General features: G+C 60.2%; 42 protein-coding genes and 1 riboswitch (2 of these 43 only partly in view). Of the genes, 14 read left to right on the top strand and 28 right to left on the bottom strand.

All coding sequences use genetic code 11. The features are described from left to right. From BCM02_RS15730 to BCM02_RS15660, 15 genes are all read right to left on the bottom strand, one after another. A protein-coding gene (locus BCM02_RS15730) for a hypothetical protein (protein WP_148930045.1) crosses the window boundary here: on the bottom strand, positions 1-182 show its 5' portion. The gene continues 136 nt to the left of window position 1, outside the view; 182 of the gene's 318 nt are visible here — the first part of the coding sequence; the start codon lies at positions 180-182; the stop codon falls past the left edge of the window. Positions 183-197: 15 nt separating this feature from the next. Beyond that, positions 198-995: a lipid II flippase Amj family protein gene (locus tag BCM02_RS15725; protein ID WP_148930044.1), complete on the bottom strand. Its 798-nt coding sequence runs from the start codon at positions 993-995 to the stop codon at positions 198-200. 95 nt (positions 996-1,090) lie between these two features. Then, entirely contained in the window at positions 1,091-1,993 is a 903-nt protein-coding gene (locus BCM02_RS15720) for a class I SAM-dependent methyltransferase (RefSeq protein ID WP_148930043.1), read from the bottom strand. A 40-nt stretch (positions 1,994-2,033) separates the two neighbouring features. Continuing rightward, on the bottom strand, positions 2,034-2,534 hold the full coding sequence (locus BCM02_RS15715) for a hypothetical protein (RefSeq protein WP_148930042.1): 501 nt from the start codon (positions 2,532-2,534) through the stop codon (positions 2,034-2,036). 174 nt (positions 2,535-2,708) lie between these two features. After that, entirely contained in the window at positions 2,709-3,164 is a 456-nt protein-coding gene (locus BCM02_RS15710) for a NanQ anomerase/TabA/YiaL family protein (RefSeq protein WP_148930041.1), read from the bottom strand. Positions 3,165-3,216: 52 nt separating this feature from the next. Further along, positions 3,217-4,095 carry an ROK family protein gene (locus BCM02_RS15705; RefSeq protein WP_148930040.1) on the bottom strand — a complete coding sequence of 293 codons (879 nt, stop codon included), beginning with the start codon at positions 4,093-4,095 and terminating at the stop codon, positions 3,217-3,219. A 19-nt stretch (positions 4,096-4,114) separates the two neighbouring features. Then, entirely contained in the window at positions 4,115-4,816 is a 702-nt protein-coding gene (locus BCM02_RS15700; RefSeq protein ID WP_148930039.1) for an N-acetylmannosamine-6-phosphate 2-epimerase, read from the bottom strand. A gap of 29 nt (positions 4,817-4,845) precedes the next feature. Further along, a complete protein-coding gene (locus BCM02_RS15695; RefSeq protein ID WP_148930038.1) occupies positions 4,846-5,685 on the bottom strand; it encodes a carbohydrate ABC transporter permease in 840 nt (279 codons plus the stop codon). Positions 5,686-5,697: 12 nt separating this feature from the next. Then, positions 5,698-6,573, bottom strand: a complete 876-nt coding sequence (locus BCM02_RS15690) for a carbohydrate ABC transporter permease (RefSeq protein WP_148930037.1) — start codon at positions 6,571-6,573, stop codon at positions 5,698-5,700. Positions 6,574-6,688: 115 nt separating this feature from the next. Beyond that, complete coding sequence (locus tag BCM02_RS15685) at positions 6,689-8,095, bottom strand: ABC transporter substrate-binding protein (protein WP_148930036.1); 1,407 nt, start codon at positions 8,093-8,095, stop codon at positions 6,689-6,691. 52 nt (positions 8,096-8,147) lie between these two features. After that, the gene (locus tag BCM02_RS15680; RefSeq protein WP_148930035.1) at positions 8,148-9,062 is read right to left on the bottom strand and encodes a dihydrodipicolinate synthase family protein; all 915 of its coding nucleotides are present in this window, start codon (positions 9,060-9,062) and stop codon (positions 8,148-8,150) included. Between the two features lie 120 nt (positions 9,063-9,182). After that, positions 9,183-11,381, bottom strand: coding sequence for a sialidase family protein (locus tag BCM02_RS15675; protein ID WP_148930034.1), 2,199 nt, complete (start codon positions 11,379-11,381; stop codon positions 9,183-9,185). Positions 11,382-11,919: 538 nt separating this feature from the next. Then, complete coding sequence (locus BCM02_RS15670) at positions 11,920-12,807, bottom strand: carbohydrate ABC transporter permease (RefSeq protein WP_148930033.1); 888 nt, start codon at positions 12,805-12,807, stop codon at positions 11,920-11,922. Positions 12,808-12,943: 136 nt separating this feature from the next. Further along, positions 12,944-13,840, bottom strand: coding sequence for a carbohydrate ABC transporter permease (locus BCM02_RS15665; protein ID WP_148930032.1), 897 nt, complete (start codon positions 13,838-13,840; stop codon positions 12,944-12,946). A 94-nt stretch (positions 13,841-13,934) separates the two neighbouring features. Then, the gene (locus tag BCM02_RS15660; RefSeq protein ID WP_148930031.1) at positions 13,935-15,371 is read right to left on the bottom strand and encodes an extracellular solute-binding protein; all 1,437 of its coding nucleotides are present in this window, start codon (positions 15,369-15,371) and stop codon (positions 13,935-13,937) included. A 251-nt stretch (positions 15,372-15,622) separates the two neighbouring features. Here BCM02_RS15660 and BCM02_RS15655 point away from each other — a divergent pair, with 251 nt between their 5' ends. Both BCM02_RS15655 and BCM02_RS15650 read left to right on the top strand, forming a co-directional pair. After that, positions 15,623-17,344, top strand: coding sequence for a response regulator (locus tag BCM02_RS15655; RefSeq protein WP_187434237.1), 1,722 nt, complete (start codon positions 15,623-15,625; stop codon positions 17,342-17,344). Further along, positions 17,341-19,152 (top strand): sensor histidine kinase, encoded by a 1,812-nt coding sequence (locus tag BCM02_RS15650; protein WP_148930029.1) that lies wholly within the window; start codon positions 17,341-17,343, stop codon positions 19,150-19,152. Before BCM02_RS15655 ends, BCM02_RS15650 begins: the two co-directional genes overlap by 4 nt. Positions 19,153-19,270: 118 nt before the next feature. Here the strand turns inward: BCM02_RS15650 and BCM02_RS15645 are convergent, their stop codons facing one another. Then, entirely contained in the window at positions 19,271-19,678 is a 408-nt protein-coding gene (locus BCM02_RS15645; RefSeq protein WP_148930028.1) for a GNAT family N-acetyltransferase, read from the bottom strand. A 390-nt stretch (positions 19,679-20,068) separates the two neighbouring features. Between BCM02_RS15645 and BCM02_RS15640 the strand changes: the two genes are divergently transcribed. Continuing rightward, entirely contained in the window at positions 20,069-21,115 is a 1,047-nt protein-coding gene (locus tag BCM02_RS15640; RefSeq protein WP_148930027.1) for a hypothetical protein, read from the top strand. 62 nt (positions 21,116-21,177) lie between these two features. Here the strand turns inward: BCM02_RS15640 and BCM02_RS15635 are convergent, their stop codons facing one another. From BCM02_RS15635 to BCM02_RS15625, 3 genes are read right to left on the bottom strand one after another with little or no spacing between them, the layout of a single operon-like run. Next, positions 21,178-21,816, bottom strand: coding sequence for a YdcF family protein (locus BCM02_RS15635; protein WP_148930026.1), 639 nt, complete (start codon positions 21,814-21,816; stop codon positions 21,178-21,180). Positions 21,817-21,846: 30 nt separating this feature from the next. After that, positions 21,847-22,539 (bottom strand): LrgB family protein, encoded by a 693-nt coding sequence (locus tag BCM02_RS15630; RefSeq protein WP_148930025.1) that lies wholly within the window; start codon positions 22,537-22,539, stop codon positions 21,847-21,849. Beyond that, positions 22,526-22,900 (bottom strand): CidA/LrgA family protein, encoded by a 375-nt coding sequence (locus BCM02_RS15625; RefSeq protein ID WP_187434236.1) that lies wholly within the window; start codon positions 22,898-22,900, stop codon positions 22,526-22,528. Before BCM02_RS15625 ends, BCM02_RS15630 begins: the two co-directional genes overlap by 14 nt. 195 nt (positions 22,901-23,095) lie before the next feature. On the opposite strand from BCM02_RS15625, the gene BCM02_RS15620 reads away from it, so the two are divergent. Beyond that, entirely contained in the window at positions 23,096-23,464 is a 369-nt protein-coding gene (locus tag BCM02_RS15620) for a winged helix-turn-helix transcriptional regulator (RefSeq protein WP_148930023.1), read from the top strand. 97 nt (positions 23,465-23,561) lie between these two features. Then, positions 23,562-24,098, top strand: coding sequence for an NAD(P)H-dependent oxidoreductase (locus tag BCM02_RS15615; protein ID WP_148930022.1), 537 nt, complete (start codon positions 23,562-23,564; stop codon positions 24,096-24,098). Positions 24,099-24,218: 120 nt separating this feature from the next. On the opposite strand, the gene BCM02_RS15610 is transcribed toward BCM02_RS15615, so the two are convergent. From BCM02_RS15610 to BCM02_RS15585, 6 genes are all read right to left on the bottom strand, one after another. After that, positions 24,219-25,007: a hypothetical protein gene (locus BCM02_RS15610; protein ID WP_148930021.1), complete on the bottom strand. Its 789-nt coding sequence runs from the start codon at positions 25,005-25,007 to the stop codon at positions 24,219-24,221. An 88-nt stretch (positions 25,008-25,095) separates the two neighbouring features. Then, complete coding sequence (argS, locus tag BCM02_RS15605) at positions 25,096-26,823, bottom strand: arginine--tRNA ligase (protein ID WP_148930020.1); 1,728 nt, start codon at positions 26,821-26,823, stop codon at positions 25,096-25,098. A gap of 444 nt (positions 26,824-27,267) precedes the next feature. Then, positions 27,268-28,263 (bottom strand): ABC transporter permease, encoded by a 996-nt coding sequence (locus BCM02_RS15600; RefSeq protein WP_148930019.1) that lies wholly within the window; start codon positions 28,261-28,263, stop codon positions 27,268-27,270. After that, entirely contained in the window at positions 28,260-29,780 is a 1,521-nt protein-coding gene (locus tag BCM02_RS15595; RefSeq protein WP_246183395.1) for a sugar ABC transporter ATP-binding protein, read from the bottom strand. Before BCM02_RS15595 ends, BCM02_RS15600 begins: the two co-directional genes overlap by 4 nt. A 97-nt stretch (positions 29,781-29,877) precedes the next feature. Further along, positions 29,878-31,020 (bottom strand): sugar ABC transporter substrate-binding protein, encoded by a 1,143-nt coding sequence (locus BCM02_RS15590; RefSeq protein ID WP_148930018.1) that lies wholly within the window; start codon positions 31,018-31,020, stop codon positions 29,878-29,880. Between the two features lie 205 nt (positions 31,021-31,225). Then, on the bottom strand, positions 31,226-32,107 hold the full coding sequence (locus tag BCM02_RS15585) for an ROK family protein (RefSeq protein ID WP_148930017.1): 882 nt from the start codon (positions 32,105-32,107) through the stop codon (positions 31,226-31,228). A 242-nt stretch (positions 32,108-32,349) separates the two neighbouring features. On the opposite strand from BCM02_RS15585, the gene BCM02_RS15580 reads away from it, so the two are divergent. The 4 genes from BCM02_RS15580 to BCM02_RS35290 are packed head-to-tail and all read left to right on the top strand — an operon-like array spanning position 32,350 to position 36,371. Beyond that, entirely contained in the window at positions 32,350-33,879 is a 1,530-nt protein-coding gene (locus BCM02_RS15580) for a spore germination protein (RefSeq protein WP_246183394.1), read from the top strand. A gap of 1 nt (position 33,880) precedes the next feature. Then, on the top strand, positions 33,881-34,969 hold the full coding sequence (locus BCM02_RS15575) for a GerAB/ArcD/ProY family transporter (RefSeq protein ID WP_148930016.1): 1,089 nt from the start codon (positions 33,881-33,883) through the stop codon (positions 34,967-34,969). Then, on the top strand, positions 34,966-36,213 hold the full coding sequence (locus BCM02_RS15570) for a Ger(x)C family spore germination protein (protein WP_246183393.1): 1,248 nt from the start codon (positions 34,966-34,968) through the stop codon (positions 36,211-36,213). The genes BCM02_RS15575 and BCM02_RS15570 overlap by 4 nt, the downstream gene beginning before the upstream one ends. Next, on the top strand, positions 36,210-36,371 hold the full coding sequence (locus BCM02_RS35290; RefSeq protein WP_187434235.1) for a hypothetical protein: 162 nt from the start codon (positions 36,210-36,212) through the stop codon (positions 36,369-36,371). Before BCM02_RS15570 ends, BCM02_RS35290 begins: the two co-directional genes overlap by 4 nt. A 73-nt stretch (positions 36,372-36,444) precedes the next feature. On the opposite strand, the gene BCM02_RS15565 is transcribed toward BCM02_RS35290, so the two are convergent. Next, positions 36,445-47,556 carry a fibronectin type III domain-containing protein gene (locus BCM02_RS15565; protein WP_148930015.1) on the bottom strand — a complete coding sequence of 3,704 codons (11,112 nt, stop codon included), beginning with the start codon at positions 47,554-47,556 and terminating at the stop codon, positions 36,445-36,447. Between the two features lie 159 nt (positions 47,557-47,715). Between BCM02_RS15565 and BCM02_RS15560 the strand changes: the two genes are divergently transcribed. The 4 genes from BCM02_RS15560 to BCM02_RS15545 all read left to right on the top strand — a co-directional run bounded on the left by BCM02_RS15560 (position 47,716) and on the right by BCM02_RS15545 (position 54,549). Continuing rightward, positions 47,716-49,098 (top strand): cryptochrome/photolyase family protein, encoded by a 1,383-nt coding sequence (locus tag BCM02_RS15560; protein WP_148930014.1) that lies wholly within the window; start codon positions 47,716-47,718, stop codon positions 49,096-49,098. Positions 49,099-49,247: 149 nt separating this feature from the next. Continuing rightward, complete coding sequence (locus BCM02_RS15555; protein ID WP_148930013.1) at positions 49,248-49,982, top strand: suppressor of fused domain protein; 735 nt, start codon at positions 49,248-49,250, stop codon at positions 49,980-49,982. A 609-nt stretch (positions 49,983-50,591) separates the two neighbouring features. Continuing rightward, a complete protein-coding gene (locus BCM02_RS15550; protein WP_246183392.1) occupies positions 50,592-51,359 on the top strand; it encodes a hypothetical protein in 768 nt (255 codons plus the stop codon). Positions 51,360-51,627: 268 nt separating this feature from the next. Further along, positions 51,628-54,549 (top strand): hypothetical protein, encoded by a 2,922-nt coding sequence (locus BCM02_RS15545; protein WP_148930012.1) that lies wholly within the window; start codon positions 51,628-51,630, stop codon positions 54,547-54,549. 293 nt (positions 54,550-54,842) lie between these two features. Here the strand turns inward: BCM02_RS15545 and BCM02_RS15540 are convergent, their stop codons facing one another. Together BCM02_RS15540 and BCM02_RS15535 are read right to left on the bottom strand one after the other, a co-directional pair. Next, on the bottom strand, positions 54,843-55,529 hold the full coding sequence (locus BCM02_RS15540) for an MBL fold metallo-hydrolase (protein ID WP_148930011.1): 687 nt from the start codon (positions 55,527-55,529) through the stop codon (positions 54,843-54,845). A gap of 87 nt (positions 55,530-55,616) precedes the next feature. Beyond that, the gene (locus BCM02_RS15535) at positions 55,617-57,113 is read right to left on the bottom strand and encodes a GGDEF domain-containing protein (RefSeq protein WP_187434234.1); all 1,497 of its coding nucleotides are present in this window, start codon (positions 57,111-57,113) and stop codon (positions 55,617-55,619) included. 180 nt (positions 57,114-57,293) lie between these two features. Beyond that, a riboswitch (cyclic di-GMP riboswitch) is annotated at positions 57,294-57,378 on the bottom strand. A gap of 271 nt (positions 57,379-57,649) precedes the next feature. Here BCM02_RS15535 and BCM02_RS15530 point away from each other — a divergent pair. After that, a protein-coding gene (locus BCM02_RS15530; RefSeq protein ID WP_187434233.1) for a helix-turn-helix domain-containing protein crosses the window boundary here: on the top strand, positions 57,650-57,671 show its beginning. The gene runs 908 nt beyond the window's last position; 22 of the gene's 930 nt are visible here — the first part of the coding sequence; its start codon is at positions 57,650-57,652; its stop codon lies off the right edge, out of view.

Raw genomic sequence — 57,671 nt, 5'->3', positions numbered from 1 at the left:
GACACCTCTTCGATCGGCTGTCCGCCTTTCCAGCACGATGTCGTTCCTCCGTCGATCGTGCAGTGAATCTCGTGCTTCTTTAACAACCACACGTAATACTCCATATCGCCGGGTCGCGTAAGCATGAGGAATGCGGCCAGCAGGACGAACCAACCGGCGACCCATTTCATTACTCGCTTCATGCAAAACTCCTTCCCTTACAAATAGGGTACCACCCATTGCACCCAATAGGCCGCCGGCAGGAACAGCGCCTGCGCAAGCAGCGTGCCGCCCAGCCGCGACAGCATAAGAGCGCCGTATAACTGGTTGACCGAAGCGAGCGCCGCCTCCTTGCGCAGCGCCCGATCCGTCAGCAGCGCCACATGCGGATCGATCAACACCGTCAGCAAAATGGTCGCCAGCCCGTTGATTAAGCCCGACGATTGCGAAATGCCGATACTATAGGGGCCCGGCAGCGAAGACGCATACAGCGCCGCGAGCACGCCTACCGTATAGACCGCCGTGACGAAGCCGTTCAGCGCCATCAGACGCGGCGGGTAGGCACCCTTGCGGAAGCGCCGCACCATCGCCAGCCGCGGTCTGCGGATATGATGCACGCTATGCCGGATCGCATCGGCGCGCATGAGGTTCCGCGCCATCCCGGGCACGGAACCGGCTTTCTCCAGATGGTCGATCATTCGGGCCGATAGCTGCACGAACGTCGGAAACAGCGCGATCGCGATCAGCGTGCCAACCGACGCGCCCCCGATAATGAACCGGAAGCTCCCGGCCAAATCGAACTCAGCGTGGCGTTTCGCGAAATCCACGATCTTCCCCGTCATCGTCCCTTGGGCAATATTAGAAGTACGCGCCACCAGCACGATCATCCCCGTCAGCGACAGCGCGATCGCCAGCTTGCCGGTACGAATGCCGGCCATGCGGACCGCATACGACAGCGTCTCCGCCGCATGGATCGTTAGCGTCAGCAGCGCGATGCCGATCAGCCTCTCCGTCATGACTCATCCTCCCTTATTCCCCATCAACATTCAACTTCAGCATATCGAACGTTGTCGGGGGCAAAAAGAGAAACTTCCGCCGTCCGTCTTTCCTATTATTCGCCGGCTAATGCTTCATTCGAGCGTCGAACGACCCCGGACGTGATTTTCATATTCGGGGCATAGACAAGCGCGCTCTCGCGGCTGAATGCTTGAGAGAGGAGCAGTTCCGCCCTATACCCCCGCATCGCTTCCTCCTCGGTAATACCGCGGCCCGTTAGATTGGCTAGGTAAGCATCGGCTTCGCCGGGATCCGCTCCGATCCCTTCCTCCTTCAAGGCGTTGAACAGCGCATCCGCCCGTCCCGCATCCTCGGCGGGATTGAGGAAATTGACCTTGTCGCTGACCCGGCAGTCGATGTCGCGAACGCCAAGCTCGCTGAGATAGACCGGAAGCTTCAATCCGATGTTGCCGTCGCGCCCGCCCCGCGCCGCGTCCCGCTCGAACAGCTTCTGCAGCACGCCAAGCTGGACGACTTCCGACAACGGATGGCCATCCACGTGATAGTTCGCCATGTTCGCGATCCAATGCGGCTCGAAGCACGCGATCCGTCCGCCGTCTTCCAAGCAATCGACCATCTTGCGCAGCATCGCTAGAGGGTCTTCCATATGCAGCAGGAACGCATGGCAGACGGCCAGATCGTACGCGCGATCGACGTCCATCGTCGTCAGATCGCCCTCGATGAACGCGGCGGCGAACGGCGCGTCCCGGAACAACTCGCGCGCTTGCCCGATCAGCCGTGGTCCCGCGTCGATCCCGATATAGCTAGATCCCGCCGGCAGGAGCGGCATCAGTTTGGCGGCCAGAAAGCCGTATCCGCAGCCGAAATCGACGACGCGCACCGGCCGGTTTATTTTCCACACGGATTGAATCAGGAACGCGAGATAGTCGTCGTTATAGTACAGCCCCCTCGTATTGCGCAAGTACTCGATCTGGCCGTCCCAGAAATATTCGCTCATGCGGTTGCCTCCTTCGATTGATGCTCCAATTCGCGTGCCATCACTGCGCCTGCTGCGCGAGATCGATCAGTTCTTCGAGCGTCAGCTTCCGGTCGCCGAGCGGCGTTTGGTAGCCGTCGATACCGTAGATGATGCGGGCCGTAAATCCCTTCTCCGTCTGCCACCAGATGCCTTGACTCGACTCGTCCTCTTCGTAATAAGCCGCTCTGCCGTTCTTCAGCTGATGACGCTCCCTGTTTGGACCGTCTGCAGGAGTCGGCGGATTATCCACCAATTTGCTGACGATATAGCTGAGCTGCTGCCCCGTCTCTTTGTTCCCGTAACGGAAAATGAACTGATGTAGCGAGTCCGGATTGTCGATCGCGACTTCGGAGCTCGCCTCGTCCACCTCGAACGGAAAGCGGTACGGTTCTTGAAACGTATACCGCATGGATCGGTCGACGACTTCGCTAATTTCGTTATCCCGATTACGCATCACGCTCATGATGACGATAAACGCGACTATGACTAAAATTAATACATTCCGATTGCGCCTGCTCATCCCACGCCTCCTTCTTGTTCCGCATCCACCATTAATAATGTAAAACATTGGAAGGCAATATGACCAGCACCACGCGGATCTTTTTTCGCATCTATTCCCCAACACGCCAAAAAGCGCCCCTCGTCGAAAGGGACGCTCGATGCGCGAATCGCTCTACGCTTTGCCTTGGATAGGTCACACGTGAATTTTCATCACCATCTTCTTGATGATCTCGCCTTCCCCAAGTCCGGGGCGATGAAGATCATGCGGGAAGAACACCGCGAACATCCCCGGTACCAGACGAAGCAGCGTCTCGTCTGCGGCAGGTTCCGCCAGCAAATAGTCCGCATCCGCTTCGTATGGCTTCGCCGGAACTAGACCCTCGGGCAGCGGCGACCAGCCGATGAGTTCCTTTCCTTCCAGCACGACGTGCACGTCAATATAACGTTCATGCTTCTCGGCCAATTGATCGGCGGTCGATTTCCCCTCCAGCTGCATGACGGTCGCGTACAGCCGGTCGCCGTCGATGTCGATCCGCCCCGGCGAAGGCGACTCGGCCGCAAGCTGCGCCAACGCATCCAGCGCCGTTTCAAACTTGTCGTGCCCGCCGCCCGCATAGGCGCGCCAATCGGACAACGTTCCGATCATCATGTCGTTCTCCTCCCTTCATGCATGCTCTGCCGACGCTTCCTTACCGTCTTCGCTACGCCATCCACAACGACGCCGCCCCCAGCATCCCCGCCTTGTTGCCGAGCTCCGCCCTTAGGATGCGCACGCCCTGAAAGCTGTCCATGATCAGTTCACGGGTTCGCTTCTCCACCATCCGCACGAGCGGCTCCTGCTCCATGACGCCGCCCCCGACGATGATCGCCGGCGGGTTGAAAATATGAATGAGCGAGGCCAATCCCGCCGCCGTCTCGGATACCCAAGCTTGCAAAATCGCGCCCATCCGCTCGTCTCCTTGATTCACCCGGTCGAAGAACGTCCTTCCGTCCGCGCACAGCGGATCGATGCCGGCCGCGATGCGCACGAGCGCCGACGTCGAGGCGTATGATTCATAGAACGCGGCCTTCCCGGCGTCCCCGCTCTCGCCGAGCGCATGCGTGAACATGTGGCCGAACTCGGCCGCGACGCCATCGGCGCCCCGGTACAGCTTCCCGTCCAGCACGATCGCGCCGCCGATGCCCGTACCGAAGGTAAGGCAGAGGAAATCACGGTACCCGCGCGCCGCGCCGAAGCAAGCCTCGCCGAGTGCGGCGGCGTTCACGTCGTTCTCGACCCGGACGGGCTTGCCGAACCGCGCTTCCAACGCGTCTTTGATCCGCGTGCCCGCGTAGTTCGGAATGTTGCCGTTGGCGTACACGATCGTGCCCGCCGCCGCGTCCACCTGTCCCGCGGTGCTGATCGCGATCGCGTCATATTCCCCATATTCGGCTAAATTCGCGATGAGCCGCTCCATCAGATGCGGCCCGCCCTGCAGCGCCTCGGTCGGATACTCCCGATAACGCTCCACCTGTCCGGACCGGTCGCACACCCCCATCTTCGTCGACGTTCCCCCAATGTCCGCCGCCAGCACCTTCACGGCTCTCCCCCCTAATCGTTCAATCAAAAGCGCGGGTCGCGCGGACGAACCGCCGCGTAAGCTCGAGCGGCCGCGTAATCGCCGAGCCGACGACCGCCGAATGAACGCCGGCGTCGAACAGCGCCTTCAGCTCCTCCGGCGTGGAGATGCCGCCCTCGGCGATGACCGGCACGCGCACCGTCTTCACCAGCCGCTCCGCCATATCCAGATCCGGCAGCGCGCGTCCGCGAGTCCCCGCCGTATAGCCGCTCAGCGTCGTCGCCACGCAGTCGAATCCGAGCTCGGCCGCCCGAACCGCCTCCTCGAACGTCGCGCAATCCGCCATGAACAGCTTATCGCCGAACGCCCGGCGCAGCGCCGGGAACGCCTGCTCGATCGTCGTGCCGTCCGGTCTGATCCGGTCGGTCGCGTCGATGGCGATCATGTCCACGCCTTCCCGGAAGAGCGCCTCGACCTCCTTCGCCGTCGGCGTAATGAACACGTCCGAACCGTCGTACACCTGCTTGATGATGCCGATGATCGGAAGAACCACCTCTTGCTTGATCTCCCGTATATCCTCCACGCTGTTCGCCCGAATGCCCGCCGCGCCGCCGAGCGCGGCCGCCCGCGCCATCCGTCCCATGATGAACGGACTGTGCAGCGGCTCCTCCGGCAGCGCCTGGCAGGAGACGATCAGCTTGCCGTTGATCGCGTCGAACAGTTGTGCTCCTTTATGCCCCATTGTCCCCTTCTCCTCCCTCGCGTTGCATGTCATTCTTTAACCGCCCCGGCCGTCATGCCGTGCGTGAAATACCGCTGGAACAGCAGGAAGATGATCAGCATCGGGATGGCCGCGACGGTCGCGCCCGCCATTTTGTACGCATAGTTCGGATTCAGATCCTGCATGAGCGTCGCGGTGCCGACCATGAGCGTCTTCATGTTCTTCTCCTGCCCGACGACCATCTGCCACAGGTAATCGTTCCACACTTGCACGAAATTCAGGATGAACAGCGCCCCGATGCCGGGCTTCACGATCGGGAGCATGATTTGCGCGAAGGTGCGCCACTCGCCCGCCCCGTCGATGCGCGAAGCTTCCCGCAACGCGTCCGGCGTCGCGTCGAAAAACCCTTTTAACAGGAATACGCCGAACGCCGTCGCTACATTCGGCCAGATCATCCCGCTCAGCTCGTTCACCATCCCGAAATCTTGAATGATCCGGAACAGCGGCACGATCATGATCTCTTTCGGAATCATGAGGCTCGAGATGAAGACGACGAAAATGATATTGCGCCCTTTGAACGCCAGCTTCGAGAATGCATAGGCAGCCATCGCCCCTACGATAATGACGAGCACCGTGCTGACGCCCGAGACGAACAGGCTGTTGAACGTCCAGCGCAGCGCCGGCTGACTCCGAAATACATCGATGTAGTTATCGAACGTGATGGTCGCGGGGAACCAGTCCGGCGGCATCTTCACGACGTCGGCGCTGTTCTTCAGCGAACTCGTGAACAGCCAGTACAGCGGGAACAGGTTCAGGACGGCGAAGAAAGCGACGAGAACGTTCGAGACGAGATCGTACGGCTCCCTTTTCTTGCTGGTCTTATGCGGCATGCGGCCTCCTCCTTACGTCTGTCTAAGCATGCTTCTGAGCTGAGGTACGGACAGGAGCAGCGTGATCAGGAACATGATGACGCCGACAGCCGAAGCGGTGCCGAGCTGGTTGAATTTGAACGCGTTGTTGTACAGGTAGTACATGAGCGTGACGGAGCCGTTATTCGGACCGCCGCCGGTCAGGAGCTGGATGACGACGAAAATTTTCAGCACGGCGATGATGTTGATGATCGAGATGTACACCGTCGACGGCTGTACGGACGGGATCAGAATATGGCGGATCGTCTGCCACCGGCTCGCCCCGTCTACCTCGGCCGCCTCGAACAGATCCTTCGGCACGCCGATCATCGCCGCGATGTATAGGATGATCGTCTGCCCGACGTTGGTCGCGAACGTGACGAAGATAATGACCGGCATGACCGTCTTGCCGCCGCCGAGCACATTCACCTGCCCCGCTCCGGCCTCCCTTGCCAAGTACGAGATGAGCCCGCTGGCCGGATTGAGCAGGAAGCTCCACACCATGCTCATGACGACCATCGACACCATGACCGGAATATAGTAGCTGCCCCGGATGAACGAGACGTATTTGGCGTTCTTGTCGAAGACGGCTGAAGCCGCGAACAGCGCGAACCCCACCGTCAAAAGGACGATGCAGACGACGAAGACGACGGTGTTGAGCAGCGCCTTGAAGAAGACCGGATCGCTGAACAACGAGGCATAATTGTCCAGCCCGACGAATCTTTCGTTCTGGTAGTTGATCTGATACAGGCTAAGCCGAATGCCCTCCACAATCGGATAGACGAGGAACAGCAGGAAGATCGCCATTTGCGGCAGGATGAACAGATAACCGGTCAAATTCGCTTGAAGCGCTTGTTTGCGTAGTCGCATGGTTGTCTTCCTTTCCCGGGGAGATGGCTGCCGGCGGCTAGCAAGCGCGCCCGCGTCCGGATGCTCCCCGCGTAGGATTGGCGTGCCTGATGTGCGTGATGAGAGGACGGAATGTTTACTTCCCGCCGAAAATAACCGAGTTCGCCTTGTTCGTCTCGATGACTTTGTTGCCGGCGGCTTGGTAATCCTTAACGGCCTGCTCCGGCGTCTTCGCTCCGGTGTACAGCGCCTGAAGCTCCGGATAGAGCACCTCGCGCAGTTGGCTATAGCCCGGCACGTTGCCGGTGAAATTGAACAAATATTTCGCGTTGGCGTCATAAGCCGCGAACAGCGGGTTCTCGCCCTTGAACGCCTCGGCGACCGAGCTGCGAACCGGAATGCCGTTCTTCGACGATTTCACGAGCTCCGGATCGGTAGAGAAGAACTTGACGAAATCCTTCGCGACCTCGATCCGCTTCTCGTCCTTCGTCTGGAACACGCTCGCGCCGACGACATAGGTGAACGTGAGCGGGTCTCCGCTCTCCGACGGGATGTTCGCCAGCCGCGCATCGAACTTCGGCGCCTTGCCGCTCGCCATATCCGCCTTCGCGTTCGCGTACAGCACCGGGTTGGTGAAGCTGATCGCCAGCTGCTGGTTCTGGAACATGCCGTTCGCGTCGTTCGACGAGACGGATTCCGGTCCCGGGTTCGTGTATCCCGCGTCCTTGATCGACTTCAGCCAAGCCGCCGCCTTCGCGCCGTTCGCGTCGTCCAACGCGATGTTGCCTTCAGCGTCGAAGAACGTGCTGCCGAACATGCGCAGGTAGGCGAGATTCCACGTGTCGCCCTGATTGTTCACCGCATAGAGCGCCATCGGGTAGGCGCCGGCATAAGGCGTCCCCGGCAGCTTCTCCTTCAGCGTCATCAGAATACGCTCGTAGTCCGCCAGCGTCCACGTCTTGATCTCGTTCTCGCCGCCAATGTCGTTCTCGAGTCCCGCCGCGCGGAACATGTCCGCGTTGTAGACGAGCGTGCCGGGATTGTTCTGGAACGGATAGAAGTAGATATCGTCGCCGAAGGTGACCGAGCTCCAGTAGTTGTCCGCGATGTCCTGCTTCGCGGCGTCGTCGACGATGTCCGTCAGCGGCACGAGCGCGCCGCGGTGGACGTAGTCGCCCATGGCGAAGACGCTCTCGAAGAAGACGTCCGGCGGCGTGCCGCCGCTTAAGTTGACGTTCAGCAGCTGGTCCCGCTGGTCGCCCGCGATGACCTCGACGTTCAATTTCGCGTCGTACTTGTCGTACTGCGCCGCGAACTTCTCCGCCGCGCGCTTGAAGAAGCTGTCGTAATCGGCGCCTTCCTCCGAGGCATCGAGCACGCCTTTCCACTGCGGCGTCAGCCATACTTTGATCTCGACCTGCTCCTTGCCGCCCGATGCGTCGCCGCCGCTCTCTGCCGACGTGTTCGGGTTATTTCCATTCGAGCAGCCTGCCAGCAATACCGTGAGCGCGGCCGCGGCCGCGAGAATGCGTTTGCGCTTCATGGTTGTTCTCCCCCTGGTTCGTTGTGTTGGCTAAAGTCGATGCCGGTTACGCTTAGGCTTCGTCGTAACGTAGAACCAGCGCGTCGATCGCGGCGGCGATGCCGTCGATCCGCGCCGCGTCCGCCGAGGATACGCCCTCGAGCGGCGCGCGCACGCCGCCGATATTCACGCCCCGGCGGAGGAGCAGTTCCTTGATCGCCGCGTACATCGAGCCGTCGAGCGAGCAGAGCGCGACGATGATATCGTTGATGGCGCTTTGCAGCTTGCCTGCCTCTTCGAAACGCCCTTCGCGTACGAGCCGATCGGCCTGCAGATATAGATCCGGCATCGCCGCGTACGTGCCGCCGATACCGGCCGCCGCGCCCATGATCCGGCCCGCGACGAATTGCTCGTCGGGTCCGTTGAAGACGACGACCCGGTCGCCTCCCGCCGACTTGAACCGTTCGATGTCGAGCGCCGGCATCGAGGAATTCTTGACGCCGATCACCTTCGGATTGGCGAGCAGCTGCCGGAAGACGGCCGGCGTCAGCGTGTAACCCGTCGTCTGCGGAATGTTGTAGATGATGAACGGCAGCTCGGTCGCCGCCATGATCGCCGTCCAATAGCCGATGACGGCCGAATCCGGCAGTTTGAAATAGATCGGCGGAATCGCCGACAGCGCGTCGTATCCGAGCTCCGCCGCACGCCGGGCCAGCTCGATGCTGTCTCGGGTCGAAGGCGCGCCGACATGGGCGATGAGCGTCATTTTCCCTTTTAAAGCGCGTGCTGCGTATGCGAGCGCCTGCTTGCGCTCCTCCAGGCTGTGGTAGATGCATTCGCCGGAGCTTCCGCCGACGTAGACGCCTTGCACGCCCTTCTCGTGCAAGTAATCGGCCAGGGCGGCCGTACGCGATTCCGATATGTTCCCTTGCTCGTCGTAACAGGCGTAGAACGCCGGAATGATACCGTGAAATTGGGTCAAGTCCATAATGTAACCTCCGTTGGTAGGGGTTGGGTATAGGCGGCGAGCGCGTCCGTCGTTCCGCCGTGGGCGGCAAGCGGCGAACGGCCCGCCATTACCTATCGTTGGCTATGGCGCGCCTTCGCCTTACGGCGAGTCGATCCACGCTTTGTTCATGCGGGCCAGCGCGATTTTGCTCGCGGCCGGCTTTTCGTAGAAGACGAATATCGTTTTGTCCGGGGCGACCGCGATATCGGAATATCCGTTGTTCCCCGCGTAAATTTCTTTGGACCGGTACCAAGTCGCGCCGTCGTCGCCGCTCATTCGGATCGTCATGTTGGTGCGTGACGAGATATGGGCGGGATTCGTGAACAAAATCGTGCCCGCGTCGTAGCGCTGCAGGCTGGCGGCGACGACCGGATCGATAAGCGTCGTGTCCGAATACGGCGTCGACCACACGCCGGTCGGGCCGCTTGCGATCGAGACCGCCCGGTAGTCGCTGCCCGGATTGCGCATGTTCGTCATGAGCCGACCGTCCGACAGCTCGACCATCATGTTCTCGTGGATGCGCGTGAATCCGCTCGGGTTCGGGACGAGCGAACCAGCCTGCCAGGTCGCCCCGCCGTCCGTGCTGTAGATCGTCGCCACCGTGCTGTTCGTCCAGCCGCTCGTCGTCAGGTAGATCGGCACGACCAGCGTGCCATTGGTCATTTGGATGCCGTGTCCCGGCCCCATCCCCGCGCCCGAGAGCCCGGCGAAGTAATAGGGACTGGCGGCGTTTGTGTACGCGTTCAGCACCGAGGTAATGTCCCTGGCCGCGCCCCACGTCAACCCGTTATCCGTGCTCGTACGGATGAAATATTGGCAGTTGCCCCACGCCCAGCGTCCCCACAGCAGATGCACGGTGTTCCCCGTGGTCTCGGCGAGCAGCATCGGATTCATCTCGGCGTTGCCTTGCGATTTGCCGGGCGATAGGATGACCTGCTCGGAGAACGTGACGCCGCCGTCGGCGCTGCGCTTCAACACCAAGTCGGTCGGCGTCTGATCCCCGCCCGCTCTCGCTTCCGCTACCGCCAGGATGGTGCCGTTGGCCGTAGCGACGATGCTCGGAATCCGGTATTCCGCATAACCTCTGCCGTCGGACGTATCGAAGAGAATCGTCTCCTCGAACACGGCGCTCAGCATGCTGATCTGGCTCGCGTTCAGCGCCGCCGGATAGACGGCCACGTACGCCATGCTGCCGGTGTAATACCACTGACCGCCGCCGTTATCGACGTTGCGCCCGACCCACAGCCCGTTCAGTCCTTGGGCCGCGCCGTAGAACGCGGTCGATGACGAGGACGCGCGCTGCTGCCCGTCCACGTAAATCTTCGTGCCGGACGCGTCGACGTTCAGAATGGCGGTGTGCCAATTGTTGTCGTTCATTTTGCCGGCGGCGCTCAGCTGCGTCGCATAGTTGCCGTTCGTCCGGTTCTCGAAGTAAACGGCGCCGTTGTTCATCGTCAGCGACACGTTCGTCGAGGGCGCCGCCGTGTTCGACGCGCTCAGGAACGTCTGCGCCTGACCGGTGCTCGTCGACTTGAATTTGACGACGATCGCGCCTTGATTCAGGCTGGATACGTAGGGGAGGTCGGCCGAGCGGTCGATGTAATCCGTCGTGCCGTTGAAGGCGCGGTTCACCGTGGCGGACAACGCCGCTTGCGGCAGCAAGCCCGCGGCTTCCATCGCCTCCGCCTGGGACCAGGCGCGGTTGTACACGTCCACGTACGCCAACTCGCCGGCGTAATACCACTGGCCGCCGCCGTTGTCGGCATTCCGGCCGACCCACATGCCATTGAGACTCGTCACATTGGTGAAAAATGCCGTGGACGCCGTGCTCCCCTTCAGCAAGCCATCGACGTAAATGCGCGTGCCGCTGCCGTCCACGGATAGCACCGCCGTATGCCATAAGCCGTCGTTGAACGAGCCGCTCGCGCTGAGCTGCGTGGCGTATGCGCCGTTCTCGCGATTCTCGAAATACACCGTGCCGCCGTTCATCGTCAACGACAGATTGCTCGACGGATCGGCGACGTGCGAGGCGCTGAAGAACGTCTTCGCCGCCGCGGTGCTCGTCGTCTTGAAGCGGACGACGATGGAGCCTTGCGTCAACGAGGCGACCGTGGCGATATCCGACGTTCTGTCCACGTAGTCGCTCGTGCCGTTGAAAGCGCGATTCAGCGTATACTGGAGCACCCGGCCATCCGTCGGCGCGGCCTCCGACACGTAGGGCGTGAGCGATAACCCCGCGACGAACACGGTAAAACAAACGATCCAGCGAGCCGCCTGCATGAGTCTGCCAAGCTTCATCTCAACATCTCTCCATTCTCATCGTTTGATTGCTCGGGCGTGCGCGAATACTCACCTCCTTTCGCCGCGGGATACGTGACGACGGAAAGCGCTTGGGCGGTGGGCGTACTGCTTTCTGCGGTCATTAGTGCGCTAGAAGTACGTGCTAGAAGTTACTATCGCGGGCCAATGTGCGGCTACCGTGGCCGTTTGTGCGCTGGAAGTCACTATTGCGGGCCGACGAGCGGTTTCCGCAACCGTTAGCGCGCTGGAAGTCACTATTGCGGAACGATGCGCGGCTTCCGCGGCCGTTAACGTGCTAGAAGTTACTATTGCGAGCTAGTTGACCACGCGATATCCAATAGTCGGCTTCAGTCCACTATCGCGCTCCAACTTACCGCCAGCACCCTCAATAGTCGTCCTCAGTCCACTATCGCGCTCCAACTTATCGCCAGCACCCTCCAATAGTCGGCCTCAGCCCACTATCGCGCTCCAACTTATCGCCAGCACCCTCAATAGTCGGCCTCAGTCCACTATCGCGCTCCACCTTTCGCCGCCGTTACCCTTTGACCGCGCCCATCGTGATGCCCTGCGTGAACGCCTTCTGGAACAACAGGAAAATGAGGATCATCGGCAGCGATGCGAGCGCCGCGCCTGCCATCAGCACGCCATACGGCGTCGTGTACTCGCCCTGCAAGGTCGCGAGGCCGAGCGGCAGCGTCATCATGGACGTCGACCGCGTGATGATGAGCTGGCTGAAATAGTCGTTCCACGCGTTGATGAACGTGAAAATCGCGAGCGCCCCCAGCGCCGGCTTCAACAGCGGCATGATGATGCGATAGAACAACCGCAGCTCCGAACACCCGTCGATCTTGGCCGCCTCGATGAGCTCGCCCGGTATCGTCTGCGCGAACTGCTTCATCAGAAACACGCCGAACGGCCAGCCGATCGCTGGCAAAATCAGCCCCTGATACGTGTCGATCCAGCCGAAATCGGCCAACATCGTGAACAACGGGACGAGAATAACCTGCTTCGGCAGCGCCATCGCCGAGACGAACAGGATGAAAATAAACTTCCGGCCCGGAAACTGCTTCTTCGCCAGCACGTAACCGGCCATTGAAGCGACAAGGCAGACGCCGATCATCTCGCTGGTCGCCACGAAGAAACTGTTGAAGCCCCACTTCCAGACCGGGTTGTTGAACAGCACCCGGAAATTATCGAGCGTCGGCTCCAGCGGGAACCACTCCGGCGGAATGGCGACCGCGACGTTCTGCACCTTGAAGGCGCCCGTGACGATCCAATAGAACGGGAAGATGAACAACAGCGCGCTGATGACGAGCAGGATGTTCGCCGCGATTTTGCCGACGCTGAGCTCCCGCCGCTTTCGCCGCTCGACCGCAATTCCCTCTCGCTTGCCGCCGTGCCGGACTTCCGTATATGCACTCATTTTGATGCCCCCCTGACTTGCTTCATGACGCAGTTTGCTGCATGCTGCTCTCGCTAACGCGAACGCAAACCAATTAGCTCACCGGCTGCTTGGTTTGCATTCCCAATCTTCCGATTGCGAACGCAAACCAAGCAGCTCAATATTCCACGTCGCTGCCCAAATACTTGAACTGAATAACCGAGATGATCCCGATCACGACCGCCAGGACGACGCCCATCGCCGACGCGAGGCCGAAGCTGCCGAGCATGAACGCCTGCTCGTAGACGCCGTACATGACCGTCGAGGTCGCGTACATCGGTCCGCCGGAGGTGAGCAACTGAATGATCGCGAACACCTGGAACGTGTTGATCGTCGTGATGACGATAATGTACAGATTGGTCGGCATGAGCATCGGCCAAATGATTTTGCGGAAAATCTGCCCCGCGCTCGCCCGGTCGATCTGCGCCGCTTCGATGTACGAGGTCGGGATATTGCCGAGCGACGCGACGTACAAGATGATCGGCTGCCCGACCGACGTCGTGATCAACACGAGAATGATGGCCAGCAGCGCCGTGCGCGTATCGCCCAGCCACCCGATCGGCTCCGCGCCGAACAAGCTCGTGATGTAGTTGAGAATGCCGTAATTCGGATGATAGATGGACGCCCACACGACGGTGATGCTGACGACCGAGGAGACGGCCGGCAAGTAGAACACGCCTCGGAAAAACGACCGCTGCATCTCCGATTTCTTATAGATCGTCATCGCCGCGAAGATCGAGAACAGCACGACGGCCGGCACCGCGACGAGCACGATCAGCATCGTGTTCCACATCGATTTGGCGAACACGTCGTCATGCAGCAGGACGTTGAAATTGTCTAGACCGACGAAATCGAAATCCCGCAGCGTATAGTCGAAAAAGCTAATGTAGATGCCCTTGAGCATCGGGAACGCGACGAACAACAGGAAGAACGCCAGCGCCGGCAGCAAGAACAAATAACTCGTCAGCCATTCGCGCCAAATGTACCGTTTTCGCCTCAGAACCGCTCCAGCCACGGATTTTCACCCCTTTTTGCGTATGACAAAGAGCAGCCCACCGCTTGGCGCGCTGCCCAGTGCCTTTCTTATGATGTTGCCTTCGAATCGCGCCCTACTTCGCCGCGGACGCCTTCGCCTTGGCGATCGCGTCGTTCGCCTTCGCGGCGAACCCGTCCAGCGCTTCCTTGCCGGAGGCTTGGCCGAGGATGGCGCGCTGCAATTCAGGGAACCAGAACGTGCGAATCTCCGCATAGCCGTCCGCGATCGTCGGCGGATCGGTAATGAACTGGCGGGCTAGCTCGGAGTACGCGTACTCCGGGTCGTCGTACAAGCCGGTGATCGAATTGCGGACGGACAAACCGCCGGTCTGGATCAGGCTCTTCTTGCCCCACTCCGGATCGTTCGCGATGAAGTCGATCAGCTTTTTGGACGCCGCGACTTTGGCCTCGTCGTCATTGTTGAAGATGGCCATGCCGCCGAGGTACGGCTCCAGCTTCGGCTTCGAGCCGTCGAGCGTCGGGAACGGGAGCAATACGTCCTCGAACTCCGCCTTCTTCAGCGGCGCGTTCTGCGCGCGGAGCACCGCGGAATAGTTGATGCTGAAGGCGAGCTTGCCCTGCAGGAACAGATCGTTCACGTCGCCCGCGGCGAGCGAGGCCGCGCCGTTCACGACGATCTTCTCCTTCGACGCCTGCGCCAGCCAATCCAGCGCCGCGGCGGCGTTATCCGAGTTGATCGCGACCGCGCTGTTGTCTTCGTTCAGGAACCGGGAGACGCCGAGGTTCGCCAGATAGGCGCGCGTGCCTTGGTCGCCGGCTTGGCTCTTGGCGTAGAAGCCGGATGGAATGACGTCCGGCGCCTTGTCCTTTACGGCTTGGAGCGCCTTCTTGTATTCGTCGAACGTCCACGTGCGGTCCGGCCGATCGAGCGGCAGCAGATCCAGCGCGCCGATCTTCTCGAACACGGTCTTGTTCACCGCCATCATGAACGGCGCGGTGTTGATCGGATACATGTACGTCTTGCCGCCGACCATCGACTGCTTCCAGAACGCGTCCGCGATGTCGCCGCGCACCTCGCCGGTCACCATGTCGTCCAGCGGCGCGAGCAAATCTTTCTTCGCCCAGTCGATGATCCTCCCCGGCGCGTCATAGATGACGTCCGGCGCGGAGTTCGTCGCGATGGCGACGTTCAGCTTCTGCGGTCCGCCGTCGAAGGTGATCATCTCGAGGTTGACCTTGACGTCGGGGTATTTCGCGTTGAACGCCTCGATCAGCTGCTTCTCGTACTTGCCCACTTCGCCGTCCACCGGCTGGTAGGTCGGGAAATTCCACCACGTAATCTCCACCGGCTTCGCCTGCTCGGGCTCCGGCTCTTTGTTCGCCTCGCCAGCCGCGTTAGCCGAGTTAGCCGCCTTGTTGCTACCCGCGGCATTGCCTGGCTCCCCGGCGTTGTCTTTCGTTCCGCCATTGTTCGAACTGCAAGCCGCCATGACCATCGTCATGAGCGAGATGGCGATGAAAGACGCGATTCTTCTCTTTCTTGCTGCCATTGCTGATCCCCCCAGCGTTTCATATGTCGAAATGATTGGCCATCTCATCTCTTGTACCTAAGCATAGAGCATCGCCGGCTTTCGATGAATCCCCGTCCTTTTACTTTTAGGGTTCATTTTTGACCTGTTGTCTTCGCCGCGCGGAAAATAGCGATTCCTCTACCAATATGGCGCCTCGCCTCCGGTATAATAGTCGTAGCAGGCAGCGCTTCCAAGCAAAAGCGCTTATCTATCATCCGGGGGTGCGCACCATGTATACATTGATGATCGTCGAAGACGAGCCGCTCATCCGAGAAGGGCTGAAGCATTACTTCCCATGGAGCGAGCTCGGCGTGACGCGGATCATAGAAGCGGAGGACGGCGCGCAGGGCGAACGGCTCGCCTTACTCGAACGGCCGGATCTCGTCATTACCGATATCCGCATGCCCGAGATGGACGGGCTGACGATGATCGAACGGCTCCGGCCGCGTCTGTCCTCCGCGGCGTTTGTTATTTTGACCGGCTACAACGATTTCGAATACGCCCAGAGAGCGATCAAGCTCGGCAATATCCAGGCTTACCTGCTCAAGCCGCTTGAATACGAGGAAAGTCTCGCGACCGTCCAGGACTGTCTCGCCAAACTGAGGCAGCGCCAAGCGGAGGATCTCCTGCTCCAAGGCGCGGAACAGTTGAAGCAGGAACGGAGGCGCGAACAAGAACGCCAGATCGTCAAGCGGTTGCTCGACGAGCCCGGCTTCGATCCGGCGCCGGCTCTCCAGGCGCTCGGCATGCCCGATCCGGTAGAAGGCCGAGGCCGCCGATATGCCGCGTTTGCGGCAACCGCGCCTCCGCCGCCCGGCGCCCAGCCCCCATCGCCCGATGTCTGGGCGGCCGACGCCGAGCGGTTCATCGCCGCCATGGCTAGCCGCCTGTTCGGCACGCAGGTAGTCGGCAAGCTGCTCGCTTATGTGCGCGGCGGCAAGCTGTTCGTCCTGGCGCTGGCCGAGTCGGAAGCGGAGACGGACGGACCTCGCAGCTCGGACGCGGCTCGATCCGACTTGCCGGCCGGAACGAGCCGCGCGACGGCGGAGACGGCGGAGACGGCGGAGACGGCGGCGGCGCTGGCCGCGCTGAATCGCGGACGCGGCGCGGCCATCTACATTGCCGCCGGCGGCCTCGTCGATACGGCGGCGGAAGCGCGCCAATCGTTCGCGCAGGCCGAGCAAGCGCTGCATAAACGCTATTATCAGCCTGGCGCTTATCTGTTCCGCGCGGCTTCGCAGCCTACGCCGTCCTCGTCCGAGACGCAGGCGCCGCTGCTCCCCGCGCGGGACAGGGAACTGCTGCAAGCACACCTCATGCAAGGCGACGCGGACGCAGTTCGCGAGCTGCTATTGAAGCTGGGGGAAGGCGCGCGGCAGCTTCCGGCCGATACGCCGCCAGCTCGCTGGCTCGCTCTCCTCCAGGAGCTCGTTAGCGTCACGCTTCGTTACGCTCACCGGCACGGCATCGCCGTCGAGGAATTCGCCAGCGGCAGCATGCTGACGCTCGCGTTCGCGGACGACTTCGCGCAGGCCGAAGACTTGTTCGCCTGGCTTGCCGACTGGACGGACCGGCTGATCGCGGCGAATCCCGAGCGCGGCGGCTCGCAAGCCGGCGGCGCGGACGCGCGCATTTTCACCCAGATCGAGCAGTTCGTCCGGCAGCATCTCGATCAAGAGGTGACGCTGCAGATGGTCGCCGATCGCTTCTTCTATAATCCGTCGTACCTCAGCCGCCTGTTCAAGACGAAGCTGAACAAGAATTATCTGGCGTTCGTGGCCGAGATTCGCATCCGCTACGCGCAGGATCGGCTGAAAGACCCGAGCCTGTTCATCACCGACGTGTGCGCGATGTGCGGGTACAAGAGCTACAAGCATTTCGTGAAGACGTTCCGCAGCGTCGCCGGCATGACGCCGACCGACTACCGGAAGCAGCTGGGGATCGAGCCATGAGCGGGCAACTCCGGCGCTGGCTCCGCCCGCTTCGGTTCAAGCGCGTCAACCGGCAAATTTTTGTGCTGACGATCGTCGTCATTACCCTCCCGATGACCCTCATGTCCGGGATCATCTACCTGTTCACGCTGCAAGCGGTCAAGAGCGAGTACCAGAGCAGCGCGACGCTCATTCTGAATAACCTTTCGTTCAACATCGACCAATATTTGCAAAGCATCGAGAAAGGCACGCTGACCGCCCAGTTAGACAACCGGCTGCAGGAGTCGCTGGCGAGCTGGCTGCTCCATCCGGAGGTCGACGTCAGTCAAAGCCTCCAGTACGGCGCGGTCATCGAGCAGTTCGTCAGCACGATCGAGATGACGATCAAGAACGTCGACAGCGTGCAAATCTACTCCGGCGGCCGGGTGTTCTACTCCGCGAACTTCGATCGTTCAAGCTACCAAGAGACGAATTTCATGAACGAGACGTGGTACAAGCAGACGCTCGCCGCCAAGGGGAAAATCGTCATTTTCGGCACGCATACGCCGTTTCGCCGCACTTCGGACGAGGAACGCCAGAAGGTCATCTCCATCGCGCGCGTCATTAACAAGACCGGCACGAAGCAGCCGCTCGGCGTCATGCTCGTCGACATCCGTCTCGACTCGCTGCGGGAAATTCTCGCGCTGTCGGAGAACAGCAACCACAACTTCCTCATCGTGGACAACAAAGGCGGCTACGTCTACGCGTCGGGCATGGACGAGAACGGCGGAGGCGCCGGGACGGACGGCACGGTGCTCGCGCAAGTGCGAGGAAGCGAGACGGGGAGCTTCTATGCGCCGATGAGCGGCGAACGCGCATTCTTCAACTTCGTATCGTCGCCGTATTCCGGCTGGAAGGTCATTCAATATATCGAGGAGCGCGAGATGACGAAGGACGCGGAGCGGCTGCGGCTCATTCTGCTTGTGTTCGCGTTCTGCACGCTCGGCGTCGCTCTGCTGTTCCTGTTCCTGCTCTCCGTGCGGGTAACGAAGCCGATCATCCTGCTCAGCCGGCAAGTGCGCGCGGTCGGCCTCGGCAATCTCGACGTCCAGCTCAAGAGCGACCGATCCGACGAGTTCGGCGTGCTGTACAACGGCATTCGCAAAATGACCGAGGATCTGAAGGCGCACATCGAACGCGCGTCCATGACGCTGGCCCAGCAGCGGATGGCGCAATACGGCGCGCTCAAAAGCCAGATCAATCCGCATTTTCTCGCCAACGCGCTCGAATCGATCCAGATGAAGGCGGTCATCGCCGGGCAGCGGGATATCGGGGAAATGGTCGGGCTGCTCGGGCGGCTGTTCCGGAGGCACATCCAGACCGGCAAGGAGGTCGTGCCGCTGAACGAGGAGCTCGCGAACATCCGGCTGTACATCAAGGTGCAGCAGATGCGGTTCGGCGACAAGCTTCGATACGACGAACAGCTCGCGCCCGGGACGGAGCAGACGCCGGTGCTGCATTTCGCGCTGCAGCCGATCATCGAGAACGCGATCGTGCACGGGCTGGAGCGGCGCAGCGGCAGCGGGCGGCTGACGGTCGAGACCGAAGTCGAAGGCACGCTCATGCGCATCATCGTCCGCGACGACGGCGCCGGGATGAGCGAGGAGCGGCTGGCGGCGATCCGCAGCCGGCTCGCGGCTCCTTCCGATACGCTCGACATGGACCATATCGGGATCAAAAACGTCCACGACCGCATCCGCTACTATTTCGGCGAGCGGTACGGCGTGGACGTGCACAGCGCGGCCGGGGAAGGCACGCGCGTCGTCATTCGGGTGCCCGCTTCGGGTTGAAGGAGGACGCCGAGCCGGCCTGCAGTATCTCCGCGACGCAGAACATGAAAAACGCGCGTGCCGATTGGTCGGTACGCGCGTTTTTGTTTTGCGTTCATGCTGCGGCCTCGCCTTCAGGTTAGCTCTCTTCCGTCGCAATCGGAGCCATTGTGCCTGGCTTCTCCATATAGACGAGCGTTAATCCTTCATGTACCTGCCGCGTCCGGCAAACCCGGTACCCCAGCTTTTCGTAAAGCCGCATGTTCTTCTCGCTCCGGTCGCCGGTGAACAGCTCGAACCGCTTCGCTTCGCGCCACGCGGCCTCCATGCTCGCCATTAATCGTTTGCCGATCCCCCGGTTCTGGTAATCCGGATGCACGATCAGCTTGCCGATCAGGCCGACCCCTTCGGTGAGGCTGCCTCTGACCGAACCGACCAGCGCGCCTCTCGTCCAGGGACCAGATCGCCGGCGCCTCCCGCACGCTCGCTTGCCGGATGATGAGTTCCATCGAATTCCCTCCTTCTTAGGCTGCGGCAAACCCGGCAAAACGTCGCTAGATCGCCATGTTTCCCGCCTCTTCCAGCCGGTTCGACGACAATCGTTACCTTTTGCTAAATGCTAAAATAAGGTCATAAATATAATTATTGCATACTCTAGCAGGCATGTGTCACAATTCGTAATAGATTCGCACGCCGCTTTCGCTCCCTGTAGCGAAGCCTCAATTCGTGCGGGTTTGACGGCTTGGAAATTCGCGATTGGAGGCGTCCGTCCGGCGCCATCTTGACACCCATACGGTGAAGGAGGCTGTTGCCTGTGGAGAAAACGGTCCGATGCATAGCCTATGCGATTGGACTGCATGCTTCCACAACCATGAATTCGAGGAATGCCGGAATAATCGGCCTTTGCGGCCGGACTACTGAACGAGGTGATCCCGTGATGAGAAACGAGCTTCCTTTTAACGATCCGCCCGTGTGGGGGTTGTTGAGCTGGGCCTATACATTAGGCATTACATCGGCATATGAGCAAACATATCCGTGGTACGTCGGCAATTTTATCGAGGTGTTCGCCAATGATTATTTCCTGGAAGAGCGAACCGAATTTTTCTTTGATTTTTACCGCGGCGGCGGCAATGAATTCCGCTCCAACAATCCGTTCTTAAGCTCCTGCAATCTCAATTTCGAGCTGGCCGCCGCGCTGACGGGAGAGCGGATCACCGACTACTTAATCGATTGCATCGACTTGAAGTACTACCCGGTCTTGTTCATCGATGAATATTACATTCCTAGCCGACATGCGTATCAGAACTATTACTGTCCGCACCATATGCTGATTTACGGGTACGACCGGGAGCAGCAAGCGTTCCTGACGGCGGGCTTCGGCCAGACGATGACCTTCGGGAAGCACCTTACCCCGTTCGCGGATTTGGAGCGCGCATATGAGTCGATACGCGACAAAGTCGCACGCAAACAGCAGCGCGACGACCATATGTTTTTTTTCCGGTTCAATACGGCCGACGCGTACGCGTTCAATCCGGAGAGCGTCCGGCAGCAGCTGGAAAATTATTATTATTCCCGGACCACCCACAACCTGATGAACCGCAACGTGGACCGCTATTCATTCGGCCTGCGCACCTATGATTCGCTCCGGAACTATTTCGAAGCCGAGCGGACCAACGACCCGAATTTGGTCAATCGCAACGGCGTCCGGCAGCTTCATCTTTATATGGAGCACAAGCAGGTCATGCTCGATCGTTTGCGTTATATGCAGGCGAAAGGGTATTTGACGCACCCCGACGAGCTTCTAGCCGACTATGCGGAGCTGCAAGAGCAAAGCTTGGGCATGCGGAATCATCTGATCAGGGCGTTCATAAGAGGGAAGGGGGACGAGTCGATCTACGCCCAACTCCAAGATCGGTTAGGCGGGTTAAAAGAGCTGGAGCAGGGCGCGCTCGGCCGATTGCTGGAGCAGTTGTCCGCCAAATGAGCGTCAGATGGCGAATATCGCGAGCATGACAGCTCTGCAGTACATGTGCGGATCTCCTTTGCTCACAGCCCATAGCCCAACGCTCTCCGCGCAGGGAGCGTGATCCAGTAGCCGGTATAGTAGAACACTTCGCGCAGCAGAAAAGGAAGCTTGCTCTTCGTCGTCCGGTAGGCCGACGTTTGCGTGGGAGAGGCGTATACCTCTTCCATGCCCGCATGCTTTGCCATGACCATCGCGCGTTTCATGTGCAGGGGATCGCTGACGATCGTCCAAGAACGAACCCCTTCCTGTACGCCTAGCTCGTACGCATAGGACATATTTTGCTCCGTGATGGTTGATTGGGTCTCGATCCGGATCGCCGACGCGGGCACGCCTTGCCGAATCGCGTAGCCGCGCGCCACCTCCGATTCCGCTTGGTTGTCCGCATCCCCCCGGCCTCCGGTAAAGATGAGCAGCTTCGCATCCCCTTCTTTATACAGACGGATTGCATGGATCACCCGCTCGCGCAGCACCGGCGACGGCTCATCCCCCCACGCGGCGGCGCCGAGTACGACGGCCGCATCCGTGCGGACCCTTTCGTTCGTCTCGCCGTATGTCCAGATGGCGTAAGCCGAGTAGGCGGAGAACGCCATCATGGCGGCCGCTGCGAGGGCGATGATGCGCAGCGTCCATTTGAGAAAGCGATTGCGAAGATTAAACATGTGGGTTGATCTCCTTTCCTATGCCTCGCCTTAGAAAAACCATAGCGTCAGCGGCACCGACAGCAGCGTCAGCACGACGCCCATCAACCCCATCGCAAGGCCCGAATACGCGCCCTGCGTCTCGGAGTCTCGCATCACCTTGGCCGTGCCGATCCCGTGCGCCGCGGTGCCGACCGCAAGACCGATCGCCTTGTCGCCGCGGATGCCGATCAACCGGAGGAACGAGACGCCGACGAGGCTGCCGAACAACCCGGTCAGCACGGTGAACACCGCGCCGAGCTCCGGTGCCCCGCCATACAGACGCACGAGCTCGATCGCGATCGGCGTCGTCGCCGACTTCGGCATCATCGCCGCGGCCAGCGCCCGGTCGCCGCCCAGCAGGAAGACGATGCCGGCATTAGCGGCCAAACTGACGATCGCGCCAAACACGACGCCCAGGAGCAGCACCTTCCACTCCGCCATGATCCGCGGCCAATTGCGGTACAGCGGCAGCGCCAGCGCCACGGTCGCCGGACCGAGCAGGAACGTAATCCACTGCCCGCCGTTATTGTAATCCTCGTACGGGATATCGAGCAGCGCTAAGATCGCGATCAGCAGCGCGGAGCAGAGCAGCAGCGGATGGATGCGCCGGTATTTGCCCGACAAATAGTAAGACAGTTCGAAAATACCGATCGTCAGCGCCACGCCGAACACCGGCTTCGCCCACAACTCATGCCCCAACATGGTAATCCTCCTTCCGCGCGCGTTCGCGCCTGCGCGAAGTCATCACCGTAATCGCGCCGCCGGTCGCCGCCAGCACGCCTAACGTGCCCAGGAGCACCGCGCCCGCCACGGGCAGCCAGTGCGCCCGAATGACCGGGAAATAGATCATAACCCCGGCAATAACCGGCGCGAAAAACAGCATCATCCGCGTGAACAGCAAATCCGCCGCATCTTTGACCCACGCTTCCTTCACCCAGCCGCGCAGCAGCGCGATCAACAGCAGCATCATGCCGACCACTTGACCGGGCAGCGGCGCGCCCGTCGCGTATACGATGCCTTCCCCCGCCAGCCAAAAGCCGAGCAAAATCGCAAAGCCCCTCATTTTCATTTCCTCCCAAACCGGCAGCTTACTTGCCAGCCGCCCTCTACGTCTCGCACACATTGCCCCTATTATAGCGCGATTCTGGCAGGCGCATGGGACATTTTCGCGATTATAGTCCGATTTACAACCTTTCCCAAACCGCCTATACTTGCACCACGAGCACCTATTACCGCTTCGAAAAGGAAGTGAACGGACATGTCCGACCCGAACGCTCAATACGGCTTCAACAGCAAAATCTTCCCCTGCGCGACCGAGCTGGCGATCTCGCTGCTATCCGGACGATGGAAGATGACGATTATCTGGAAGCTTCGCGATGGCAAGAAGAGGTACGGAGAGCTGAAATCGAGCATCCCGGGCATTACGCACAAAATGCTCGCCCAACAGCTGCGCGAGCTGGAGGAGATCGGCATCTTGCAGCGCTACGTGTATCCCGTCGTGCCGCCGAAAGTCGAATACGAGCTGACCGCGCTTGGCCATGGACTGACCCCCATCTTGGAGCAACTAGACCAATGGGGCGAACATTTCAGACTGCCCGAGCGCGAGAGCTTACTTTCCAATCGGTGAGTATTGCACGGAAAAGTGCGTACTTACTTTTATTCAGCATCTTATGTATCGTAGAGAACAGGATACCAAAACGATTGAATACAGGAGATGATTCAAAATGAAAACGTTAGTGATCGTCGTTCACCCGAACTTGTCCGCCTCCCGCATTAACCGCGCCTGGTCCGACGGGCTCGAACAGCATGCCGGCAGCGTCACCGTCCATAAGCTGTACGAGGCTTATCCCGATCGCGCGATCGACGTCGCCCGCGAACAACAGCTGCTGGAAGCGCACGACCGCATCATCTTCCAATTTCCGCTTTACTGGTACAGCTCGCCGCCGCTCCTTAAGCAGTGGCTCGACGATGTGTTCCAATACGGATGGGCATACGGACCGGACGGCGACAAGCTGAAAGGCAAGCAGTTCGGCGTCGCCGTCTCCACGTACGGCCCCGCAGCGGGCTATGCGGCGGACGGTCTCAACCGCTTCACGATCCGGGAGTTTCTCCGCCCGTTCGAAGGAGTGGCCCATTACGTCGGCGCCTCTTATCTGCCCGTCTTCTCGCTAAGCGACGTCGGCAACGTGACGGACGAAGAGTTGGCGCGCAGCGCGCAGGACTATGCGAAATTCGTCACCGCCGAGCACGTAACCGTTTAATGCAGCAAAGCTGCCCATCCGCCTGAATCCGGATGGGCGGCTTTTTGACTTGCGGCGATCCGCGGCGCTACCCGAATTTACCGTTCCTCGCCCGAGCTTCCGCCTTAGGAGGCATGCTCTTCAATCGTCGGCATGCATGGTCAACGGCGCCGCGACTCCTTCTTCTTCGTCCCGCGGCTTCCAAGGTTTCACATGCACGATTCGATCCGCGATACCGGCCACATGCGCTTCGCTGCTCACCGGAATGATGACCGAGGCGCCCCCGTCGCGCAGAAGCTTTACGAATTTACGATTATAATGGCTAAGCAAATAATCAATGCCATGCGGTTCGATCCACGGCGCGCAGTAGAGCTTCTTCCGAAACGCATATCCGATTGCAAGCGAAGCGCGCCAACGTTCCACGCTGTTAAATTCAAGCGGGCGATGAAGGCGCCCGTTAGCGGGATCGCGCATCTCCGCGCCCGACAGCTCGAAGAGCTCGGCTACATCTCGCAGCGTCAGGGTGCTCCCGCTCCGGGACAGCCCGGCTTCGATCTGATCCGCGACCGTCTTCACGCGTCTAAGCCTCCGTATCAGCGCGGACGGATACGCTCGGAATGTCCGGTAAGGAAATTCCGCTACCCCTTCGCCGATATAACAAGAGATGCGCTGCAGCATCGCGTTGTCGGCCGCTCTTCCATCCACGTCGATCGCCCCTTTCGACATGTCCAGAAGTTCCGTCAGCATGGGCTCGCGTCCGGCAAGCAGCCAGCTGAGCAACCAGCCGCCGGAGCCGATCGATCCGACGATCCCGTATACGTTCCCTGGCTCGATCGTCAGATTGAAATCCCGAATGGCATCGATCATTTGAAAGTCGTGAAATATGGTGGGTATGGCATTGGCGCTCAAGCAGCGGATATCAACGATCATCGTCTGTTCCTCTCCTTCTCCTCAATCGGCGCGTCATACTCCTACTGCTTCACGCGCGGCGCCAAGCAACCTCCGCTTCCCCCGCGCCTCAAATCTGCTCCGGCGCCTCCAGCCCGATCAGCCGCAATCCGTTGGCGAGCGTCAGCTTCGCAGCCTGCACGAGCGCCAAGCGCGCCGTCCGCACCCCATCCGCCTCGGCCATAATACGGCATTCGTGATAGAACCGGTTGAACGCCTGAGCGAGATCGACCAAGCAGCGCGCGACGATGGACGGCTCCAGCTTGCGCATCGCCAGTTCCACCCGCTCGCCGAACAGCGACAGCTCCTTCGCCAGGCGCAAGGTCGCTTCGTTGATCGGCAGCGCCGCCAACGCCGCTTCGTCCGGCGCCTGCCCGATCTCGCTTAAGGCCAGCCCGGCTGCTCCCGCCTTCGCCAGCACGCTGCACGCGCGCGCATGCGTATATTGCACGTACGGACCGCTCTCTCCCTCGAAATTGAGCACGTCCTCCCACTTGAAATCGATGTCCTTGATCCGGCCGGAGCCCAGATCGTGGAAGATGACCGCGCCTACGCCCACCTGCCGGGAGACCGTCTCGATATCCGCGATCGGCTGCGGACGGGATTCCATAATCTCGCGCGTTTTGGCGATCGCCTGGTTCAAGACATCCTCCAATTTGAGCACGTTGCCTCTGCGCGTGGACAGGCTCGCGCCTTCGAGGCTGACGCGTCCGAACGGCACGTGGACGAGGTCCTTTGCCCAGCCGTACCCCATCAGCTCGACGACTTTGAACCATTGCGCGAAATGCAGGTTTTGCGCGTAATCCGTCACGTAGATCGCCTTGCGGAAATCGTAGGTTTCCTTGCGGTACAGCGCTGCCGTAATGTCGCGCGTATGATAGAGCGAGCTGCCATCCTTCTTCAGAATGAGCGCGGGCGGCATATCGTACGCATCCAACCGCACGAGCCAAGCGCCTTTGTCTGCTTCCAGCAGCGCCTTCTCCCGCAGCTCCGCGACGACCGGGTCCATGCGGCCGTTGTAGAAGCTCTCCCCCGCGTACGAATCGAACGACACGCCGAGCAACTCATATATGCGCGTGAACTCCGCCATGCTGATGTCGACGAAACGGCGCCACAAAGCCAGCGCTTCCTCATCCCCATGCTCCATCCGCACGAACCAGCCCCGTGCCTCGTCTTCCAACGACGGATCGCGTTCGGCCTCCTCGTGGAACTTCACGTACAAACGCAGCAGCTCATCGATTCCGCCCTCATCGACGGCCGTCTCATCGCCCCATTGACGGTACGCCACGATCAGCTTGCCGAATTGGGTGCCCCAATCCCCAAGGTGATTGACGCCGACGCAATCGAAGCCGAGAAAGTCGTGAATCCGGTACAGCGCATTGCCGATCACCGTCGAACGCAGGTGCGCGATATGGAACGGTTTGGCGATGTTCGGCGACGAATAGTCGATGACCACTTTCCCGCCTTCGCCGATATTTCGCGAGCCGTACCGCTCGCCTCGCGCCAGCGCTTCGCCGATGACCGACGACGCGAAGCGCGCGCCATCCAGATAGAAATTCAAATACCCGGAGACGGCCTCGATCCGTTCGACACCATCCGGCTTCATCCGCGACTTCAGCTCTTCGGCGATTGCCTGCGGCGGCTTGCGCAGCTGCTTACTCAGCTTGAAGCAGGGCAGCGATAGGTCTCCCATCTCCGGATTCGGCGGATATTCGATCAACGTTTCGATGTCCGCTTCTTTGACGGTTTCGAGCAATTTCGTTATTTCCCGCGCAATAATAGATTTGTACTTCTGCATGTTCTTGCACTCCCTTATCCGATTTAAACGCAAAAAAAGCCCCGTCTCCTAAGAGACGAGACCCTGTAGGTTCCCGCGGTGCCACTCTAAGTGCCGTGCCATAAGGTCCGGCCGCTCGATCGGGATAACGGCCCTTGACCGGATACGCCTACGGCCGCGGCGCGGCTTCGCCATATCATCTCCCGGGTCCGCTTCCTCCATGCGCGCGTACCGGCTCCCACCAACCCGGCTCGCTAAGACTGCGTCACGCGGAGTACTCTCCCGTTCTTCAATGTTACCTGTTATGAACGATTAACTTGGAGTTAAATTATCACAAAATTCGCACATTGGCAAGATGGCTATATCCCGCCATGCCGGAACGCGGTGTCCGCCACGTTGCAACTGTTCCCCCGTTCGCGGTCAAGCGCGCCAGAGCCGGCTGCGTCTCCCGCAGCCGGCCCTCGATCAAGCATGTTGTCGCTTATAGTACGTTATAGCCAGCGCCAGCGCCAGCACCGAGCCTTTGACGATATCCATCGCATAGTAAGGGACGGACAACATGACCAATCCATTCGACAGAATGCCGATGAGCACCGCGCCGACGAACGTGCCGAAGGCGTTCGGCTTGCCCGCTCCGAAGACGGAGAACCCGATGAACGCCGCCGCGACCGCGTCCATCAGATAAGGCGCGCCCGCGTTCACTTCCGCGGTCATAACCCTCGACGCGAGCACGATGCCGCCGATGCCCGCGAACAGCGCGGAGAGCAGGTACGCCGCCAGCCGGTACCGTTTCACCGCGATGCCCGTCAGCTTGGCCGCCTCCGGGTTGCCGCCGATCATGTACATGTAACGGCCGTGTTTCGTGTAGTTGAGGAAAATGTGCACCGACGCGACGACGATCAGCATGATAATGATGATCCACGGCACGGAACCGAGCTTCGAGAAGACGTCCGGAATAAGTCCCGTCGCGAAATCGCCGCTTGGCATGACCATATTTTCCGAGATCGTCGCGCCTTTCGTGTAAGTGAGCGCCGCGCCCTGGATGACGAACATCGTCGCCAGCGTCATGAGCATGTCCTGAATATTGAAGCTGGTCACCAGGAAAGCGTTGAGCAGACCGATCGCCAGACAGATCGCGATCGCGACCGCGATGCCGACGAACAGGTTCTGCCCGTGCCAGACGAACATCGAGATGACGACCGCGTTGGCGAGCGTGGCCGCCGAGCCGACCGACAGGTCGAACCCGCCGACGGCGAGCGAGACCGTTAGTCCGATCGCGATAATCGTCACAATGGAAATCGAGCGCAAAATATTAATAACATTAGACCCGTTCAGGAAGCCGTCCGCCATCGTGCCGAATACCGCCACCAGCACGAGGATCGTAAGGAGCGTCCCGTATTTGTACAATAACTCGACCACGTTGAACGCGCGTCTTTCGCGTAGCTCGACCGCTGTTTTCATTTCGCCATGCCTCCCGTGCTGTAGAGCAAAATTTCTTCCTCGCTTGTATCTTTCGTCACCAGTTCCTTGCGGATGGTCCCGTCGTACATCACGTACATGCGGTCCGTCAGTCCGAGCAGCTCGGGCAGCTCGCTGGATGCGTACAAGACGCATTTGCCCCGCGCCGCGAGTCCCGCCACCAGCTCGTAGATGTCGCGTTTCGCGCCGACGTCCACCCCTTTGGTCGGCTCGTCGAATATGTATACGTCCGCGTCCGCGAGCAGCCACTTGCCGATCGCGACCTTCTGCTGATTGCCGCCGGACAGATTGCGCACGAGCGATCGCTCGCTTGGCGTCTTGATACCGAGACTTGCGATCATCTCCGCGGCGGCGGCCTTCTCCTTCTTCCGGCTCAGCCAAGAGCCCCATGCGGCAAACCGCGACAGCACGGCGGCCGTCAAGTTATCTCCGACCGATTCGCCGACGAAGACGCCTTCGCGCCGGCGTTCCTCCGGCACGAGAGCCAGCCCCCCGCGTACCGCGTCATGGGGCGAGCCGACCCGCAGCTTCCGCCCGCGCACGATGATATCGCCGGTCGCCGAGGGCGAAGCGCCGAACAACGCCCGGCACAGCTCGGTCTTGCCCGCGCCGACCAGCCCGGCGAGACCGATGATTTCGCCCGCGCGCACCGCAAGGTTTACGCCGTCGACCTTGCCCGGATCCGTAATATTCTTCGCCTCGAAGCCGATGTCGCCAACCGTTCGCTCCGCTTGTGGGAACTGGCCGTCCAACTTCGCCCCGAGCATATGCTCGACGACCTTCGGCTGCGGAATGCGAGCGATCTCGTCGCGGACGACCAGCTTGCCGTCGCGCATGATCGTGATGTCCTCGCAAATCTCGTACAACTCCGGCAACCGGTGGGAGATGAAGATCACGCCGACCCCCTCCGCCTTCAGCAGCCGGACGAGCTTGAACAACTGTTCGGTCTCGGCTTGGCTGAGCGGCGCGGTCGGTTCGTCCAGCACGAGGAAGCGGCAATCCAGCGTCATCGACCGGGCGATGAGTACCATCTGCTTCTCCGCGAGCGTCAGTTCCTGCACGAGCTTACGCGTCGGCACCTGCACGTTCATCCGCTCCAGAACGGCTTGCGCCGAGCGGTGCAACTCGCCCCAGTTGATCCACTGGCGTCCTTTCATATCGTGAACCGTGCGCTCGAGCATAATGTTCTCCGCCACGGTCAAGTTCGGAATGAGCGCCGTGTCCACCTCTTGATACACGATCTGGACGCCGTGCCGCTTCGCGTCCTTCGGCGTGCGGATCGGCGCTTCTTGGCCGTCGATATGAATCGTGCCGGTGTAATGCCCGTAAGCGCCGGCCAGCACCTTCATCAACGTCGATTTGCCGGCGCCGTTCGCGCCGATGAGCGCGTGCGCCCGGCCGCCTTCGGCCGCGAAATCGACTCCGCTGAGCGCCTGCACGCCCGGGAAAGCGATCGAAATCCGTTTCATCTCCAGCCTTGCGGCCAGCTGTTTCTCCATCAGTCTCGCCATCCCCTCTAAACAGGATAGAGCGCCCCTATCCATAAGGGATAGGAGCGCTGCTAAGGTTTTTGGTCCGCCGGGGACCCGCGTTCAATTACTTGGCGTTCGCTTCTTTGAGCGCCTTCATCCAATCCTCTTCGAAGGCGGTCGTCTGGCCCCAGCCCGGGATAATGTCGGCCAACGTAACCATGTTCACCGGCTCGGCGGATTCCGCAAGCTTCGCCTGCTCGATGTTCGCCGCCTCCAGATCATAAGAAGCCGGCGTCTCTTCGCCCGCGATCTTCTTCGCCAACAGCCGCAGGTCGACCGCGCCGATCATCTTCGGATCGACCGCCGCCGTGGACACCCACGGGCTGTTCGCTTCCTGCATCAGCTGCAGGTCGGCGTTGGAGACGTCGATGCCGTAGATCTTAATCTCCGTGCGTCCCGCTTCGATCAACGCGCGCGTCGCGCCGGTCGCGAAGGCGTCCCACGTCGCGAAGATCGCGTCGATCTCGCCCTTCGGGTGCTTAGCCAGCATCGCCGTGACGGCGTTCTGCGTCTCGACCGACGTATTCGCCGTCGCCACGCCGAAGCGTTCTACTTCCTTAATGCCCGGGTTCTTCGCAAGGACGTCCTGATACACCGCGTTGCGGCGCACCATCGGCGGGAAGCCGTCTACCCACAGGTATACGATCTTCGCGTCCGTCCCCTGCTCATTCACGAGCTGATCGAGCGCGAACTGCGCCAGCGCCTCGTCCTTCTGGCTCGTCAACGTCACGCCTTCCACGGTCGCCAGATCCGCGTTCGAGTCGAAGGCCACGACCTGCTTGCCCTTCTCGCGCAGCTTCTTCACCGCTTCGACCGTTGCCGGATCGTCGCCGTGCGAGATGACGACGCCGTCGTAATCGCTATCCGCCGCTTGCTCCAGCGCGTCGAGGAATTTCGCCGTATCGCCGTTCGCCGTGAACGTGTCGACCTTGAAGCCGAGCGCTTCGCCTTCTTGCTTCGCGCCGGCCAGGAACTGCGCCGTATGATCGTCGCCGCCGATCTTGCGGATGACCTTGACTTTAACCTCTTTATCCTTGAGCGCAGCCGGCAAGTTCGCGATCTCCGCCGTTGCGCCCGCCGCCGCTTCTCCTCCGCTCGCGTTGCCGCCATTATTGGCGTTGTTGCCGCCGTTCTGCTGGCCGCAGCCGGAGATCACGATGACCGCCGCGAGCGCGAGCCCGATCAGCCCCCGAAACTTCTTGTTCATAGTAGAACCCTCCTATACCTTTGTCTCTATGTAATACTAGTAATCCTATAGGATATAAATAGATGCGTCAATAACCTAAAAGCTTAAATCGGCATGTCCGGCGGCAAAGTTTAGAGAAATTACACAATTTCGAAAAATCGGGATGAGGGAAGGCAACAAAAAAGCGAAGGGCGTAAGCTCCGTTCGCTTCTCTCGCATCTATCGCTTAGTTTCTCGCCAGCAGCGCCTCTACGCCTAACGCAAGCGAGCCGCTCAAACCCGCGTTATTGCCGAGCCCCGGCGGGACGATGTAGTTGTCGATCCGATCCAATATCGCGGCCGCGCTCACATATCCGTTTAAATTGCGCTTCACTTCTTCGCGGATGAGCGGGAACAGATGCTCCTGCTGCATGACGCCGCCGCCTAGAATGACTTTCTTCGGCGAGAGCAAGAGGATCGTCCCCGTCACCGCCTGCGCGATATAAAATGCTTCGATGCCCCAAGCCGGATGATCTGCCTGCAGCTCCTGGCCCTTCACCTTCCAGCGCCGCTCGATCGCCGGGCCGGCCGCCATCCCTTCCAGACAGTCGCCGTGGTACGGGCAAAATCCGGCGAAATCGTCTTCCGGATGTCTGCGGGTGAGGACGTGCCCGCCCTCCGGATGCACGAGCCCGTGCACGAGCTTCCCTTCCGCGTAAACGCCTACGCCTACGCCTGTGCCGACCGTGTAATAGACGCAGCTGTCCAGTCCTTTGGCCGCTCCCCATGTCGCCTCGCCGAGCGCCGCCGCGTTCACGTCCGTATCCCAGCCGTATGGCACGTCGAACTCCCGCTTCAGCGTCCCGACCAGATCGAAGCCCGACCAGCCCGGCTTCGGCGTCGTCGTGACATGCCCGTAAGTCGGACTCGCCTTATCGATGTCGATCGGTCCGAAAGATCCGATCCCGATGGCTTCCACGTCTTTGTCCCGGAAATAATCGATCACGTTCGCCATCGTAATCTCGGGCTGCTCCGTCGGAAAACTAACGCGATCCTCGATCGCGCCATGCTCGTTGCCAATGCCGCAGACGAATTTCGTGCCGCCCGCTTCTATCGCGCCAATACGCATCCCCATGCCTCCTCTATTGCCGGACCGCAGCTGCTGGCTTGTCCCTGCCGTCCATGTCTTCCTCTATATTACACGTCTTTGCCGCCGATCGGAATTACAGCGATTACCAATTCATAGGAGATCCTCAAATTCTCCGATATTGACGGGACGGCACGCTGCCGTTGGAATAGCTTTCCTTCATTGGTGTTATCTTAACGTTAGAACCCGATTGGAAAATGCCGGATGAGAGGAGGCGAGCGACATTGTCGGACAAGGGGAATACGCCCGGGGGTATTCCGGAAAACATGCCTCACCATCTATCGGAACGGCTGGATGAAAACTTAACTTTGATCAAGCATCTATTCGCTTTCCCCGACAATACGGCGCTGATTATCCGAAACTTGCGCGTGCCTGCTCTGGATGCCGAAGCGGCCATCGTATTCCTGGAAGGGGCGGCTGAACCTAAGCTGATCGAGTCGACTATACTCGAACCGCTGCTTGCCAAGCCATCCCTTCCCTATCAGCAGCCGGACAAATTAGAGGCGGTGCTGCGCGAGATCGTGACCAGCCCGTCCGGTAAGAAGCTCGTGGAGCTGCAAGTGCTCCCCGGCGAGCTGCTGAAAGGCAACACGATCTTCCTGCTGGAGGGGGAAGCAGGCGCTCTAACGCTCGAGACGCCGGGCTTTCAATCCCGCTCCGTCACCGAACCTCAAGTCGAGCACGTCCTGAAAGGGCCGAAGGAAGCGTTCATCGAATCGGCCGCCGTCAACCGTTCGCTGATCCGCAAGCAGCTGAAGGAACGCCAACTGGTCTCGGAGACGATCAGCATTGGCCAACGATCGGCCAAAGACATCTCCTTGCTGTACATTAAAGATTTGGCGGACCCCGAGCTGGTCACGGAGATGAAGAAGCGGCTGAAGGCAATCAATGCCGATACGATCGCGAATCTTTCGATCCTTGAACAATATATCGAGGATCGGCCTTATTCCCTCATCCCTTCGGCGCTGCTAACCGAACGTCCGGACCGGGCTTGCTCATTCCTCATGGAGGGTCATATCGTGCTGATCATGGACAATTCGCCGACCGCCATGGTCGTGCCCGTCACGTTCTGGGCGCTGTTTCACACGCCGGAGGACCAATATTTGCGCTGGGCGTACGGCAACTTCATCCGCGTCGTACGCATTCTTGCGGTATTCGTGGCGCTGCTCACCCCTTCCATCTATATATCGGTCAGCACGTTCCATGAAGAAATGATTCCGACCGACCTGTTACTAGCGATCGGGGCCACGAGGGAGCGCGTCCCCTTCCCCGCGCTAATCGAAGTGCTGGTGATGGAAATCGCCTTCGAGCTGGTCCGGGAGGCGGCCGTCCGCATCCCTTCGATTATCGGTCCGACGATCGGGATCGTCGGCGCGCTCATCCTGGGCCAAGCCGCCGTTGAAGCGAACCTGGTTAGCCCGATTCTGGTCATCATCGTGGCGCTGACCGGAATCTCCTCCTTTACAATCCCGGAGATCAGCTTCAACTTCGCGGTTCGCATCCTTCGTTTCATCATGCTGTTCGCCGCTTCGTTCATGGGGTTCTTCGGCATCTCGCTTGTGATGACGTGCGTCATCACCTATATGGTGTCGTTCAAATCGTTCGGGGTTCCGTTCTTGTCGCCGCTCTCCCCGCACTATCGCTCCTCCAAGGATTTGATCGTGCGGCCGCCGGTATGGAAACAATGGCTGCGGCCTTTCAATATCCGTTCGCAGGACAGTCAACGCAAGAATAAGCCGGAAGGAGGCGATTAAGATGTTGAGCCGTTCAAACGGAAAATCCGGGACGCGGGAATACACCGCTCTTCTCCTGCTAACCGTCGGTCTGAAGTTATCCGACACGACGCCTTCAATCCTGTTCAAGAGCGGCAAAATCGCCGCCTGGGTCATTCCGCTCCTGGCCTTCGGCGTGATGGTCGTCCCCTTCCTGCTGTTGCTCGCCATGTTAAAATCGCGCCCTGAAAAAGGGCTGACCGATCTGCTGTTTCTCGCGGCCGGTCGCTGGGGCGGCATGCTCATCGGCCTTGCGTTATGCCTGGTCACGCTGGTTTCGACGGCGTTCGGCAGCCGCACGTACGTCGATATCATTAATACGATGGGCTATCAGCGGACGCCATTATTTGCGCTCTACCTCATGCTGATGGCGGCCGTCTTCTACGTCGCGAACCGGGGATTCGAGACGATCGGCCGCACGGCCTGGATCGTCGTGCCTTACATCGAAGTTTTCCTCGCGCTCCTCGTCGTCTTCGTCTGGTACGACGTGGAATGGCAGCATTTGTTCCCTGCCGCCGGGCCGGGATTACCCATACTCCTGCGGGAAGGAGCGAATCACGGCTCCATCTTCGGGGAGATGATCTTGTTCACGGCCTTCATTCCGCTGATGCGCAATTTGCAAGAATTTAAGATCGCTTCCTGGATCGGATTCGGCGCTTGCGCCGTGAAGATCGCCGGCATGACGGCCGTTTACATTGCCGTATACGATTTTCCGCCTGCGGAGAATATGGCTTACCCGTTCCAGCAGTTGACGCGGGCCGCATCGATCGGTCAAATCATCTCGCACTTGGAGTCGGTATTTTTCGCATTTTGGCTCATTACGACCGTGGTCCATTTTGCCGTCTATGTGTACCTGCTCGCCTTTCTGTTCGCCCGCTCTCTCGGGCTAGACACGTTCGAGCCGCTCATCCTCCCCTTTACCGGCCTGACGATGTTGATCGGCATGGTGCCCGAGAACAGTTCGCGCGTGAATCAAGTTCTCGATACGACGTTGCATGTCAGCACGTACATGTTCATCCTGCTGCCGTTTGTCCTCTGGAGCATGATTCGCCTAAGGAGGCTCGTACATTGAAGAAAGGGATCATCGCGTTCTTGCTGGCATGCGTTGCGCTGCTGCTGGGCGGGTGCTGGGACAAGCTCGAGCTGGAGGAACAGGCTTTCGTCGTCGTCCTTGGCTTAGACAAGGCACCTGACGGGCTCGTATCCGTCACCTTCCAGGTGGCCAACCCTCAGGTTGGATCCAGCGACAAAGGGGCTGCTCAGAACGAACCGCCCAGCGACATCGTGACGTTCGCCGCGCCGGATATTTTATCCGCCAAGGAGATTGCCAATAGCGTTATTACCCGCAAGATCAGCTTCGCCCATCTGCGGACCATCGTGATCAGCCAGGCCTTCGCGAGTTCGAAGCTGTTTAACCACGTCATCGGCTCTTCCATTCGAGATCCGGAGATGAGGCGGGAGACGAATCTCATCATCTCGCGCGAGCGGGCCTCCGAATTCATCACGCGCAACAAGCCCCGCCTGGAGACGCGGCCGCACAAATATTACGCGTTCATGCAGGAGCGTTGGCGGGATACCGGCTATGTGCCTTTCTCGACGTTGAACCGCTACTTCCAGCGGCTTGGCCGCGATACGCTGTTTCTGTCTATTTATGGCACCACCAAACGGGTAAAGACGAAATACGCGCGCGAGGAAGATCAATATTTGGCCGGAGAAATTCCCCAACAGAACGGAGATCCCGTGCAAATCATGGGTTCCGCCGTATTCAAATCCGGCCGGATGGTTGGCACGATCACGGGCGAGGAGACCCGAATAGCCCTCTTTTTGCGTAGAAAGTCGATGGCGCATTCCTATATTTCTTCTTATCCGGATCCGCTTAACCCCGACTATCAGGTGACCGCACGGGTGATCAAGGATGGGAATACGCGCATCAAAATGGATCTGAGCCGGGAGCGGCCCGATGTTCAGGTCACGCTGCCGCTGCGGGCGCAAATCCTCTCCATTCCGAGTTTTACGGATTATGCGGAGGACCCTCGAAAGCAGGAGAAGCTGCGCAAGTCGATCGAGGACAGCCTGAAAGCAAAGATCGATGCCTTTATCGCCAAAATACAGCAAACTTACGAGTGCGAGCCTTTCCTATGGCATCTGGTCGCCCGCAAGCATTTTTGGACGTTGAAGGCTTATCAGGCGTACGACTGGGGGGCGCACTTTTCCAAGGCGAAGATAAATGTCACGATCCGCATGCGCATCGAGAGCTTCGGCAAGCAGATCGGGCCGCCACTGCCGCTCGAAATTGAGGAGGATCAAGCGGGATGACGCTTTTCATCATGGCAATCCTTTGTTTGTACATGACCCTCTATACATGGGTTCAAGCCCGTGAAGCATGGAAGGGCGGCAACAAGGCGGCCGGCGTCGCCATCCTGTTGTTGGCCGCAAGCTTCCTGCCGATCGGGGCTTATGTCGTGTTTAGCTAGAAGCGGATCGCAATCGTCAAAAAAAATCCCTCTCGGACCCAGGTCCGAGAAGGATTGTCGTCTTGCGCGTTCATCAGTCGGTCGCGAGCGGCGACTTGGCTTCCAGCGTCCGAAGCAGCATGACAGCCGCTTCGGCGCGGGTCGCCTGACCGCCGACATTCAGCGCATGCTGCGCCCCTTTCATCAAGCCGCCTTCAACCGCATAGGCGACAGCTTGCCGCGCCCAGGTTGGAACCCGGCCGCCATCGGAGAATGGGGCCAGGATCCGATCCGCGCGATCGGCCATCTCCGACAGATCGGCGCCGCTTGCGCGGGCGAACATAAGCGCCAGCTCGGCGCGGGTTATCGAATCGTTCGGCCGGAACTTGCCGCCGGCGCCTTCGATAATGCCCAGCGTCTGCGCCTGGCGGACGGCGTCCGCGTACCAGGCGCCGGCGTCGACGTCGGAGAAGCTTCCGGACGCGAGCGCCGTCGGGCGCCCTAAGGCAAGCGCCAGCGTGACCATCATTTTCGCCGCTTCCGCGCGCGTGACGTGACGGTTCGGCTTGAATTCGCCGCCGCCGACGCCGTCCATCATGCCGCGGCTAACCAGCACTTCGACATCCGAGCGGCTCCAGTGACCGTTCAGATCCCCGAAACGCGGATCGGCAGCCAGCACCGCAAAGGTGCCTAGGCTGGACACGGTTACCGTAACGGTGCCTTTGTTCTTCTGTACAAGGCCGCCGATCTGCTTCCATTGTCCGTTCGGAAGCTGACTGTATACCGCCAATTTCCGAGGATCAATGCCAGCTGCTTGCTGTTTGCTGTACGAGATCGTCATTTCGATCGGTCTGGATGGCGCGGTCCCGGATAGCTCATAAGCTTCCGATACCGGCTTAAGCACCGTCCCTGCCAGCGAACCGACCTGCTTCCGCTTCGCGGCGATAGCAGCGTCCGCGGAATAGGCGTAGGCTGGCACGATCACGATAAGCTTCCCGTCCAGCAGCGCGTAGTTACCGCCGCTTGGTCCGGTCGCGATGGAGCCGGTCCCGGTATCCGGCTGCTGGCCGTTGCCGTTGCCGGAACCACCGCCACCAGGCGCGCCGCCACCGCCGCCTCCGCCAGGTCCTCCGCCGGCAGACGTCGTTTGTTCCGTCACCTTGACGCCCGTCGAGGCGTTACCTTCGGAATCGACCGCGGTCAGCGTGATTTCGTATTTCGTGCTGCTCTTCAGGTCCGCGACCGTGTACGCTTGCGTACCCTTTACCGCGTCGAACGCGCCTTGCTGCTCCGCTGCTCCTTCCTCGCGCCATGCGATCCGAATATGTTTCAGACCGGCAACCGATGGATCGGTCCACGTGAGCTTCAACGTATCGCGGCCCGGTTCGGCTTTGACGTTCGTTACATCCGCGATGTCACTCTTCGTCTGCGCCGTCGCGGTCACGCCGAACGAACCGTTGCCCGCCTCGTCGAAGGCGGTCAGCGTAATTTCGTACGCCGTGCCGCTCTTCAGGTCAGCGATGGTATGCGTCCGCGCGCCTTTGTTTATCGTTACCGGCCCTTGAATCGCTTCTGTTCCCGCTTCGCGCCAAGTGATCTGCACGCCCGCGAAATCAGTCGCCGACGGGTCGATCCAGGCTAGCTTCAGCGAATCGCGGCCTGGCGTCGCGCTAACGTTCGTCACGTCGAGCGGACCGACCGTGTCGGGAGCCGTCTCGTCCGCGAACAGCGTCGTCTTCATCATGATCGTCTCGGCCGCGTTGCCCGTCTGGTCGACGGAGCGGAAGGCGATCTCATATTCCTTGCCCGTCTCGAGACCGGACAACCTCGCCCATTGCTGCCCTTTGGCGACCGCGACGGTCTGGGCCGGATCCTTGCTTCCTCTCGGCTTCCAGGCCAGCTCGACCTGGTTGAAGTCGATATCGGCCGGATCTTCCCAGGTCAGCAGGATCGCGCGCCGTTCCGCGAAGGCCGCCGGATTCGTGACCGCCGTCGGCGCCGTCGTATCGGCCGAGGCGACTGTTACTTGTTTAGCCGTATCGTCGCCGGACGGTATGCCGTTGTAGCTCAGCACCGCGCTGCTCGCCGTTACCGTGTACGTGGAACCATTTTGCAAGGCAGTCTCTGGCGTAAACCGGATATGGCGGGCGACTTTCGCGCCCTTCCACAGGGTCTCATCCACCGCTGTGAATGTGCCTTCCGCCGCATTGCCGCCGTCGCCGTTCGACGTTACGGCAATGCCGCCGGCTTCAATCGTATCCAGCCGCACATGGCGGTCGAACAGCACGTCGATCGCGGATCCGCCTGCTTGCGCGTGTACGTCCGTCATCGTCGCCGGTAATACGGAGACCAGCGGAATATTGACGTCGAAGTGAGGCGGCGGCACCCGAAGCTCGTCGCTCTCCGCGGTGACGTATCCGTCTTTCTCGTACACGACTTTCCACAAGCCTTGCGGAACGTCCCAGCCGTATCGGCCTACGGTATCGGTATATTGCGGATTCACCTGGCCGAACCAGTCCGCGTCCCATACCGTCCACTCGCCGGTCGCTTCGTCCTTGTACATGACGGTTGCTTTGACGCCTTGAACGCGGCGGGCTTCCGTTACCTCGTACACGTAGCCGCTCGGATCGTAGATCCAGACCGGATCCGCGACATCCTCGGGATCATCGCGGTCGTCGTCGCGATCGTCGTTGTCATCATTATCGTCGTTGTCGTCTTCGTCGTCGTCCTCGTCGTCGCGGCAGTCTTCATCGTTCGCCACGCGCGCCTTCAGATCGTCGACTTTCGCGCCGATATGGGCATCCATCACTTTGCCAATGCCGTTGGTCAGCATCCACAATCCGACGGTTCCCCAGCCGAACGTCGCCGGCCCGGCCACGAGCGATCCAAGCATCATCGACCACTTGGCCACTTCGTAAGCCATCGCCAGCTTGGCGATATCATTGGCTTCGTCGGCGTATTGCTGCGCCACGCCAGGCGAGCATCCCCCTGCGGACAACGCGACGTCGCCGAGTTCCTTAAGCGAATCGTTGACGCCCAAGCCGTCAAAGATCGAGTACGGCGTATCGATCGCCGTCCATACTTTGCCGGCGCCTTCCCATTTCATCGCGTTTTGTACCGCGATTTTAATGGCTGCGCCCGCGCCGCTGAACGCGGACAACGAACGCTGCGCGCTCGCGTCTCCGCTCATGGCGGAGGACATCTTGGCGATGGCCCCTTCGACGCCGAGCGAAGCGAATTCCGATTCCGGAATATAGGCCGTCATCGATACGTTCAACTGATTATTGCTAAGGCTATAGTTGAATCGCAGCCCGCGCACGGGCGATCCCGAACGGTCTGCGGCCGGCGGGGTATAGTTCTCGATCCGCTCCAGCCGGTAATTCATGCTCATGTTGACCTTTCCGCCGTCAACCGGCACGGAGCCCTTCATCGCCGCGGTATGCACCGTATCGCTCGTCGTATCGAGCTTAAGGTCTTCCGTCGCGAAGTCTTTGAGATCCGGCGGCAGCTGCTCGCGGTATTCCTCGTCCGACTCCGGCTGCGGCGGCACGGTGAACACATCCTGCGCCTCGTAAGAGACGGAGATGCCATCCGGATTGCTCGTTCTCAGCACGGCCGTGAACACGCCGTCGTCGCCGCGTTCGGCGATCGCCGATTCGCTTCCGGCGAATACGTTCACGTTCTTCACCGCGTCCGGATTAGTAAAGGTAACTTTGAAGATAAACGGCAGATACGGCGCGAAAACGTACGGGAATTTCGCCACGCCGTCGCTCGGGTCGAACGTCACTTCCCGTCCGTCAACCTGGCGCATCGAAAATTTCGTCATTTGCGGATAGGCTTTGCTAACGCGAATGCGCTTCGTATCGCTTGGCGTCTTGACCGTGCCGTCATCCGATTCGGCGAACAGACGGTAGATCGCCTCTTCCCCGCGATCCGGCAAGTTCACCGGCAGCTTCCACGTTCCGGCGGAAGAAGCCTGCGTCTCGCCGAGGAGCAGATCGCCATCATAGACCCGTACGGTGCTGCGCGCTTTCGCGATGCCGCTCAGTTTGATATCGCGGCGGCCGGTCACGTCCGGCGCATCGAGCGTAACCGACGAGACCTCCGCGGCCGCGCGGGCGACGATCTCGGAGACATTTTGGCGGCCAGCCGCGAACGTCATCTCCGAAGCGAGCACGACGGAAGCCGCGTTCATGCTCTCGCTCAGCTTCAGGCGGAAGACCAGCACGCCCGCTTCGCCTTTGGCCACTTGGCCCAGCGAGAACTCGACATAGCCGTCCCCCTGATCCGGAATCGTAATGAGACCGTTAAGCGCGCCGCTGTCCGAGACATAACTGACGCCTTGCGGCAGCATGAAGCGCATTTTGGTCTGGTCCGTCACGGCTTCGCCTTGATTGCGGAACGTCGCGCGCACTTGAAAATCGCTGCCGAGCGCGACGCGTCCCGGCGTCAGCGTCAAGCCGTTGCCCGACTGTCCGCCGTAGTAGGCTTTCTCCTGCAGCGCGATCTTGCCCAGATCGGATGGTTCTCCGCGTCTGGCTTCGAACTCGCGCTCCACGATGCGTCCGCCGGTTTTGATCTGCGCGACGTAGCGCCCTTCGCCGGGAAGCGGGAACTCGAAGGCGCGCGCTTTGATCGGATTCTCCAACACCAGCTGGCGTTTGCCCTGCGCGTCCAGTTTGAACAAATTCATGGATGGCCAGCCTTGATCCGGCTTTAATATCGCCACCAGCTCGCCTTTGAAACGCGTGCCGAGGTCCTCCATCCGGATTTCCAGCCCGGTTGTCCCGTCCTCGCCGACCGTCGCCGTTCCGCATGCGTCCGGGAGATGGGACTCCACGCCGCGCGCGCACATCCGCACTTCGTCGCCGGGCGACGCTTTGATCATCATCGGATTGCCCGAGGAAAGCACCGTGTGCGTAGGTACCGTGAAATGGTAATGGGCGATCGTCCGCCAATCCAGCTCGAGCGGCCCGACCCACTCGGCGCCCAGATGCTTCGTGAAGAGCTTGATTTGAACGGATGTCGGCACGCCTTCTTGAAGCTCCAAGTTGATCCGGGAGGTCTCGCTCGGCTCAAGCTTAAGCGACTCGATCCGGGAACGCCCGAATTTGGCGACCGCAGCCAGCAGTTTGATGTCGCCCGCGAAGACATTCGCCGCGTAGTTGCCGCTCGCGTCGGTTTTCGCCGTCTTCGTGAGCGTGTTTCCGTCGATGGTCTGGATCAAGGTCACGTCGGCTTTGACCGCCGCCCTGCCGTCGGCATACGTCACTTTCCCGCTCACCTTCGCCTTCGGTCTTTCGTCCAAGGCGAGCACGATCTCGTTCGCCCCCGGGGAGAGCTCGGTATCCTTCGACTTCCACAAGTACGCCTGGGACGCATCGCTTGCTTCCACGGACAGCTTCTCGCCGGACTGTCTGCCTTTGAGCAGGCTGATCGTGCCTTGAGCCGATGTCTCGCCGGTTCGGAGCACCACGCCGGCTTCATCCCAGATCGTGACGTCGATGTTGGACAGCGCATTGCCGTCCGGACCGACGATCCTAGTCAACAAGGCGGACTCGAAGCCGGGCGTCAGCGATTGCTTCTCTTCCGCGCCCCACGTCACGGTATAAGTCCGGTCGCCCAGCTTGGCGAACAGCTCTAAGCCTGAGTCCGTCACGAGACTAATCCGGTAGTCGCTCGCCTGCGGCAATCCGGCCAGCACGACCTCGCCGCCGCCGCTTAGTTTCATGCCGGCGCGCGTCTTCATGGCCGCGCTGGATACCGATAGATACGCGTCTTTGAGCAGATCGCCATGCGGCGTATCGAACGCGACGCGCAGCGCGCCGCCGACCCGGATCGATCCGGAGAGCGCGCTCTTGGCAGCCTCGCTGCCATCCTTGGCCAGCACGATCTGAAGGGCGAGCAGTTCGGACGCGCCTTCCGGCACGGTCAGGGCGCCCTCGTAGCCGCCTGTCGCCCTTTCCGTCAGGTTCGTTTCGGCCGTTCGCGTCTCGGCGCCATGCCGATACGTCAGTACCGCTTTGGCCGAGGCCTCGGCCGTGCCGGTCGCGCTGATCGCGATTCGTCCGCCGATTGCCGCATATCGGTTCTGAATGAGCGGCGTATGGTAACTGACCGATCGAATAACCAGATCCGTAACGCGGACGATCTTCGATTCCGAGTATGGACGTTTGGCCCCTTGGCCATCCACGGCGATGACGTGGTAGCTGAACACGCCCAGCGTCTCCGGCTGGTCCGTGTACGTGCGCTGGTCCGCGCCAAGGGTCGCGATCGTGACCGGCATTTGATTGCTGCCCGTGCGGACGACTTCATAAGCCGCGATATCGCTTGCGGCGGATGGCGCGCTCCAGGTCAGCTTCACTTTGCCGCCTTCCAGCAACTCCGCCGTCAAGGAAGCAAGCTCCCCTTCGCCCGCCTCATCGTCCGTCTCTGTGACGAACAGATCGACGCCGTTGAAATCGCCGGTCACGAGATTTTCCGCGACCGAGCGGAATGCGACGACTTTGCCGCCTTCGCTGACAGCGGGATTATAGGAAGAACCATTGCCCTGCTCGCCGTTGAACGCGCGGCTGACCAGCCTCGCCTTGCTCGCCTGCAGGTCGTAGAGGAACACGTCCGTGTTGCCGTTCTTATCGCCTGCGACCAGATTCGGCAAATCCGAGCTAAAGGCCACGTAGCGGCCGTCCGGACTGATCGACGGCTGCTTGCTATTGTAGTAATACAGATTTTCATCCGGCTTGTCGGTGATCCGTTTCACGGACGGCGTATCGCCGCCGCGGTCATACACGTAGATATCGAACGCGCTGAATTCGTAGCCCTGATACGCGAATGCGACCCGTTTGCCGTCCAAACTGACGGTCGGATGCGCGACCTCGTTATAGTAGTGAGGCTGTTCGTCATTGAAATGGGTGAGCGGCGTAAACGTCCTCGTCGCCGCGTCGTACAAGTAGGCGTCCTCGGACTCGTTCGTGTCCGGCGCCAGGTTGGTCGCCTGGGTGCCGAATACGATCGTCTTGCCGTCTCCGCTGACGTCCGGCTCGGACATCGAACCGTTCGGCAGCTTGCCTTCGGCGTTCAAGAGAAGCGACAACCCGCCTTCCGGACTGCCGTTGTCGTAGATGTACAGCTGCTCCGTCTGATTCGTCTTGATGTCGGACAGATTATCCGAGCGGGAGATGAAGACGATCGTCTTGCCATCCGCGCTGATCGCCGGCGTCTCGCTGTAATTGTTGGCGGGATCGCCCATCGGGGATTCGCTGATTCGCTTCAAGGTCACGCCGCCGGGCTCGTCGAACTTCCCGTTGCCGTCCGCGTCGCGGTCCATGACGAAAATTTGCGTATCCGGTCCCGAAGAAACCGCGCCCATCAAATTCTGGGCATCCGACTGGAAGACGATGTATCGCCCGTCTCCGCTAATGTCCGGTTTCATGCTCTGGCCGTCGCCCGGCATGCCCAGCTCGTCGCGGCTGATCAACTGGACGGTGCCGTGCTCGTAATCGTACAGGAACACGTCCATCCCGCCGTTCGTGTCGCCTTCCGCCAGCCGCGGCGAGGACGATTCGAATACCGCGTAGCGGCCGTCCGCGCTGATCTGAATGCCGCCGAAGCCCGACATGTTGTCGCCGTCCGTATCGGAGCCCGTCACGCGGGCGATGCGAGGACCGGGTCCCATCGTGACGGTATCGGCCGAATAGACCCGCTTGTTGCCTTCCGCGTCGTAGACCGCGAAAGCGAATTGATACGAGGTGTCGTTAACCAGATTCGTAATGAGCGCCTTCTGCTTGCCCTTGGGCAGCATGCGCGTCGCGTTCGTCTTGTCATCCGGCGCGCCGAGCTTGCGCCAGAGCACTTGAACGTACATGAAATCCAGATCGGACGGGTCGGTCCAGCTAACGGCGACCTGTCCCGGCTGTACCTCGAACCTCGCGTCCGACGCGCCGCCCGGCGCGTCGGTCTCCGCTTCGGCCAGCGTCGTAAGCGGCGCGCTGAGAGCCGCGCTTCCCCATTTATGGTCGACGCTGCCGGCCGCGACTTTGAATGCATAGCTCGCGCCCGGCTTCAAATTGGTAACCAAGAAGGATGGTTCCGTCGTCGATCCCACGAGCTCGCCGTTCCGATAAATTCGGTAAGCAGGCGTCGCGCCCGAGCCCGACTTCGGCTGCGGCCATTGAAGCGCGGCGTAAGTAGAACCGTACTTCGCGACCGTCAGCTCGGCCCCTTCTTCCCAAGCCGGCGCTTCCTGGTCCAGCTCTGCAGGGGATGTCGTGTAATAAATTTCAGTGTAGCCCGCGCCTTCCTCTTGGCCCGGCACTAAGTTCCAGGCGCGGGATTGGAACGCAAGATGCTTGCCGTCGTCGCTGACGGAAGGGCGCTGCACGTCCGCGTTGGCCGAGTCGCCCGTCGGGGACTGCCCCATCCAATACGTCATGCCCCGCTTCAGATCGCGGATGTATACGCTTCGGTTAACGGCGGACGGGTCCAGGCTGTCGTCGGACTCGAAGGCGACGAACCGGCCGCTTCCGCTCATGGCAGCCAGCACGTTCTCTCCCCCGCTCGCCTGACCGTCCACGGTATAGTTGGCCAGCTTCAGGTTGCGCGTCTTCCGATCGTAGACGTAGACATCGTTCGTATAATCTTGATCCTCGTCGCTAATATCGCCGGCGAACGATTCGAACGTCACGTAGCGGCCATCGTCGCTGATGGACGGATTCCGGCTGCTGTTGCTTCCGGATAAGCCTTGCGGGTTATGGCTGATCAGCTCATACTCCCCGTACAAGGTGTCGTACACGTATACGTCGTCGTCAATATTGATGTCTTCTTGCAGCAAGCCGATTTGGTTAATGCCGAAAGTCACATAGCGTCCGCTCGGCGTGATGTCCAGCTGAGACGGATTGAAGAAATCGCGCAGGCGGTCCGTGATTCGCGTCACGGCGTTGGTCGTCCGGTCTTTCACGAATACGTCCCAGGTCGTATTGTAGTCGTTCGTCGTGCCGTTGTCGGCATACGAGGCGAACACGATGTAGCGGGCACCGTCGCTCATCGCGTAAGGACGCGCCGTATTGTAAATGTAGCCGGCCGGCACGCTCTCGGCCACGCGCTCGATATTGCCGGTCTTCAAATTCGCCAGATACAGATCTTCGGTCTCGCCCGCTTCCAGCCCCTTCACGAGGTTGGACGCGTGGGAGGTGAAGAGCACGTAGGTGCCGTCTCCGCTGATCAGAGGCGCATAGCTGCCGCCGTCCGAATCGCCGCCCGAAGAAGAGCGGCTGATCAGCCGGGTCGTCCCCGCCGCGCGGTCGCGGACGAATACATCCGCTTCTCCGTTGGTGTCGCCGTCGACGAGATTGCTCGCCTCCGATTCGAAGGCGAGCAGGTTGCCGTCGTCGCTGACGGAAGCGAACTCGCTGTCTCCGTTCGGAGCTGCGCCATCGGCCGTTGCCGTAATGCGCTCGATCGGCGAGACCGCCTTCGTCTCGACCGAGACGCCGAGCGGCACGCCTCGATTGCCCGAGCGGTCGACCGGCACGACGTCGAACGCATAGGCAGTGCCCGGCTTCAAGCCGCCGAACGTCTGTCCGGGCAAATAGTTCCCCGGCAATTTGGCGCTCGCTTGGCTTACTTCGTAACGCGCGCTTCCGCTCTCGTCCTGCGCGAGCGGCCAATCCAGCTTCACGCTGGCGTAGCCGATCCCGCTTGCGGTAAGCTGCGCGCCTTCCGGCCATGTCGGCGCCGTCTTGTCGTTCGGGTCCGGGAACGCCGTCTCGAGCGCGCGCTTCAAGCTCCACTTGCCGCTGAGCATGCCGCCGGCGAGCGCTTCCTCCGCCGGCGTCTCGCTGTACGAACGAACGATCGACGCGCCTGCCGCCGCCATCGCGGCGGCGAACTCGCTGCCGTTATTCTCGGAGTAATCCCCTCCGATCGAGGCCGAGAACAACGCTTCGCCCGGCAGAATCAGCGATGCGCCGCTATTCGAGTTCGGCCTTCCCAAGCGGTCGTAACCGCCTACGGCGATGACGCCAGGCAGCGCCGCCGGGTAGTAGGACCCGACCTCCTCGTCTTCCACGACGATCGGGTTGCCTTCATTACCGGCAGGCGCAAGTATCGTAATTCCGGCTTGCTTAACCTCATCGACCGCTTCGGATAAATTGGACGGCAAGCCCGGATAACGCTGGCCCAGACCGATCAGAATCACGCCGACCTTCTCTCCGCCGCTCCCTCTCCACTGGGCAGCCGCTCGAACGCCCGCCGCCAAGCGGTCCAGCCGCTCCTCGCGATCCTCGTCGCCTACCGCCACCGGAAGAACCCGAATCTGCGCCTGCGGCGCCGCAAGCTTAGCCAGCCCTGCCGCGAGCGCGGCAACCCGCGTCCCGTGACCGGACTCGGAGGCATCGCCGGCATCATCGCCTTCGCAAATGTCTTCGCCTTCGCCCGTACAGGCGATGCCCGGAAGCACGGCGCCTTCGAGCAGCGGATGCGTCGCGTCGACGCCCGTGTCGATCACCGCGATGACCATCGGCTTCGGCGTCGTTCCAGCTGCCGAGATGAGCGCCGTTGCAGCTTCGGTCTCGATATGCCCGAACGCCCATTGGTTCGCGAATTCCGTCAGCGGATCCGAATTCTCGTCGGGAATTTCGCCGTCTTCACCAACGGTACCGGGTTCTTCGCCATCGGCAGCCTCATCGCCGTCGACAGGAACTTCAATGACACCGTCGCCAGTCGGCTGTTCTCCGGCATCGTCCTGCGGCGCTTCTCCCGAAGGCTCGCCGTCGTGATCGCCGCTGCTCGAATCATTCGAACCCGAATCGGGTACATCAACAGAAATGTCTTCGCCTGGAATAGACGGATTGTTGGAAGTAGAATCGGATGAAGGCTGTTCAACTTGCGCGGATTGCCCGGTTTCGCCGGATGGTGAATCTTCAGAGGGTTGTTCGTTATCAATCGTTCCGATCTTGATGGTATTCGTTAAGGTTGGTTGAGAATTGGTGGTTAAATCATTGGGGGGTAAGGCGGATGAATCCAGGGTATTGCGTTCAATCTGGGGGTTTTGTTGCAGGAATTTCTCGAAGAATTGCTGAATGTTCTGGGAACCGCTAGCCGGTGCGGCGTGTGCGAACGGCGTTGACAGTCCTATGAGCAGGACGCCCGTCTGCACCATGGCCATTCGCCTGGTCCATCGCTTCCATGTATTCGGTTTTCGTTTCACGCTGTACGCTCCTTTGCACGATTAGATACGTGCCGTATCCACATGTTTGCGAGTATACCATTGGTTAAACTTCTCTGTCTATCCAAAAATATCGGGTCAATGCTAAACTTTTATTAAAGAGGATGTTCGAACTCTCACTTAAAGAAAGGGGAGGGCCTCATGTACCTCTTCATGCACCGCAAAGATTTGCGCGGTTACGACTTGCGCGCCTTCGACGCGATCCGACGGCGAGGCGGCGAAGGCGTTCACCTGTTCGTTGTCGATCCCGCGCTCGCCGATCATCAGCGGTTGGAGAGCCACAGCGGGCGAACGTTCCTGCGCGCGCTCGCCCGGCTTGTCGCCGACTACAATGCCGCAGATCGGAAGCTGCATCTATTATATGGCGATCCCGCGGAAATTGTGGAAGCGCTGCTGCTGGCAATGCCCATCGCGGGCTTTGTCGCTCAGGCGGATTTCACGCCCTATGCGCTGCGGCGCGATTCGCGGCTGCGTGCGGCCTGCGAGCGGCACGGCCGCGGGTACAAAATCTATGACGACGCGCTTCTGATCGATTTGGCGGATTTCGGCCAATTTGCCAAGCGGACCGAACCCTATAAAGTGTTCACTCCCTTCTACCGCATGTGGCTCGGTTATATGCGGCAATGTTATGCCCCGTCCGGCACGGCGCGCCTTGCCGACCTGCATACGGTCCGCAAGCTGGACAGCGGTATCGAGAATCGATACCGGCTGCCGGCGGATATCGCCTCGCGGCTGGCAGCGGCCGCACGGATGAACGCGCACGCGGAGAGCCCGCTGGAGCAGCTGGCCTCCTTCGCCGAAGCGAGCGTCGCGGACTACTCGGACCGGCGGGACGATTATGCCGTGGATGCCGGCAGCGGCCTTGCCCGCTGGCTGAACCACGGCGTGCTCTCGCCGCGAATCGCGTACGAAACCGCCCTTGACCGCGACGGCGCGGAAGCCTGGATACGCCAGCTCGCTTGGCGGGATTTCTATCTCATGCAGGCCCGCCAAAATCCCGACTACTTCGCCTATGAGCACTTGTTGGATCTTAGCGGGCTGTCGGATGCATACTTCGACGCCTGGGCCGAGGGGCGGACCGGCATCCCCGTCATCGACGCGGCGATGATGCAGCTTCGCGAGACGGGCGAACTGCCGAACCGGCTGCGCATGATTACGGCCATGTTCCTGACGAAGAATTTACGTTGCCCGTTCACCAAAGGCGAAGCGTATTTCAGACACATGCTCGCCGATTACGACAATACGCTGAACCGCGGCGGCTGGCTGTGGAGCTCCTCGCTCGGCTACGACGCCTCGCCATACTTCCGGATCATGAACCCGGTCACGCAGTCGATCACGCACAATCCGTCCGGCAGTTACATTCGCCGGTGGCTGCCGCAACTCGCCCACCTGCCGGATAAGACGATCCACCAGCCGACGCCGGAGGCGATCGTCGATCTGAAGCGCTCGCGGGCGCTCGCCATCGAGGCATACCGCGGCATTCTTCGTCCCTCTGTCGGACAGGCTGTACCGCCGGAGGAATGATGGACGAAGCTTGATGCCCGTCCCAGCAAGCTTCGCCCATCATTCGTCATAATTTTACCAAAAAGTGACATTTATCCGTTCACAAACCGCCCGTTTCATCGTACAGTTAGAAGGACTAGCCCATTTCGTCCAAATTTAAGGAGGCTGCCATGAGCAACCAAGAAGCATCCCCAGCCGGCATTCCCGTCTACCGCCACGAAGCGAAAGACCGCGAGATCGATTTCGCGGCCGGAGACGAGCAAGCCATCCAGCGCATCACCGCCCATGTCGAGCAGCACATCGGCCCGGTCGCGAACGTGTTCCATGAGATTATCTCGGACTTGGTTCACATCGATATCTTGTTCGTCCCGCCGACGCCGCAGCGCAATTACTACACGCTTGTCACTTGCGGCATGAGCAATCGGCCGATGACGGTACCCGAAGGCGCCGAGAACTTCCGTTACGCGGAGCTCATGCTGTGTCTGCCGCCGTCGTGGCCGATGTCGGAGGAGGCTTTTCGCGATGAAGAGCATTACTGGCCGGTCCGCATGTTGAAAACACTGGCCCGCCTTCCCCATGAATACGACACATGGCTCTACCACGCCCACACGATTCCGAATGGCGATCCGGCCCGGCCGTATGCCCGTAACACGAAGCTGGCCGGCATGCTCGTCGAACTGCCGACCCTTGTGAATGACCCGCACGCCTTCTTCACGTTGAACATGGAAGCGGACAAAGACGTGCATTTCTTCACGCTCGTCCCGCTCTATGCGGAAGAGATGAATCTCAAACTGGCCCAGGGCACGGAGCCGTTGCTCGAGAAGCTTGCCCAGGCCGGCGTGAACGAGATCGTGCAGCTGGACCGGAAGAACGTCGCGAAGAAAAAGCTGTTCGGTCTTTTCTAAATCTTACGCATGCATGATGCAGCACTGCGACATTGCGAGCCGCTTCTCTCCCGGGAGAAGACGGCTTTTTTGGCGCTACCCAGCCGGCTAACTGCTACCTGGACCGCCGCTCCGCTTCAGGTGTCCTCCCCCTTTCCCCTCCCCCTTCCCCCTCCGCTGAGGGGAACCAAAGGGCTTTGCCCTCTGGACTCCCTTTTTCGTGCTGGGGCACATATTCGTGGTCGGCGATTGGGCTTGAGCGGGGTACGCTATTGTCCTGACGGACAAAGCTTCAGTAGGTTTTGAAGTCCGTCCTATGACTTAAGCCTGTCAACTATAGGCCCTAGTTGGCTTCAATGGACGTTTTTCCTTAACCTGACAGCATTGCTGAGGGGGCTCCGAGGGCGCTGCCCTCTGGACACCCGTTTTCGTGCTGAAGCTTAGTTCAGTGGTCGGCGGAGGCTTTCGAGTTGGCACGCTTTTGTCCTGCGAACAAAGCTTGTGTTTGTTTGCTTGGCTACCCTACCTTCCAACAGCCAAGGCGCTTCCGCGTCATCCGATGACGGCAAACGCCTTTTTACATAATTTTGGCTGGTAAAGCGCACGGTACCCTTGAGGTGATCTATGAATATGATGCGCGATACTTGGTATAAATTACTTGTCACGCTAGTTGTCTTCCACTTACTCACCGCCGCAGCTCTCGGTGCCGAGCCGCTCTCCGCGTCCCCGTCCTCCAGCTTGGAGGAGCAAGCCGCTTCGCTTCAACGCCGCCTAGATCAGCTTGAACCGGCGAAGCCCGAGAAGATGCTCGAGCTGCCGGGCGACCGGGAAGCCGCCGCTTATTACCCGACCGATACCATTCCGGCCGCGCACGTGATCGCCGACGGCAAACGAATTCCGTTCCGCGTCATCCAGAACGATCCCCTCTATCAAAGGCCGGTCTACGAAGAGCATTGGCACAGCACGTATTGGGGCGGGCGGTGGAGCTGCATTCCCGCTCGCATACACCACGCCCTGCATCGATTGTTCGCAACGTACGATATTGGATTATCCCATGTAATGTCGTTTACAACAGACGTTGGCGTAGATTTCCCCATATTTCAGGACGAAACCGATCTCGACTTATACCTCGTCGTCTTCCAAACGAAAGTATGCGCCGTCTATACGAAGGGCAATCAGGTCGTCGTCGTTGGCGCGCCTGCGCGTTACGGCGTGCAGACGCTGACGGTCAAGACGGGCGACCTGCGTCCTTCGAACACGGATAAATGGCTTCTCGTCCAGCTTGTTACTCCAACTGGCGACGAAGTGGATTATACGCACATCAGCTATGTGGAGCCTGATTTTTGGGAGAAGCAAATTCGTAAGGCGAAGGAACGCGGCTTGCGTGGGCGGGAATGAACGTACGCTTTCGATAACTGCCGGCAGTTCAAAATACACGAGCATTTCTAGACAAAAACGGCAGTCGTCTTCCCATTATCCGAGCTTCGGACGATCGCGGGAAGTACCATTCTCGGCTGGTACCGACCAAAGGGCCCAGCCTTTATTTTTGGGCATTTGCGCCTATCAACAAACGCGCCGACCTGCTTATATAATCGTTCCTGTCGGGCAAGAGCCAACGGCAGCACGACTCCCCTCAACTCCCCCGCCCAAATAATCCATATTGGAGATGATCCCCATCGAAATCATCATCGGTCAATCCCCTATTGACTTGAACGAGCTGAAGCAGAACGTATTCATGACGCAAATCCCGGCCGACGGCATCCTGGCGCCCGGCCAACCGCTCGTTTACCGCTTTTGCAAACCCGCCTTCCCCGTTCTTCCCCGCTCCGGACACGCCGGCGAATATTACTACGGCGACAAGTACGACTTCCCGTACGAGCTCGAAATTCTGATCGGCGTCAAGAAAGGCTCGGCGGACTTAATTCGGGGCAAAGACTACGCCTACGAGGAAGAACGGACGGCTGACTATACGGAAATAACGATTACCCCGCTTCTCAAGGTCGAGCAGCAATCGGAGCTGACGATTCAAGCTACCGCCCAAATCGTGCTCAACGGCTATTCCGTGTCGCGCGGCTTCCCGGCCGATGCCGTCACGCTGCTGCCGACCGCTTCCGACACCGTGTTCGCCTCGTTCCAAGCCGAATCCACCTCCACCAGCCTGCTTCGCAGCGGCGATTACCTCCAGGCCAGCCTCTCCACCATTCTGAAGTCATTGCCGGAAGGCACATCGACCGATTCGTTCCCGATCAAGACGACGATGCCCGTGAACGGCAAGCCGACGCTCGTCACGATCCACGCCGTGCAGTGGGAAGCGTTCAAAGTTCCCGTCGCCGCCGAAGGCGCCGCCGTTGCGGCAAACACGCCGATCAAGCTAGAGGAGGGCAAAGACTTCCAATCCCCCGACGGCTTGGACAAAATCAACGCCCGCTTCCTGTTCACCCCGCAGAAGGAGGACTACAAAGCCTACGCGACCGCGAACGTGCTGACCGAGGTTAACGGCATCACCCAAACCCTCTCGCTGACGACGCCCGCCACGACCATCCAGTCGGTCAGTTCCGTGCTCGCCGACGTCATCGGCGGCTTCGACCTCATTCCGAATTCGTTCCATACGCTGAAGCCCGGCCAGCCGTTCGAGCTGAAGATCGTCCATAAGCTGCTCGATCTCGCGAAGCCGTTCGGCGAGCTGCTCGTCGGCGTGCTGCCGCTGCCATGGAAAATCGAGGGCATCGCGTGGGAGCTGGCGCGCCTGTCCCCAACTGCCGCGGCCGCGCCGCCCGTTCCGCTTGGCCTCGGCAAGGACTTCTTCCTACGGGATGCCGGAAGCGCCTTCGAGCAGCAGCTCACGATCCAGCCGATCCTCGTGGATACGGACGCGCAGGCAATCCCGCAGACGTACGAGCTGAAGGGGATCGTCTCTTATCTGATCAATGGGACGATGCAAGCTTCTGCGCCGATCAAGCTGCTCATCAAGCAGCTCCCGCTCGTGAAAGATCACCTTCGTCAGCTGTTCCGGGTAAAAGCAAGCAAGCTCGGGTCGGTGCGCCAAGGCGAACCCGTGCTGCTCAAACTCATGACGCCGTTCGAGGGGCTGCTCGGAGGCGGGGCCGCCGGTCTCACGGCGCTGCCCGATCTGCAATGGTTCCCGGTCACGGGCGATCTGCCGATCGGAGGCTTGTCCCTCCCCTTCGAGATCCGCGAGGTGGCGTGGAGCGTGCTTGACGAGCACGATAATCCGCTTACGGAGGGGGAGCATTTCCGCTCGGCCGAAGGACTCGGCCAGCTGCAGACGTCGCTCGTCTTCCTGCCGCCGACGGTATGGGAAGGCAACGTCGCCGAGGTGGCGCGGAAGGTGCAGGCATCGGTCACCGCGGCTATTAACGGCATACCGCTTACGCTAGAAGGCCTCAGCCTGAACTTCCTGCTGAAGCCGCTCAACCTACTGCCGTTCAAGGATAAGATTCTCGCGGGCATCATGAACACGCTTCAGATCACCCGCAGTTCCGATACGCTCGAGCCCGGCACGTCGCTCGTTGCCGAGCTCACGTCGAGCTTGGCGAAGGCGGGGACGCCAGCCGGCATCGCGGCTCAATCTGCCGGCATTGCGGAAGACGACGGGAAGCTCCTCTCGGGCACGCTGCCGTTCATCGACGACCTGATCCCGTTCGAGCTGCCGGTCGGCTTCTCGGTGAAGCTGGACTGGAAGCTGTATAAGAAGCTTGTGAACAGCCAGTTCGAACCGCTCGGCGGCAGCGAGTTCAACATCCGCGGCGCCGACCTGTCGGACAGCTTGAACCCGTGGAAGGAATCCCGTCTCGACCTGCTGCTCACGCCGCAGATCAAAGGCTTCCATCAGCTGGCCGAGCTCGATCTGCGCTACCTCGAGGCCGCACTTGAGATTCAGATCGCGAATCTCGAGCCGATCGCGCTGACGCTGCCGAAGATCCCGATCGCCCAAGTACCGATCGCGGTGCCAGAGCTGCTGCTGGCTGGCGAGCATCGCCTGAACGATCTCGAGCAGGAAGGCGACCGGCTCATTATTTTGCCGGAGTCGACGATGGGCGGACTTGTCAGCTGGGATCTGCTCAAGCCCGTGCTCGAGAAAGTGACGACGCAGCTGAACATGGTCTACAATCTGCTGGACGGCATAGCCGACAAAGTCGAATTCCTCGCCTCGCTCCTCGGCCTGAAAGAAGCACTCGAGATCGTCCTGCAGCCGATCGGCGCAAACACGATGTGGGTCGCGGTCGCCCAAGGCGACGCCATCCCGAACCTGGAAGTGCTGCCGAAGATCGACCATGAGCTGACCGACGACGACGAGTGGGACGACGAAATTTCCGGCTTCGTGGCCATCCTGCCGTCCAACCGCAAAATTACGGTTTTCGAAGACGCCAATTACAAGGGCAAATCGATGGATATCGTGCCTTCGCTCGCCCGGACGCTGGAAGGTCATCCATACGGGAATATTGTCTCCGTCCTGATCAATCTCAACGTCGACGAGGGTAAGCTTGCGCCGGTTCCGGCCGGCACGCTCGTGCGCCAAGTCGGCAACGACGCCATCGATTCGCTGCGGTTCTTGAATATTAGTTAATAGGCGCATTGGTTTGCGTTCACGGTCCAAAGACCGGGAATGCAGCATTGCGCTAAAAAGGCTGATTGGTTTGCGTTCGCAATCGCGAGATTGGGAATGCAGCATTCAGCCACTGCTGATTGGTTTGCGTTCGCAAACGCGAGATTGGGAATGCAGCATTCAGCCACTGCTGATTGGTTTGCGTTCGCAATCGCGAGATTGGGAATGCAGCATTCAGACGCACTGCTACTGCCGATGTCGAAAAAGCGGCCTCTCCCGAAATGAACGGGATGAGGCCGCTTTGGGCATAACGCTTAATTCGTAACGTTGGTCGTCTCCACGAGCTCGCGCAGCCGCTGGCGAATATCGCCGGTCACGACGCCGCCATGATAGGCGATGACCGTCTCGATGTCCAGCTCGATCAGCTTGGCGATGCTCGCCAGCGCCGTGCGGGGTTCGAGCGTATGGCGCGGGTCGAACGCGTGGAGCACGCCGTCCGCCGCGGTCAAGGCGTCGCCAGCGATCAGCGTCTTGCTCGGCTGGTGGTACAGCGAGATGTGGTCCGGCGTATGGCCCGGCGTGTGCACGACTTGAAGCCCGCGGGCCACGGGCAGCACGTCCCCGTCCCGCAGCGCGCGGTCAACCTGGACAGGCACGGCGAGCTGCTTGCTCTTAAGCAGCGGAATCTCGCCCGCCAAGTAAGGCACGCCGACCTCGTGCGCCAATACTTGAACGGCGCCACCAGTCGCCTCGACAAGCTCCGGCAGACTGCCGATGTGATCGCGGTCCTGATGCGTGATGATGATCGTCGACAGCTTCGCGAGCGGCACCGAAGCTTGCTCCAGCACGCCGCGGATCAGCTCCAGCTGTCCCGGAATCCCCGTATCGACGAGAACCGCGCCCTGCTCGTCCGCCAGCAAGGCGGTATGAACGACGAACGGATTGCCGTTCACGTCCATTTCGAATGCGATCGCTTGAAGCCTATTGTCCGTTGAAGCCATGTCCTCACTCCCCATCCTCGTTCATATGGATCCCGGTAGCGAATGCATCGGGCTATACTTGCATCATGCCCGCTCCGGCTCCCGGTGTCAACCGCCTTCATGTGCCGGAGCGAAGACCGCCCGGCACCCTCCTTCGCGCTTCGCCATGTACATGGCGGCATCCGCCAGCTGGATCAGCTCCGCCGGCAGAACGGCATGATCCGGGTAGAGCGCGACGCCGATACTCGATGAGACATGCAGCTCCAGCTCTTCCATGCGATATGGCTCCGATAGACGCGCCGCGATCGCGACGGCCAACCGGCCGACCCGCTCGCGCGTCGCCTTCTCCATGACAAGCGCGAATTCATCTCCGCCCAGCCGCGCGAACGTGACGTTCTCCTCCTGCAGTCCCCGAAGCCGGTCCGCCACCGCCTGCAGCAGCAAGTCGCCAGCCCGGTGGCCGTACTGGTCGTTCACCGGCTTGAACCGGTCAAGATCGAAGTAGCAGACCGCGACTTGCTCTTCCGATCGGGCAGCCTCGTTGATCGACGCCTCCAGCTTCTCCAGGAACGACTTGCGATTGAGCAGCCCGGTCAAACCATCATGACGAGCCACGAATTCGGTCATCGCCAGCGTGGATTGCAGCCGTTCGTGCAGGCGTTCCCGCTCCGCAAAGAACAATACTTGACGAAAGATGATCAGCACGACGATAAACAGCAGCGCGTACTGGATAAACGGGTTCATCCGGTCGATGAGAATGATGAACGTCACGATCAGGAGTCCCAAATAAGGCATGCCGAATTTTATCATCTGAACCACTCGATTGTGCTGCGTCGGCTCGTTCCACGCCGCATTGCGCGTATCCGCCGCCTCATGCTTGCAGGCCATCGCCAACGCGAAGGCGCCCACGCTCCAGCAGGCATCCAGATAGCCCTCGATATCCAGCTCCCGAATATCCACGAACAACCAGTACGCCGTATCGCCGGCGATATAGAGCAGAAAGGCAAGGACAATATATACTCGGGCCGACCGGCTGTATTGCCGGTCGCTGTTCAGCACCCAGATGAACAGAATAAACAGCATCAGCGCATCGGCTATCGGGTATAGCATATTGACCGCGACCGACAGGTCGATCCCTTCGGTCCATGCATTGGCATACGCCGGTCTGATGACGAATTCCCAGCTAACGACCAATAGACTGACCAAGAGCGAGAGCGAGTCGGTGACGAGACGGAATCGTTCCTTGCCGCCGCGCACCAATTGCGCCATCGCCGCCACGAGCAACCCGGACTGCAGCAGCCACAGCACATCCGCCGCGCTTAACTCCGGCTTGGGCATCTGCCAGATCCAATCGCTGGCCGCCCATATGGATTGCGCCAGCATTTCGAGCACCAGCGTAATAACGATCAATCGCCAAAATCGACGACTCGCGCCTTGAACCCGCTTCAGTACGGGGATCATCACGGCTATCGCGAGCGCAGGAGCCACGATGTTCATGACGTAGAGCAGGTCGCTATTCCCGCCCGTGCGGATCATCTCGAAGAACTGAAAACAAAGAAAAACGATAAAAAGAACAAGGGCATTGGGCCGCGAGCGTGCATTCATAGTTGTTCCCCCGTGCATACTTGGTATATAAAGGTCAAATTGAAACGTCGGCTGCTCCGTCTTTTGCGGCGTTGCGCGCTTCATTCCGTAGAAATAGAGGCTTTTGTATTTGCATCAAGGTGAACCCGATACTTTTCCATATGGCAAAAAGGCATCCGCTTCTGACGCGAATGCCTCGGGGCAAGCGGTCTGGCAGCCGTTGCGCGCGCGCGTTAGGCCCATGACTTTGCGTCCTTACTTTTCAGTAAGTTTGCCGAAACGTATCGTGATATGTCATGCAATCGTAATCTAGTTATACAGCGATTGGCGATTTTTTTCCATGACCAATACTTGCAAGAAAAGGATGCAAAAAGGTATACATGCCAAGGAATTGTCGAAATAGGCAAAGGGAGGTCCGATTATCGGCGTACTTACGCGCTCCGGCAAGCATGCCGAACCGAACCAACCGCCTAAATGAACGCGAGTTTGTACCCCGCCCGTCGTCGCGCTATGGTAAACTAGAAGCCAAATGCTGCCCTGCCGGGGGGATGAACGCGATGGATTTCAGCGGACGCGAGC

This window comes from Paenibacillus methanolicus (assembly GCF_008124765.1).
GTDB classification, from domain to species: Bacteria; Bacillota; Bacilli; order Paenibacillales; family Paenibacillaceae; genus Paenibacillus_Z; species Paenibacillus_Z methanolicus.
Note: the sequence above shows the minus strand (reverse complement) of the source record. Positions and strands in the feature narration are given on the sequence as shown.

What these genes read in the sequence shown, in the direction of transcription:
- BCM02_RS15725 (WP_148930044.1), bottom strand. Translation starts at nt 995, where the DNA reads ATGACGGAGAGGCTGATCGGCATCGCGCTGCTGACGCTAACGATCCAT.
- BCM02_RS15720 (WP_148930043.1), bottom strand. Translation starts at nt 1,993, where the DNA reads ATGAGCGAATATTTCTGGGACGGCCAGATCGAGTACTTGCGCAATACG.
- BCM02_RS15715 (WP_148930042.1), bottom strand. Translation starts at nt 2,534, where the DNA reads ATGAGCAGGCGCAATCGGAATGTATTAATTTTAGTCATAGTCGCGTTT.
- BCM02_RS15710 (WP_148930041.1), bottom strand. Translation starts at nt 3,164, where the DNA reads ATGATGATCGGAACGTTGTCCGATTGGCGCGCCTATGCGGGCGGCGGG.
- BCM02_RS15700 (WP_148930039.1), bottom strand. Translation starts at nt 4,816, where the DNA reads ATGGGGCATAAAGGAGCACAACTGTTCGACGCGATCAACGGCAAGCTG.
- BCM02_RS15695 (WP_148930038.1), bottom strand. Translation starts at nt 5,685, where the DNA reads ATGCCGCATAAGACCAGCAAGAAAAGGGAGCCGTACGATCTCGTCTCG.
- BCM02_RS15690 (WP_148930037.1), bottom strand. Translation starts at nt 6,573, where the DNA reads ATGCGACTACGCAAACAAGCGCTTCAAGCGAATTTGACCGGTTATCTG.
- BCM02_RS15685 (WP_148930036.1), bottom strand. Translation starts at nt 8,095, where the DNA reads ATGAAGCGCAAACGCATTCTCGCGGCCGCGGCCGCGCTCACGGTATTG.
- BCM02_RS15680 (WP_148930035.1), bottom strand. Translation starts at nt 9,062, where the DNA reads ATGGACTTGACCCAATTTCACGGTATCATTCCGGCGTTCTACGCCTGT.
- BCM02_RS15675 (WP_148930034.1), bottom strand. Translation starts at nt 11,381, where the DNA reads ATGAAGCTTGGCAGACTCATGCAGGCGGCTCGCTGGATCGTTTGTTTT.
- BCM02_RS15670 (WP_148930033.1), bottom strand. Translation starts at nt 12,807, where the DNA reads ATGAGTGCATATACGGAAGTCCGGCACGGCGGCAAGCGAGAGGGAATT.
- BCM02_RS15660 (WP_148930031.1), bottom strand. Translation starts at nt 15,371, where the DNA reads ATGGCAGCAAGAAAGAGAAGAATCGCGTCTTTCATCGCCATCTCGCTC.
- BCM02_RS15655 (WP_187434237.1), top strand. Translation starts at nt 15,623, where the DNA reads ATGTATACATTGATGATCGTCGAAGACGAGCCGCTCATCCGAGAAGGG.
- BCM02_RS15650 (WP_148930029.1), top strand. Translation starts at nt 17,341, where the DNA reads ATGAGCGGGCAACTCCGGCGCTGGCTCCGCCCGCTTCGGTTCAAGCGC.
- BCM02_RS15640 (WP_148930027.1), top strand. Translation starts at nt 20,069, where the DNA reads ATGAGAAACGAGCTTCCTTTTAACGATCCGCCCGTGTGGGGGTTGTTG.
- BCM02_RS15635 (WP_148930026.1), bottom strand. Translation starts at nt 21,816, where the DNA reads ATGTTTAATCTTCGCAATCGCTTTCTCAAATGGACGCTGCGCATCATC.
- BCM02_RS15630 (WP_148930025.1), bottom strand. Translation starts at nt 22,539, where the DNA reads ATGTTGGGGCATGAGTTGTGGGCGAAGCCGGTGTTCGGCGTGGCGCTG.
- BCM02_RS15625 (WP_187434236.1), bottom strand. Translation starts at nt 22,900, where the DNA reads ATGAGGGGCTTTGCGATTTTGCTCGGCTTTTGGCTGGCGGGGGAAGGC.
- BCM02_RS15620 (WP_148930023.1), top strand. Translation starts at nt 23,096, where the DNA reads ATGTCCGACCCGAACGCTCAATACGGCTTCAACAGCAAAATCTTCCCC.
- BCM02_RS15615 (WP_148930022.1), top strand. Translation starts at nt 23,562, where the DNA reads ATGAAAACGTTAGTGATCGTCGTTCACCCGAACTTGTCCGCCTCCCGC.
- BCM02_RS15610 (WP_148930021.1), bottom strand. Translation starts at nt 25,007, where the DNA reads ATGATCGTTGATATCCGCTGCTTGAGCGCCAATGCCATACCCACCATA.
- argS (WP_148930020.1), bottom strand. Translation starts at nt 26,823, where the DNA reads ATGCAGAAGTACAAATCTATTATTGCGCGGGAAATAACGAAATTGCTC.
- BCM02_RS15600 (WP_148930019.1), bottom strand. Translation starts at nt 28,263, where the DNA reads ATGAAAACAGCGGTCGAGCTACGCGAAAGACGCGCGTTCAACGTGGTC.
- BCM02_RS15595 (WP_246183395.1), bottom strand. Translation starts at nt 29,780, where the DNA reads ATGGAGAAACAGCTGGCCGCAAGGCTGGAGATGAAACGGATTTCGATC.
- BCM02_RS15590 (WP_148930018.1), bottom strand. Translation starts at nt 31,020, where the DNA reads ATGAACAAGAAGTTTCGGGGGCTGATCGGGCTCGCGCTCGCGGCGGTC.
- BCM02_RS15585 (WP_148930017.1), bottom strand. Translation starts at nt 32,107, where the DNA reads ATGCGTATTGGCGCGATAGAAGCGGGCGGCACGAAATTCGTCTGCGGC.
- BCM02_RS15575 (WP_148930016.1), top strand. Translation starts at nt 33,881, where the DNA reads ATGTTGAGCCGTTCAAACGGAAAATCCGGGACGCGGGAATACACCGCT.
- BCM02_RS35290 (WP_187434235.1), top strand. Translation starts at nt 36,210, where the DNA reads ATGACGCTTTTCATCATGGCAATCCTTTGTTTGTACATGACCCTCTAT.
- BCM02_RS15560 (WP_148930014.1), top strand. Translation starts at nt 47,716, where the DNA reads ATGTACCTCTTCATGCACCGCAAAGATTTGCGCGGTTACGACTTGCGC.
- BCM02_RS15555 (WP_148930013.1), top strand. Translation starts at nt 49,248, where the DNA reads ATGAGCAACCAAGAAGCATCCCCAGCCGGCATTCCCGTCTACCGCCAC.
- BCM02_RS15550 (WP_246183392.1), top strand. Translation starts at nt 50,592, where the DNA reads ATGATGCGCGATACTTGGTATAAATTACTTGTCACGCTAGTTGTCTTC.
- BCM02_RS15545 (WP_148930012.1), top strand. Translation starts at nt 51,628, where the DNA reads ATGATCCCCATCGAAATCATCATCGGTCAATCCCCTATTGACTTGAAC.
- BCM02_RS15540 (WP_148930011.1), bottom strand. Translation starts at nt 55,529, where the DNA reads ATGGCTTCAACGGACAATAGGCTTCAAGCGATCGCATTCGAAATGGAC.
- BCM02_RS15535 (WP_187434234.1), bottom strand. Translation starts at nt 57,113, where the DNA reads ATGAATGCACGCTCGCGGCCCAATGCCCTTGTTCTTTTTATCGTTTTT.